Origin of the sequence: Amycolatopsis sp. CA-126428, from assembly GCF_002904335.1 — a bacterium.
Taxonomy (GTDB): domain Bacteria; phylum Actinomycetota; class Actinomycetes; order Mycobacteriales; family Pseudonocardiaceae; genus Amycolatopsis.
On the sequence record NZ_PPHF01000155.1, the window covers coordinates 110,869 to 166,168 of the forward strand.

The 55,300-nt window shown below is 72.4% G+C and carries 57 protein-coding genes (2 of these 57 running past the window's edge); 30 read left to right on the forward strand and 27 right to left on the reverse strand.

The annotated features are described in order from the left end of the window. The 4 genes from C2L58_RS39045 to C2L58_RS39060 form a co-directional block, all read right to left on the reverse strand. Window positions 1-275, reverse strand: the start of a protein-coding gene (locus C2L58_RS39045; protein ID WP_103342640.1) for a sensor histidine kinase. The gene continues 1,120 nt to the left of window position 1, outside the view; the window shows 275 of its 1,395 coding nt (coding positions 1-275); the start codon lies at window positions 273-275; the stop codon falls past the left edge of the window. A gap of 3 nt (window positions 276-278) precedes the next feature. Then, a complete protein-coding gene (locus C2L58_RS39050; protein ID WP_103342641.1) occupies window positions 279-947 on the reverse strand; it encodes a response regulator transcription factor in 669 nt (222 codons plus the stop codon). 7 nt (window positions 948-954) lie between these two features. Then, the gene (locus C2L58_RS39055; RefSeq protein ID WP_103342642.1) at window positions 955-2,277 is read right to left on the reverse strand and encodes an MFS transporter; all 1,323 of its coding nucleotides are present in this window, start codon (window positions 2,275-2,277) and stop codon (window positions 955-957) included. A 119-nt stretch (window positions 2,278-2,396) separates the two neighbouring features. Then, on the reverse strand, window positions 2,397-3,158 hold the full coding sequence (locus tag C2L58_RS39060) for a GntR family transcriptional regulator (RefSeq protein ID WP_103342643.1): 762 nt from the start codon (window positions 3,156-3,158) through the stop codon (window positions 2,397-2,399). 612 nt (window positions 3,159-3,770) lie between these two features. Here C2L58_RS39060 and fabG point away from each other — a divergent pair. Continuing rightward, on the forward strand, window positions 3,771-4,475 hold the full coding sequence (gene fabG / locus C2L58_RS39070) for a beta-ketoacyl-ACP reductase (protein ID WP_103342644.1): 705 nt from the start codon (window positions 3,771-3,773) through the stop codon (window positions 4,473-4,475). Between the two features lie 34 nt (window positions 4,476-4,509). Next, complete coding sequence (fabI, locus tag C2L58_RS39075) at window positions 4,510-5,277, forward strand: enoyl-ACP reductase FabI (RefSeq protein WP_103342645.1); 768 nt, start codon at window positions 4,510-4,512, stop codon at window positions 5,275-5,277. A 3-nt stretch (window positions 5,278-5,280) separates the two neighbouring features. Here fabI and C2L58_RS39080 read toward each other — a convergent pair whose 3' ends face one another. Beyond that, window positions 5,281-6,441 (reverse strand): Cmx/CmrA family chloramphenicol efflux MFS transporter, encoded by a 1,161-nt coding sequence (locus C2L58_RS39080; protein WP_103342646.1) that lies wholly within the window; start codon window positions 6,439-6,441, stop codon window positions 5,281-5,283. A 73-nt stretch (window positions 6,442-6,514) separates the two neighbouring features. Further along, the gene (locus tag C2L58_RS39085; RefSeq protein WP_103342647.1) at window positions 6,515-7,099 is read right to left on the reverse strand and encodes a TetR/AcrR family transcriptional regulator; all 585 of its coding nucleotides are present in this window, start codon (window positions 7,097-7,099) and stop codon (window positions 6,515-6,517) included. Between the two features lie 86 nt (window positions 7,100-7,185). Here C2L58_RS39085 and C2L58_RS39090 point away from each other — a divergent pair, with 86 nt between their 5' ends. Beyond that, window positions 7,186-8,229 (forward strand): ferrochelatase, encoded by a 1,044-nt coding sequence (locus C2L58_RS39090; protein ID WP_103342648.1) that lies wholly within the window; start codon window positions 7,186-7,188, stop codon window positions 8,227-8,229. Here the strand turns inward: C2L58_RS39090 and C2L58_RS39095 are convergent. Continuing rightward, a complete protein-coding gene (locus tag C2L58_RS39095) occupies window positions 8,226-8,984 on the reverse strand; it encodes a class I SAM-dependent methyltransferase (RefSeq protein WP_103342649.1) in 759 nt (252 codons plus the stop codon). The two genes, C2L58_RS39090 and C2L58_RS39095, sit on opposite strands and share 4 nt — an antisense overlap. A gap of 3 nt (window positions 8,985-8,987) precedes the next feature. Further along, entirely contained in the window at window positions 8,988-9,785 is a 798-nt protein-coding gene (locus C2L58_RS39100) for a hypothetical protein (protein WP_103342650.1), read from the reverse strand. 100 nt (window positions 9,786-9,885) lie between these two features. On the opposite strand from C2L58_RS39100, the gene C2L58_RS39105 reads away from it, so the two are divergent. Further along, window positions 9,886-11,283 carry an ATP-binding protein gene (locus tag C2L58_RS39105; protein ID WP_103342651.1) on the forward strand — a complete coding sequence of 466 codons (1,398 nt, stop codon included), beginning with the start codon at window positions 9,886-9,888 and terminating at the stop codon, window positions 11,281-11,283. Beyond that, a complete protein-coding gene (locus tag C2L58_RS39110; RefSeq protein ID WP_103342652.1) occupies window positions 11,280-13,241 on the forward strand; it encodes a vWA domain-containing protein in 1,962 nt (653 codons plus the stop codon). The genes C2L58_RS39105 and C2L58_RS39110 overlap by 4 nt, the downstream gene beginning before the upstream one ends. 31 nt (window positions 13,242-13,272) lie before the next feature. On the opposite strand, the gene C2L58_RS39115 is transcribed toward C2L58_RS39110, so the two are convergent. Both C2L58_RS39115 and C2L58_RS39120 read right to left on the reverse strand, forming a co-directional pair. Next, window positions 13,273-13,620 carry a hypothetical protein gene (locus C2L58_RS39115; RefSeq protein ID WP_103342653.1) on the reverse strand — a complete coding sequence of 116 codons (348 nt, stop codon included), beginning with the start codon at window positions 13,618-13,620 and terminating at the stop codon, window positions 13,273-13,275. Next, window positions 13,617-14,885, reverse strand: a complete 1,269-nt coding sequence (locus tag C2L58_RS39120; protein WP_233226187.1) for an amidohydrolase family protein — start codon at window positions 14,883-14,885, stop codon at window positions 13,617-13,619. The genes C2L58_RS39115 and C2L58_RS39120 overlap by 4 nt, the downstream gene beginning before the upstream one ends. 55 nt (window positions 14,886-14,940) lie before the next feature. Here C2L58_RS39120 and C2L58_RS39125 point away from each other — a divergent pair, with 55 nt between their 5' ends. Together C2L58_RS39125 and mshC are read left to right on the forward strand one after the other, a co-directional pair. Then, window positions 14,941-15,717: a MerR family transcriptional regulator gene (locus C2L58_RS39125; protein ID WP_103342655.1), complete on the forward strand. Its 777-nt coding sequence runs from the start codon at window positions 14,941-14,943 to the stop codon at window positions 15,715-15,717. A gap of 24 nt (window positions 15,718-15,741) precedes the next feature. After that, window positions 15,742-16,980 (forward strand): cysteine--1-D-myo-inosityl 2-amino-2-deoxy-alpha-D-glucopyranoside ligase, encoded by a 1,239-nt coding sequence (gene mshC, locus C2L58_RS39130; protein WP_103342656.1) that lies wholly within the window; start codon window positions 15,742-15,744, stop codon window positions 16,978-16,980. Window positions 16,981-17,031: 51 nt separating this feature from the next. Here mshC and C2L58_RS39135 read toward each other — a convergent pair whose 3' ends face one another. Together C2L58_RS39135 and C2L58_RS39140 are read right to left on the reverse strand one after the other, a co-directional pair. Then, window positions 17,032-18,663, reverse strand: a complete 1,632-nt coding sequence (locus C2L58_RS39135; RefSeq protein ID WP_103342657.1) for an ABC-F family ATP-binding cassette domain-containing protein — start codon at window positions 18,661-18,663, stop codon at window positions 17,032-17,034. Window positions 18,664-18,818: 155 nt separating this feature from the next. Further along, the gene (locus tag C2L58_RS39140; protein WP_103342658.1) at window positions 18,819-19,295 is read right to left on the reverse strand and encodes a MarR family transcriptional regulator; all 477 of its coding nucleotides are present in this window, start codon (window positions 19,293-19,295) and stop codon (window positions 18,819-18,821) included. 146 nt (window positions 19,296-19,441) lie between these two features. Here C2L58_RS39140 and C2L58_RS39145 point away from each other — a divergent pair, with 146 nt between their 5' ends. Then, window positions 19,442-20,029: an ArsR/SmtB family transcription factor gene (locus tag C2L58_RS39145; RefSeq protein WP_103342659.1), complete on the forward strand. Its 588-nt coding sequence runs from the start codon at window positions 19,442-19,444 to the stop codon at window positions 20,027-20,029. Continuing rightward, a complete protein-coding gene (locus tag C2L58_RS39150) occupies window positions 20,026-21,264 on the forward strand; it encodes an MFS transporter (protein ID WP_103342660.1) in 1,239 nt (412 codons plus the stop codon). Before C2L58_RS39145 ends, C2L58_RS39150 begins: the two co-directional genes overlap by 4 nt. Here the strand turns inward: C2L58_RS39150 and C2L58_RS39155 are convergent. Together C2L58_RS39155 and C2L58_RS39160 are read right to left on the reverse strand one after the other, a co-directional pair. Further along, a complete protein-coding gene (locus tag C2L58_RS39155) occupies window positions 21,168-22,556 on the reverse strand; it encodes a serine hydrolase (RefSeq protein ID WP_103342661.1) in 1,389 nt (462 codons plus the stop codon). The genes C2L58_RS39150 and C2L58_RS39155 overlap by 97 nt on opposite strands. After that, window positions 22,553-22,825, reverse strand: a complete 273-nt coding sequence (locus C2L58_RS39160; protein WP_103342662.1) for a hypothetical protein — start codon at window positions 22,823-22,825, stop codon at window positions 22,553-22,555. The genes C2L58_RS39155 and C2L58_RS39160 overlap by 4 nt, the downstream gene beginning before the upstream one ends. A 137-nt stretch (window positions 22,826-22,962) precedes the next feature. Between C2L58_RS39160 and C2L58_RS39165 the strand changes: the two genes are divergently transcribed. Then, complete coding sequence (locus C2L58_RS39165; protein WP_103342663.1) at window positions 22,963-23,943, forward strand: GbsR/MarR family transcriptional regulator; 981 nt, start codon at window positions 22,963-22,965, stop codon at window positions 23,941-23,943. Next, on the forward strand, window positions 23,907-24,740 hold the full coding sequence (locus C2L58_RS39170) for a metallophosphoesterase family protein (RefSeq protein ID WP_103342664.1): 834 nt from the start codon (window positions 23,907-23,909) through the stop codon (window positions 24,738-24,740). The genes C2L58_RS39165 and C2L58_RS39170 overlap by 37 nt, the downstream gene beginning before the upstream one ends. 154 nt (window positions 24,741-24,894) lie before the next feature. On the opposite strand, the gene C2L58_RS39175 is transcribed toward C2L58_RS39170, so the two are convergent. Next, window positions 24,895-25,440 carry a CGNR zinc finger domain-containing protein gene (locus C2L58_RS39175; protein ID WP_103342665.1) on the reverse strand — a complete coding sequence of 182 codons (546 nt, stop codon included), beginning with the start codon at window positions 25,438-25,440 and terminating at the stop codon, window positions 24,895-24,897. A gap of 38 nt (window positions 25,441-25,478) precedes the next feature. Here C2L58_RS39175 and C2L58_RS39180 point away from each other — a divergent pair, with 38 nt between their 5' ends. Then, on the forward strand, window positions 25,479-26,411 hold the full coding sequence (locus tag C2L58_RS39180) for a phosphotriesterase family protein (RefSeq protein ID WP_233226188.1): 933 nt from the start codon (window positions 25,479-25,481) through the stop codon (window positions 26,409-26,411). 17 nt (window positions 26,412-26,428) lie between these two features. Here the strand turns inward: C2L58_RS39180 and C2L58_RS39185 are convergent, their stop codons facing one another. Then, window positions 26,429-27,334, reverse strand: a complete 906-nt coding sequence (locus C2L58_RS39185; protein ID WP_103342666.1) for a PAC2 family protein — start codon at window positions 27,332-27,334, stop codon at window positions 26,429-26,431. Window positions 27,335-27,372: 38 nt separating this feature from the next. On the opposite strand from C2L58_RS39185, the gene metH reads away from it, so the two are divergent. The 6 genes from metH (at window position 27,373) to hisG (ending at window position 34,953) form a co-directional block, all read left to right on the forward strand. After that, window positions 27,373-30,927 carry a methionine synthase gene (gene metH, locus C2L58_RS39190; RefSeq protein ID WP_103342667.1) on the forward strand — a complete coding sequence of 1,185 codons (3,555 nt, stop codon included), beginning with the start codon at window positions 27,373-27,375 and terminating at the stop codon, window positions 30,925-30,927. Between the two features lie 51 nt (window positions 30,928-30,978). Beyond that, a complete protein-coding gene (locus tag C2L58_RS39195; RefSeq protein ID WP_199191657.1) occupies window positions 30,979-31,641 on the forward strand; it encodes an HAD family hydrolase in 663 nt (220 codons plus the stop codon). Between the two features lie 59 nt (window positions 31,642-31,700). Next, window positions 31,701-33,173 carry an AlkA N-terminal domain-containing protein gene (locus C2L58_RS39200; RefSeq protein WP_103342774.1) on the forward strand — a complete coding sequence of 491 codons (1,473 nt, stop codon included), beginning with the start codon at window positions 31,701-31,703 and terminating at the stop codon, window positions 33,171-33,173. A gap of 17 nt (window positions 33,174-33,190) precedes the next feature. Next, window positions 33,191-33,676 (forward strand): methylated-DNA--[protein]-cysteine S-methyltransferase, encoded by a 486-nt coding sequence (locus C2L58_RS39205; RefSeq protein WP_103342669.1) that lies wholly within the window; start codon window positions 33,191-33,193, stop codon window positions 33,674-33,676. Between the two features lie 120 nt (window positions 33,677-33,796). Beyond that, entirely contained in the window at window positions 33,797-34,060 is a 264-nt protein-coding gene (locus C2L58_RS39210; protein ID WP_086681128.1) for a phosphoribosyl-ATP diphosphatase, read from the forward strand. 47 nt (window positions 34,061-34,107) lie between these two features. Beyond that, a complete protein-coding gene (gene hisG, locus C2L58_RS39215; RefSeq protein WP_103342670.1) occupies window positions 34,108-34,953 on the forward strand; it encodes an ATP phosphoribosyltransferase in 846 nt (281 codons plus the stop codon). Window positions 34,954-35,010: 57 nt separating this feature from the next. Here the strand turns inward: hisG and C2L58_RS39220 are convergent, their stop codons facing one another. The 3 genes from C2L58_RS39220 to C2L58_RS39230 form a co-directional block, all read right to left on the reverse strand. Then, a complete protein-coding gene (locus C2L58_RS39220) occupies window positions 35,011-35,946 on the reverse strand; it encodes a ParA family protein (RefSeq protein ID WP_103342671.1) in 936 nt (311 codons plus the stop codon). A gap of 64 nt (window positions 35,947-36,010) precedes the next feature. Beyond that, window positions 36,011-36,802 carry a thioesterase family protein gene (locus tag C2L58_RS39225; protein ID WP_103342672.1) on the reverse strand — a complete coding sequence of 264 codons (792 nt, stop codon included), beginning with the start codon at window positions 36,800-36,802 and terminating at the stop codon, window positions 36,011-36,013. Continuing rightward, window positions 36,802-37,701 (reverse strand): RecB family exonuclease, encoded by a 900-nt coding sequence (locus tag C2L58_RS39230; protein ID WP_103342673.1) that lies wholly within the window; start codon window positions 37,699-37,701, stop codon window positions 36,802-36,804. The genes C2L58_RS39225 and C2L58_RS39230 overlap by 1 nt, the downstream gene beginning before the upstream one ends. A gap of 348 nt (window positions 37,702-38,049) precedes the next feature. Here C2L58_RS39230 and C2L58_RS39235 point away from each other — a divergent pair, with 348 nt between their 5' ends. The 3 genes from C2L58_RS39235 to C2L58_RS39245 all read left to right on the forward strand — a co-directional run bounded on the left by C2L58_RS39235 (window position 38,050) and on the right by C2L58_RS39245 (window position 40,615). Then, window positions 38,050-39,201 carry a site-2 protease family protein gene (locus tag C2L58_RS39235; RefSeq protein ID WP_103342674.1) on the forward strand — a complete coding sequence of 384 codons (1,152 nt, stop codon included), beginning with the start codon at window positions 38,050-38,052 and terminating at the stop codon, window positions 39,199-39,201. Window positions 39,202-39,266: 65 nt separating this feature from the next. Further along, on the forward strand, window positions 39,267-40,097 hold the full coding sequence (locus C2L58_RS39240) for a tRNA (adenine-N1)-methyltransferase (RefSeq protein ID WP_103342775.1): 831 nt from the start codon (window positions 39,267-39,269) through the stop codon (window positions 40,095-40,097). 5 nt (window positions 40,098-40,102) lie between these two features. Then, a complete protein-coding gene (locus tag C2L58_RS39245) occupies window positions 40,103-40,615 on the forward strand; it encodes a pentapeptide repeat-containing protein (RefSeq protein WP_233226189.1) in 513 nt (170 codons plus the stop codon). Between the two features lie 27 nt (window positions 40,616-40,642). Here the strand turns inward: C2L58_RS39245 and C2L58_RS39250 are convergent, their stop codons facing one another. After that, window positions 40,643-41,095 carry a hypothetical protein gene (locus C2L58_RS39250; protein ID WP_103342675.1) on the reverse strand — a complete coding sequence of 151 codons (453 nt, stop codon included), beginning with the start codon at window positions 41,093-41,095 and terminating at the stop codon, window positions 40,643-40,645. Window positions 41,096-41,108: 13 nt separating this feature from the next. Further along, complete coding sequence (locus C2L58_RS39255) at window positions 41,109-42,041, reverse strand: hypothetical protein (protein ID WP_103342676.1); 933 nt, start codon at window positions 42,039-42,041, stop codon at window positions 41,109-41,111. A 366-nt stretch (window positions 42,042-42,407) separates the two neighbouring features. Here C2L58_RS39255 and arc point away from each other — a divergent pair, with 366 nt between their 5' ends. Then, window positions 42,408-44,210, forward strand: a complete 1,803-nt coding sequence (gene arc, locus C2L58_RS39260) for a proteasome ATPase (RefSeq protein WP_103342677.1) — start codon at window positions 42,408-42,410, stop codon at window positions 44,208-44,210. A gap of 162 nt (window positions 44,211-44,372) precedes the next feature. On the opposite strand, the gene C2L58_RS39265 is transcribed toward arc, so the two are convergent. Next, complete coding sequence (locus C2L58_RS39265; protein ID WP_103342678.1) at window positions 44,373-45,302, reverse strand: DMT family transporter; 930 nt, start codon at window positions 45,300-45,302, stop codon at window positions 44,373-44,375. 76 nt (window positions 45,303-45,378) lie between these two features. On the opposite strand from C2L58_RS39265, the gene C2L58_RS39270 reads away from it, so the two are divergent. Continuing rightward, window positions 45,379-46,203 carry a DUF3626 domain-containing protein gene (locus tag C2L58_RS39270; protein WP_103342679.1) on the forward strand — a complete coding sequence of 275 codons (825 nt, stop codon included), beginning with the start codon at window positions 45,379-45,381 and terminating at the stop codon, window positions 46,201-46,203. Here C2L58_RS39270 and C2L58_RS39275 read toward each other — a convergent pair. Beyond that, window positions 46,192-47,073, reverse strand: a complete 882-nt coding sequence (locus C2L58_RS39275; protein ID WP_103342680.1) for a TIGR03620 family F420-dependent LLM class oxidoreductase — start codon at window positions 47,071-47,073, stop codon at window positions 46,192-46,194. The two genes, C2L58_RS39270 and C2L58_RS39275, sit on opposite strands and share 12 nt — an antisense overlap. 67 nt (window positions 47,074-47,140) lie before the next feature. After that, the gene (locus C2L58_RS39280) at window positions 47,141-47,479 is read right to left on the reverse strand and encodes an ArsR/SmtB family transcription factor (protein ID WP_103342681.1); all 339 of its coding nucleotides are present in this window, start codon (window positions 47,477-47,479) and stop codon (window positions 47,141-47,143) included. A gap of 47 nt (window positions 47,480-47,526) precedes the next feature. On the opposite strand from C2L58_RS39280, the gene C2L58_RS39285 reads away from it, so the two are divergent. From C2L58_RS39285 to C2L58_RS39295, 3 genes are read left to right on the forward strand one after another with little or no spacing between them, the layout of a single operon-like run. Continuing rightward, window positions 47,527-47,862, forward strand: coding sequence for a hypothetical protein (locus C2L58_RS39285; protein WP_103342682.1), 336 nt, complete (start codon window positions 47,527-47,529; stop codon window positions 47,860-47,862). Further along, complete coding sequence (locus C2L58_RS39290; RefSeq protein ID WP_233226190.1) at window positions 47,859-48,800, forward strand: aldo/keto reductase; 942 nt, start codon at window positions 47,859-47,861, stop codon at window positions 48,798-48,800. The genes C2L58_RS39285 and C2L58_RS39290 overlap by 4 nt, the downstream gene beginning before the upstream one ends. A gap of 53 nt (window positions 48,801-48,853) precedes the next feature. Then, window positions 48,854-49,468 (forward strand): hypothetical protein, encoded by a 615-nt coding sequence (locus tag C2L58_RS39295; RefSeq protein WP_199191658.1) that lies wholly within the window; start codon window positions 48,854-48,856, stop codon window positions 49,466-49,468. Here the strand turns inward: C2L58_RS39295 and C2L58_RS39300 are convergent. Beyond that, entirely contained in the window at window positions 49,459-49,977 is a 519-nt protein-coding gene (locus C2L58_RS39300) for an NUDIX domain-containing protein (RefSeq protein ID WP_103342684.1), read from the reverse strand. The two genes, C2L58_RS39295 and C2L58_RS39300, sit on opposite strands and share 10 nt — an antisense overlap. A 41-nt stretch (window positions 49,978-50,018) precedes the next feature. Between C2L58_RS39300 and dop the strand changes: the two genes are divergently transcribed. The 4 genes from dop to prcA all read left to right on the forward strand — a co-directional run bounded on the left by dop (window position 50,019) and on the right by prcA (window position 53,716). Further along, window positions 50,019-51,521, forward strand: a complete 1,503-nt coding sequence (dop, locus tag C2L58_RS39305; RefSeq protein ID WP_103342685.1) for a depupylase/deamidase Dop — start codon at window positions 50,019-50,021, stop codon at window positions 51,519-51,521. Window positions 51,522-51,708: 187 nt separating this feature from the next. Then, the gene (locus C2L58_RS39310) at window positions 51,709-51,903 is read left to right on the forward strand and encodes a ubiquitin-like protein Pup (RefSeq protein ID WP_013226725.1); all 195 of its coding nucleotides are present in this window, start codon (window positions 51,709-51,711) and stop codon (window positions 51,901-51,903) included. 112 nt (window positions 51,904-52,015) lie between these two features. After that, complete coding sequence (gene prcB, locus C2L58_RS39315; RefSeq protein WP_103342686.1) at window positions 52,016-52,870, forward strand: proteasome subunit beta; 855 nt, start codon at window positions 52,016-52,018, stop codon at window positions 52,868-52,870. A 54-nt stretch (window positions 52,871-52,924) separates the two neighbouring features. Beyond that, entirely contained in the window at window positions 52,925-53,716 is a 792-nt protein-coding gene (gene prcA / locus C2L58_RS39320; protein ID WP_103342687.1) for a proteasome subunit alpha, read from the forward strand. Window positions 53,717-53,884: 168 nt separating this feature from the next. On the opposite strand, the gene C2L58_RS39325 is transcribed toward prcA, so the two are convergent. Both C2L58_RS39325 and C2L58_RS39330 read right to left on the reverse strand, forming a co-directional pair. Then, window positions 53,885-55,120: an alpha/beta hydrolase gene (locus C2L58_RS39325; RefSeq protein WP_103342688.1), complete on the reverse strand. Its 1,236-nt coding sequence runs from the start codon at window positions 55,118-55,120 to the stop codon at window positions 53,885-53,887. A gap of 103 nt (window positions 55,121-55,223) precedes the next feature. Next, window positions 55,224-55,300, reverse strand: the 3' portion of a protein-coding gene (locus C2L58_RS39330; RefSeq protein WP_103342777.1) for a bifunctional phosphatase PAP2/diacylglycerol kinase family protein. The gene runs 1,405 nt beyond the window's last position; 77 of the gene's 1,482 nt are visible here — the last part of the coding sequence; the start codon falls outside the window, past its right edge; the stop codon is at window positions 55,224-55,226.

Below are 55,300 nucleotides of genomic sequence, written 5' to 3' on the forward strand. Positions count from 1 at the left end.
CCCGCCTGCACCAGCGGCAGGCGCCGGCCGTCGACGATGACGACGCCTTCGCCGTACAGCCCGGCGTAGCCCTCCGCTTCGGCCGCGAGGGCCGCCGGGTCGTGGGTGTCGACGGCCTGCTGGGCGAGCACGACGAACCGGTCGACGTCGGCGGTGCGGGAGATGACCAGCTGCTGCGTGCGCTGGTCGGCGGTGGCCGTCAGCAGCGGCCCGGCGAACGCGGCGACCACCGCGAGGGCGAGGGCGACCAGGACCACCAGCAGCCGGGTGCGCACGGGTCAGCCCCGGCCGAGCCGGTAGCCGAAGCCGCGGATGGTGGTGAGCAGGCCCGGCCGGTCCAGCTTGGCGCGCAGCCCGGTCAGGTGGACGTCGAGCGAGCGCGACACCGCGAGGTAGGCGTCGCCCCAGACCTCGTCCATGAGCTGCTGGCGGCTGACCGCGGTGCCGGGGCGGACGGCGAGCACGGCCAGGATCTCGAATTCCTTGGTGGTGAGCCCGACGTCGTGCCCGGCGACCAGGACCCGGCGGGCGCCGAGGTCGATCTCGACGTCTTCGACGCGCACGACGTCACCAGCCGGGGCCGCGCGGGCCACCGCCCGCCGCACGACGGCGTCCATCCGCGCCAGCAGCTCGGCCAGCCGCACCGGCTTGGTGAGGTAGTCGTCGGCGCCGAGCCGCAGCCCGCGCACGACCGAGCGCTCGTCGCCGCGGGCGGTCAGCACGATCACCGGGACCGGCGAAACGGCCCGGATCTTGCGGAGGACGTCGAGGCCGTCGAGGTCGGGCAGGCCCAGGTCGAGCAGGACGAGGTCGGCGGTGCGGTGGTGGTGCAGCGCGTCGGCCCCGCGGGCGACGCTGGTGACGGGATGACCGCGCGCGTGCAGCGACTCGGCGAGCGCGCCGGCGACACCCGCGTCGTCTTCGACGAGGAGCACGCGCACGGCCATCCCCCTGTCAGTGGTCGTCTTCCCGGCGCTCTTCCAGCTCGGAGGTCTTCGACGTTTCCCGCATTGTGCCGTAGACGATGAGGGACACCAGGACACAGCCCGCGACGTACCAGAAGAACACCGGTTCGTGCCCGGCGCTCTTCAGCGCCTGCGCGATCAGCTCGGCGGTGCCGCCGAAGATCGCCACGGTCAGCGCGTAGGGCAGCCCGACACCGAGGGCGCGGATCTTCGTCGGGAACAGCTCGGCCTTCACGATGGCGTTGATCGAGGTGTACCCGGCGACGACCACCAGCCCGGCCAGCACGAGGAAGAACGCGCCGACGGGGTTGCGGGTCGAGCCCATGATCGTCATCAGCGGGACGGTGAGCAGCGTGCCGCCGATGCCGAAGAACAGCAGCAGCGGCCGGCGCCCGATCCGGTCGGACAGGCGCCCGAACACCGGCTGCAGGACCGCGGCGACCAGGATCGCGCAGAACAGCACGATGGTGACCTGCCGCCGGGGGAGGTGCGCGGTGTTCTCCAGGAACTTCTGGCTGTAGGTGGCGAAGGTGTAGAAGCCGACCGTGCCGCCGAGGGTCAGGCCGACGACGAGCGCGATCTCCTTGGGGTACTTGGCCAGCGCGCGCAGCGTGCCGCGTTCGCCTTGGCTTTCGCCCGCCTCGCGCTGGTAGCTCTCGGACTCGTCCATGCCGCGCCGCAGCCACATCACGGTGAGCGCGGCGACCGTGCCGACGCCGAACGCGATCCGCCAGCCCCAGGACGTCAGCTGCTGCTCGGTGAGCAGCGCCTGCAGGATCAGCTGGAGACCCAGCGCGAGCAGCTGGCCGCCGTAGAGGGTCACGTACTGGAAGCTCGAGTAGAAGCCGCGCTTGCCGGGAGTGGCCACTTCGGACAGGTAGGTCGCCGAGGTGGAGTACTCGCCGCCGACCGACAGGCCCTGGATCAGCCGGGCGGTGAGCAGCAGGATCGGCGCGGCGATCCCGATGCTGTGGTAGCTCGGCGTGACGGCGATGAGCAGCGAGCCGCCCGCCATCAGCGTCACCGAGAGCACCAGCGCGCGGCGGCGGCCGAACCGGTCGGCGAACCGCCCGAGCATCCACCCGCCCAGCGGCCGCATGAGGAACCCGACGGCGAACACGGCCGCGGTCCCCAAGAACGCGGCCGTGGTGTCGGACGTCGGGAAGAAGGATTTGGCGAAGTAAGTGGTGAACGCCGCGTAGGCGTACCAGTCGTACCACTCGATCAAGTTGCCGATCGAGCCGCGCAGCACGTTGCCGATCACGCGCTTTTCGCTGACGGCCGGGGCGGCGCCATTGAGCCGGGTTGTCATCGTCGACCTCCTGTGTTGCGACTCACGGTGACCACCTGGCCGGGTGCCCGGCAAGGCCGGGAGGCAGTTCCTAACACCGGCTTAGGACGGTGCCGTTCTTCGCGGACACAGCTGCTCGGCTAGTCGGCGGGCCACTCGTACGACAGCTCGTAGCGGTCGGCCGCGAGCACCATGTCGTTCATCTCCAGCGGAGTGCCGTCGACGCCATAGGCGACGCGGGTGACGGTGATGACCGGGACACCGCCGGCGAGCTGGAGTTGCGTCGCCTCGGCGGGCGTCGGCATCCGCGCGCCGACGTGCTCGGTGAACGAGCCGATCGTTCGGCCTGCCTCTTCCAGCCGCGCGTAGGTGCCGCCTTGTCCGGTGTCGACGTCCTCGATGGCGGTGCCGCGCGTCAAGTCGCGCGGGAGGCGCGACACCGCAAGCTGGACCACGAGCCCATCGGCGCGCATCACGCGGTCGCGGACGGTGACCTCGGTCCCTTCGTCGACGACGAGATGGGTGGCTACCCGGGCGTCCGCCGGCTCGAAGCGGATCTTGACAGAGGCCGACGGGGCGAAGCCGCCGGCGACGGCATCGGCGAGGAATGCGCCGTGGTTGCGCTCGCGTGCATCGCGGGACAGTCGCGACCGGGCGACCCGCTGAATGCTGGCAGGCGGGCGCACGAAGACGCCGCGTCCGTGCTCTGAAGTGACCAGACCTTCGCCGCGCAGCACGTCGACGGCTTCGCGGACCGTGGGACGCGAGACGCCGTACCTCTCGACAAGGTCGTGCTCGCTGGGCAACTTCGCGCCGGGTGCGAACTGGCCGGAGACGATCTTCTCGCGGAGATCGGCTGCGACCTGGCGAAAGGCTGGAACCCCACTTGTTCGATCGACCATGCCCTCAGTCTCCCACTTGCTAACTTGTCTTGACAAGTGAGCGGACCGGTGCGACTGTCAGTTGTCAAGACGCCATGACGAGTAGCGGTAGGGCAAATGATGGCAGCGGTGATCCACATCGACCCGGAGGCAATCCGTCCGGTTGTCGAGGGGGAGTGGCATCGGACTCGGCTGACGGGGATTCCCGCACCGGGACAAGGCATCACCATGCTGTGCGGTCTCACTGCGGTTGCCGAGTTCCGCCCGCTGTCCGACCGTCGGGCGCACGGTGTGCCACATCAATGCCCGCGCTGCGAGGCGCTCTACCGCCGAGAGCATGGCATCGCGCCGAAACCGGTCAGACGGCGATCGTGATGGGCGGGTGGATCCGCGACGACAGCGCGGAGGTCGTCAAGAACGAAGACGGGAAGGCGACCAGCCGGAGGGCGGCCCCGACCCGCTGTGTCGCGACTCACGGTGACCAACCAGCGGGTAACCAGCAAGGTCGGGAGGCAGGTCCGGACAGCCGTCCAGGACGGCCGCGGCGAGCCCGGGCGCGGGTGCGCGACCCGGAGGCGCTGCCGATAGCCTCGTGCGCGGCAGCAGCGCACAGCGAAGAAGAGGGAGAACACAGTGGGACGGTCGGTTCTGGTCACCGGGGGCAACCGGGGCATCGGTCTGGCGATCGCCCGGGACCTCGCCGAGCAGGGGCACCGGGTCGCCGTCACGCACCGTGGTTCGGGGGCGCCCGAAGGGCTCTTCGGGGTCCAGGCGGACGTCACCGACACCGAGCAGGTCGACGCCGCCTTCAAGCTCGTCGAGGAGCACCAGGGGCCGGTCGAGGTGCTGGTGTCCAACGCCGGGCTGACCGACGACACGCTGCTGATGCGGATGAGCGAGGAGCAGTTCGAGCGCGTCGTCAACGCCAACCTGACCGGCGCCTACCGCGTCGCCAAGCGGGCGTCGCGCGGCATGCTGCGCGGCAAGTGGGGCCGGTTCGTCTTCATCTCCTCGGTCGTCGGCCTCTCCGGCTCGGCCGGCCAGGCCAACTACGCCGCGTCGAAGGCCGGGCTGGTCGGCTTCGCGCGGTCGCTGGCCCGTGAGCTCGGCTCGCGCAACATCACTTCGAACGTCGTCGCGCCCGGGTTCGTCCACACGGACATGACCGACGAACTGCCCGAGGACCGCAAGAAGGAGATCCTCGCGCAGGTGCCCTCCGGCCGGTACGCCGAGCCGTCGGAGATCGCCGCCGCCGTGCGCTACCTGGCCTCCGACGAGGCCGGCTACGTCAACGGCGCGGTGCTGCCCGTCGACGGCGGCCTCGGCCTCGGCCACTGACCCCCCACCACCCCGAACAAGACCTGGAGGACCCGTGCCCGGACTGCTCGAAGGCAAGCGCCTGCTGATCACCGGCATCATCACCGACGCCTCGCTCGCCTTCCACGCGGCCAAGATCGCGCAGCAGGAGGGGGCGAAGGTCGTGTTGACCGGCTTCGGCCGCATGTCGCTGGTCGAGCGCATCGCGAAGCGGCTGCCCGAGGAGGCGCCGGTGATCGAACTCGACGTCACCAACCAGGAGCACCTCGACGGCCTGGCCGGCAAGGTCCGCGAGCACGTCGACGGCCTCGACGGCGTGCTGCACTCGATCGGCTTCGCCCCGCAGACCTGCCTCGGCGCGCCGTTCCTCGACGCGCCCGCCGAAGACGTCAAGACCGCGATCGAGATCTCGACGTACTCGTACATGTCGCTGGCGAAGGCGTGCCTGCCGCTGATGGGGCGCGGCGCGTCGTACGTCGGCATGGACTTCGACGCGCGCGTCGCGTGGCCGGTCTACAACTGGATGGGCGTCGCGAAGGCCGGGCTCGAGTCGGTCAACCGGTACCTGGCCAAGGAGCTGGGGCCGCAGGGCATCCGCGTCAACCTGGTCAGCGCGGGCCCGATGAAGACGATGGCGGCGAAGTCCATCCCGGGCTTCGTCGACCTGGAGGACGGCTGGGGCGAGCGCGCGCCGCTCGGCTGGGACAGCACGGACCCGGACCCGGTGGCGAAGAGCGTCTGCGCGGTGCTTTCGGACTGGCTCCCCGCCACCACCGGCTCGATGATCATGGTCGACGGCGGGGTCCACTTCCTCGGGATCTGAGCCTCACACGAGGGCCGGCTCACGGTCGTCGCCGCGCTGGACGGCGGCGGCGACCGTGAGCGCGGCCAGGGTCGCCACGCCGAGGGCGATCCCGGTCCAGGCGACGCTCGGGAAGCCGAGCCCGGCGTCGATCGCGACACCGCCCAGCCACGGTCCGGCGGTGTTGCCGACGTTGAACGCCGCGGTCGTGCTGGCGCCCACGAGGGTGGGCGCGTCGCCGGCGACGTGGTACGCCCGCACGTTCAGCGCCGGGTTGGCGCCGAACCCGGCGACGCCGAAGACGAGCACGGCCCCGACGGCGACGAGCGCGTCGGTGGTGAGGGCGAGCACGAGCAGCGCGGCCAGCGCGAGCGCGAGGAAGCCGTAGAGCGTCGCGAACGGCCGGCGGTCGGCGAACCGGCCACCCACGCTGATCCCGATCAGCGCGCCGACGCCGAACAGCGCCAGGACACCGGGCACCCAGCCCTCGGGGAGGCCGTCGGTCCCGGTCAGCAGGGGCGCGAGGTAGCTGAACGCGGCGAAGATCATGGCCTGCGCCAGCGCAATCACGCCGAGGGCGAGCCAGACCCGGCCGCGCCGGTACAGCCGCAGTTCGCCGCGGACGCTCACCGCGTCACCGGTCGTCTCCGGCACCAGCAGCGCCACGCCCGCCGCCGCGACCACGGTCACCACCGCCACGGCCCAGAACGCCGTGCGCCAGCCGGCGTGCTGGCCGAGGAACGTCCCCGCGGGCACCCCGGCGATGTTCGCCACGGTCAGGCCGCCGACCAGGACCGCCATCGCGCGGCCGCGCCGGTCGGCGGGCACGAGCGCGATGGTCGTCGCCAGGGCGACGGCCCAGAACCCGGCGCACGCGAACGCCGCGACCACCCGCGTGGCGAAGAGGACCGCGTAGCTCTCGGCGAGGGCCCCGACGACGTGCGCCCCGAAGAAGACGACGAGCAGCGCCAGCAGCGTCCGGCGGCGGGGGAGCCGGAGGGTGCCGATCGCCAGCAGCGGCGCGCCGACGACCATGCCGATGGCGAACGCCGAGATCAGCAACCCGGCGTCCGGGATGCTCACGTGCAGGTCGGCGGCCATGCCGGGGAGCAGGCCGGTGATCATGAACTCGGACGTGCCCAGCGCGAACACGCTGAGCCCGAGGACGAAGACGGCCAGGGGCATGAGTTCTCCTCCGGATTGTGTATCGATCAGTTCAAAACTGTGGCAGCGTGAACGCCCGCTTCGGACGTGCTCGTCAGCGGGCGACGATCGCCGAAAGCGCGATGTCGGCGACGGCGTGCATGCTCGCGGGGCTCGTGCCGCGGCGGGCCATCACGCGCAGCCCCGAGGTGGTGCCGAGCATGAACTCCGCCACCTCGGCGGGGTCCAGGCCGTCCCGGAGGCTGCCGTCGAGCACGCCTTCCCGGACGCACTCGGCGAACATGGTCAGGTTCCGGTCGGTGTCGTGGCGGAGCGCGGCGCCCACCTCGTCTTCGGGCAGGCCGAGTTCGGCCAGGGTGTTGACCACGAAGCAGCCGCGGCGGCGGTCCTCGAGGTCGGCCTCGATGGCGCTGTCGAGCACCGCGGCGAGCCGCTCGGCCGCGGTGCCCGGGCCGTCGAGGATCGCTTGACGCTTGTCCAGCTGGGTGCTGGTGTAGTGCGCCAGTGAACGCCTGAAGAGGGCGCGCTTGCTGGTGAACGTGTTGTAGACGCTGCTGCGGCCGAGCCCGGTCGCTTCGCACAGATCCTGCGTCGTCGTCGCTTCGTAGCCGTGTTCCCAGAACGCGTGCATCGCCTTCTCGACGGCGGCGGCTTCGTCGAACTCCCGTGGCCTGGCCATGAAGGCACCCTACCAGGGTTTTGTACTGCTCGATTCATAACCGGCCCGGCTCAGCGGGCGGGCCGCCACATCGGCAAGATGACGGGGTGGGATACGACGCGTTGCTGTGGCTTTCGTTCGGCGGCCCGGAAGGGCCCGACGAGGTCATGCCGTTCCTCGAGAACGTCACCCGGGGCCGGGGGGTGCCGCGCGAGCGGCTCCTGGAGGTCGCCGAGCACTACCAGCACTTCGGCGGCGTCTCGCCGATCAACAAGCTGAACCGCGACGCGATGGCCGCGGTCGAGAAGCAGCTCGCGGCGGCCGGCATGGAGCTGCCGGTGCACTTCGGCAACCGCAACTGGCACCCGATGGTCGAGGAAACCTTGGCCACGCTGACGTCGGACGGCGCGAAGCGGGTCCTGGTGTTCCCCACGAGCGCGTACGGCGGCTACTCGGCGTGCCGCCAGTACGACGAGGACATCGAGCGCGCCCGCGCGGCGGTCGGCGAGGGCGCTCCCGAACTGGTGAAGATCCGCCAGTTCTTCGACCACCCGCTGTTCGTCTCGGCGGTCGCCGACGGCGTGCGCGCCGCCCACGCGTCGCTGGGGAACGAGCCCGGGATCCGCACGGTGTTCACGGCCCACTCGGTGCCGGAGAGCGCGGATCGCGCCTCGGGCCCGCCGTCGGAGGGCGGCCGCCGCTACTCGCGCCAGATCGCGGAGGCGGCGCGCCTGGTGGCGGCCGAGGCGGGCATCGCCGAGTACGACGTCGTGTGGCAGTCGCGGTCCGGGCCGCCGCAGGTGCCGTGGCTGGAGCCGGACATCGTCGACCACCTCGACGCGCTGCACGCGGACGGGGTGCGTGGCGTGGTCGTGTCGCCGACCGGGTTCGTGTCGGATCACCTCGAGGTGATCTGGGACCTGGACAACGAGGCCGCGGAACGCGCCGCGGAGCACGGGATGGCCTTCGCCCGCGCGGCGACCGCGGGCGGCGACCCGAGGTTCGCGGAGCTGGTCGTGGAGCTGATCCGCGAGCACACGCACGGCGTGGAGCCGAGGAAGCTCTCGTCGTTCCCGGTGGCCGGCTGCACGGTCAACGGTGCTCCCTGCGCGATCGGCTGCTGCGAACCCGCGAAGCGCCCGGGCCGTTAGGTCCGGCGCCCCACGAGGTGGAAGGCGCGGCTGAGCCGGCGGTACGGATCCCGTCGGCCGGCCTCGAACTCGACGGCCGCGACGCGCTCGGCTTCGGCCGGGTCCGGGGGAGCGCCGCTGAGGTCGAGCCAGTCGACGAACAGCCAGACTCCGTACCACGCAAGAGGTTCCACGCCGCGGCTGCGGAGGGCTTCGCTCAGTTCCGCCACGGTGTCCGCGCGCGTCGGCAGGCCGAGCACGCCGATCTCGGCCCGGGCGTCGAAGGCCGCCAAGGCGTCTTCCCAGCGCCCTTCCATCGCGGGGCGCACCGCCGAGGCGTCGGCGTTGCCGGTCATGATCGAGATCAGACCGCCGGGGGCGGCGCACCGGCACAGCTGGTCGAGCACGGGGCCAGGGTCGTTCAGGTAGCCGAGCACGCCGTGGCACAGGACGGCGTCGAAGCGACGGCCGCCGACCGCCTCCGAAGCGTTCGCGCCGTCGGCTTGTACCAGCGTCACCCGGTCCGGCATCCGCTCTCGGGCCTTGGCCAGCATCGCCACGGAGGAGTCGAGCAAGGTGACGTCGTAGCCGGCGCGGGCCAGGGGGAACGACTGGTGACCCGCACCGCCGCCGACGTCCAGTACCGAGGCCGGCGCGGCGGGCAGGTGCTCCAGCAGCTGCCGGTGCATGACGTAGGTACGGACGCGCCCCTTGGCGGAAGCGTAGGCACCGTCGGCGAAATCGTCGGCCACCGCGGCCCAGGTGTCGTCCGGCACCGCTCAGCCTTCGCGGGCCGTCTGCTCCGCGAACGCGCGCACCGCCTCGTCGACCGCCGCGCAGCGGGCCGTCCGGACCGCGTCCGACAGCGGCCGCAACGCCTGGGCCCGCAACGTCGAAGCCGAGGCCGACAACGCCCCGCCCGGCTCGTCCGAAGACGCGATCGCCAGGATCGCCGCGATCTCCTCGGCCCGCTGCAGCACCCGCAACGCGCGCCCGGGTGTCCCGGCCGGCCAGTCGACGTCCGGGCGCGACCGCAGGTGAGCCGACAGCTCCGCGCGCACGCCCGGCCGGTCGGAGGCCACGTCCAGGGTCTGCAACGCGCCCGCGCTGGCCCGGATGGCGTCCGTCAGCCCGTGCTCGGCTTCGCCGAGCGGCACGTACTCCGGGGTTGTCGGCGAAGGCAGCGAATAGACGGTCCAGCGCACCAGGCCCTCGGCGATCGGCTCCGGCACCAGGCCGAACCCGAGGTCGGGGAGCACCAGCGCGTCGCCCGCGCGCAACGCCGCTTCGGTGAACGGCCCGCCGCCGCCGAGGCCGCGCACGTCGCCGGGGACGGGCAGCACCAGGTGCAGTGATTTCGCTCCTTGCGAACGCAGCGCCATCAGCAGCTGCACCGGCGTGGCCGCCCGGTTGAACGCCAGCGGGAGCGCGAAGGCGTCGGCCGCGGCCGCGTCGGCGGCCACGACGTCGTGGGCCTCACCCCACGCGAGCAGGGCATCGAGGACATCGTCGGACGCGGCGGCCCCGTTGAGCCACGCGCTCGACCAGACGGCGAAAGTCGCACTGGGACGGCACACGACGCCCTATTTTACCGGGTCGGCGGACAACACAGCAGCGCGCCCACGCTGGAGCCGCTCCACATCGACGGGCCGCCGATCCGGCAGTAGCGTCGAACGGGTGAACGCTGTTCCAGACGCTCTTCCCCGCACCGCCGGGGCCCTGCGCGCGGCGGGGTACGAGCCGCGCCCCATCGCGCAAGAGATCCACGACAACCTGCTGAGCGCCCTCAAGAACGGCGAGGACGCCTGGCCCGGCATCGTCGGGTTCTCCCGCACCGTGCTGCCGCAGCTCGAACGCGCGCTGCTGGCCGGCCACGACGTCGTCCTGCTCGGCGAACGCGGCCAGGGCAAGACCCGCCTGCTGCGCACCCTCGCCGGCCTGCTCGACGAGTGGACGCCCGTCATCGAGGGCTCCGAGCTGGGCGAACACCCGCTGCAGCCGATCACGCCCGCGTCGATCCGGCGTGCCGCCGAGCTCGGCGGCGACCTGCCGGTGGCCTGGCGCCACCGCTCCGAGCGCTACACCGAAAAGCTCGCCACGCCGGACACCTCCGTCGGCGACCTGATCGGCGACGTCGACCCGGTGAAGGTCGCCGAAGGCCGCAGCCTCGGCGACCCCGAGACGATCCACTTCGGGCTCGTCCCGCGCGCCCACCGCGGCATCGTCGCCATCAACGAGCTGCCCGACCTGGCCGAACGCATCCAGGTCGCGCTGCTCAACGTGATGGAGGAGCGCGACATCCAGGTCCGCGGCTACACGCTGCGGCTGCCCTTGGACGTCCTGCTCGTCGCCACCGCGAACCCCGAGGACTACACCAACCGCGGCCGGATCATCACCCCGCTGAAGGACCGCTTCGGCGCCGAGATCCGCACCCACTACCCGCTGGACGTCGAGTCCGAGGTCGCCGTCGTCCGGCAGGAGGCGAACCTCGTCGCCGAAGTCGGCGAGCCGCTGCTGGAGGTGCTCGCCCGGTTCGTCCGGAACCTCCGCGAGTCGACGGTGATCGACCAGCGCTCCGGCGTGTCGGCGCGGTTCGCCGTCGCCGCGGCGGAGACCGTCGCGGCCGCGGCCCTGCGGCGCTCGGCGCTGACGGGGGAGGAGCCCGCGGTGGCCCGCCCGGTCGACCTCGACGCCGTGCCGTCGGTGCTGCGCGGCAAGATCGAGTTCGAGCCCGGCGAAGAGGGCCGCGAGATCGAGCACCTCGTGCACCTGCTGCGCCTGGCGATCGCCGAGACCGCGCGCGACCGGTTCGCCGGCCTCGACCTGCGGCCGCTGGCCGACGCGGTCGCCGACGGCCACCTGGTGTCCACCGGCGAGCGGGTGCCGGGCAAGGACGTCCTCGAAGCCCTGCCGGAGCTGCCGGTGCTGCACGAGGTCGCCCGGCGCGCCGGGGTCTCCGCCGACGAGCCCGCCGGCCGGATCGCGGCCGCCGTCGAACTGGCCCTCGAATCGCTGTTCCTGTCGCGAAGGCTCGCCAAGGACTCCGACGACACGACGACCGTCTACGGCCGATGACCGCGGTCCCGCTTCCCGACGGCTACTCCTACGGCCCGTGGCACGACGGGCCGGACCCCCTCGCGCCGCCGGCCGACCTGCGCGACGCGCTCGACGAGATCGGCCGCGACGTCATGGCCGGGGCCTCGCCGCGGGCCGCGCTGGAGGAGATGCTCCGGCGCGGCACCGAGCGCACCGCGGGCCTCGACGAGCTGACCCGGCGGCTCTGGCAGCGCCGCTCGCAGATCCAGCGCCGCAACAACCTGAGCGGCACCCTCCAGGAGGTCCAGCGCCTGCTGCAGGAGGCCCTCGACGCCGAGCGCCGCGAGCTGTTCCCGGACCCGGACGACGACGCCCGGTTCCGGGAGGCCCAGCTCGACGCGCTGCCGCCGGGCACGGCCGCGGCCGTCAACGAGCTGGCTGACTACGACTGGCGCTCCGAACAGGGCCGGGAAAACTACCAGCAGATCCGGGACCTGCTCGGCCAGGAGCTGATGGAATCCCGGTTCCAGGGCATGAAGCAGGCGCTGCAGAACGCCGGGCCCGAGGACGTCGAGCGGATCAACGAGATGCTCTCCGACCTCAACGACCTGCTCGGCGCGCACGCCCGCGGCGCCGAGGACATCCAGCAGCGCTTCGAAGACTTCATGGGCAAGCACGGCGAGTTCTTCCCCGAGAACCCGCGCAACGTCGAAGAGCTGATCGACGCGCTGGCCGAGCGGTCGGCGGCCGCGCAGCGGATGCTCAACTCGATGTCGGCCGAGCAGCGCGCGGAACTCGCCGAGCTGACCCAGCAGGCCTTCGGCGACCCGCGGCTGGCGCAGCAGCTGTCCCAATTGGACAGTCAGCTCCGGGCGGCCCGCCCGGGCGAGGACTGGACCGGCTCGGCGCGCTTCCGCGGCAACAACCCGCTGGGCATGGGCGAAGGCGCCCAGGCCATGCAGGATCTCGCCGAGCTGGACGCGCTGGCCGAGCAACTCGGCCAGTCCTACCCCGGCGCGCGGCTGGAGGACATCGACCTGGAGGCCCTGGAAGCCCAGCTCGGCAAGGACGCGGGCGTCGACGCCCGGCGGCTGGCCGAGCTGGAGCGCGAACTGCGCCGCCAAGGCCTGTTCGAACGCGCCGCCGACGGCTCGCTCCGGTTGTCGCCCAAGGCGTTGCGGCGCCTCGGCGAGACGGCGCTGTCCGACATCGTGAACGCGCTGCGCGGCAAGACCGGCGAGCGCGAGACCGAGTCGGCGGGCGCGGCCGGCGAGCCCACCGGCGCGTCGCGGCCGTGGCGGTTCGGGGACATGCAGCCCTGGGACGTGCCGCGGACCATCCGCAACGCCGTGCTGCGCTCGGTTTCGGTGGGGGAGCGGCAGGTGCGGCTCGACGTCGAGGACGTCGAAGTGGTCGAGACCGAGCACCGGTCCCGCGCGGCGGTGGCGCTGCTGGTCGACACGTCGTGGTCGATGGTGCAGGAAGACCGCTGGCTGCCGATGAAGCGCACCGCGTTGGCCCTGCACCAGCTGATCAGCACCCGCTTCCGCAACGACGCCCTGCAGCTGATCACCTTCGGCCGCTACGCGCAGTCGGTGGAGCTGCCGGAGCTGGTCGGCCTGGAGGGGGCGTGGGAGCAGGGCACCAACGCCCACCACGGGCTGCTGCTCGCCGGGCAGCACCTGCGGCGGCACCCGGACGCCCAGCCGGTGGTCCTGATGGTCACCGACGGCGAGCCGACGGCCCACCTGGAGCCCGACGGCGAGGCGGTCTTCGACTACCCGCCCCAGCCCCGGACCCTCCTCAAGACACTGTCCGAAGTGGACCGCCTGGCGAAGCTGGGTGCGTCGATTTCGGTGTTCCGCCTCGGCGACGACCCGCGGCTGACGTCGTTCGTGGACCTGATCGCCCGCCGCTCGGGCGGCCGGGTGATCGCCCCGGACCTCGACGGTCTCGGCGCCGCGGTGGTGGGCGACTACCTGCGCACGCGGCGGTGACGTGAGCGGGTGCTCCCGAGCGAGCGCCCGCTCACGCGCGTCCGGGGTGGTACCGCCGGAGGCGCACCTCCCGCGGGTCGATCCACCGGCCGTGCGCGGGCTGCTCGGCCAGCGGGTCGGCCCACCGCACCCGCAGCCGGTCCGGGTGCGCTTCCTGGATGCGCACCTCCGTCCACCGGCCCGGCGCCTCCTCGGCCCACCACGGTTCGGCCAGGCTCGGCAGGCCGTCGCGGCGGACCACCTCCTCGGCTTCGTCACGCCCGGACGGCTCGGCCAGCACTCCGTGGAACACCGTGCCCGGCTCCCAGCCCGCCGCCACCCGCCGGAGGTGGCCGAGGAGCTCGCCGTCCTCCTCACGCCGGACTTCGATCGGGCTCACAGCTCCACGCCCAGCCGGTCGCGGACGGCGGCGATGACCTGTTCGGTCTGGGTCCGCAAGGCGGCCAGACCGGCCTGCTCGTCGGCCGAGCCGACGTAGCCGCTCGAGTCCGCCCGGGCTCCCCGCTTCCAGACGGCCGTGACCTGCTGCGTCGCGGTGATGTCCTCGTCCGGGCGCCCGTCGACCAGGACGAGGTCCGCCCGCAGCCCCGTCCGGATCCGGCCGCGGTCGGCCAGCCGGAACACGTCGGCGGGCCGCGCGGTCCCGGCGGTGAGCGCCGCCGGCGGCGAGAACCCCGCCGTCACCAGGTGCCCCAGCTCCCGGTGCAGGCTCGCGCCGTGGACGGTGCCCGGGTTGGGCGCGTCCGTTCCGGCCAGCACCGGTACGCCGGCCTCGAGCAGCAGCCGGGCGTTGGCCCGCGCGGCCGCGAAGTCCGGCAGCCGCGGCGGCAGCCAGCGCTGCGCTTGCCGTTCGAGGACCGCGCACCACGCCGGACCCAGGCGGGGCACGAGGGACGGTTCGCCGAGCAGGCCGCCGTCTCCGGGGAAGCCGTCGGCCACCGACAGCGTCGAGATCACCGCGACACCCGCCGAGGCGATCGCGTCGGCCTGGCGGCCGGTGAGCGCGTCGAACGGGACGTGCGCGAGCACGTCGACCCCGGTGGGCAGCAAGTCCATCGCTCCGCGGGCCGTCGACACGTGCGCGGCGACGACCAGGCCGGCCGCGTGCGCGGCTTCGGTCAGGGCGGCGATCGTCGGCACGTCCAGCGACGGCATCGGCATCGGGCCGCCGCCGGTGCCGTCGTCGTAGAGCACCTTCAGGTGCGCCGCGCCTTCGGCGACGCGGCCGGCGACGAACCGTCCGGCGTCCCGCGGTCCGGTCACGGTCGGGAACGGCGCGTACATCATGCTCGGGTGCCCGCCGGGTGCCGTGGCCCCGACGCTCGAGGAGCGCACGTCGGCGCAGTCCGGCCCGGCGGCGCGGGCCAGGGCTTCCCGGACCGTGTCCGGCTTGCTGAACATGTCGAGCACGGTCGTGACGCCGAAGGTGAGGGCCTGCCGGGGCGCGCCGGGCAGCAGGTGCACGTGGGCGTCGATCAGCCCCGGCAGCAGGGTGCCGCCGCGGGCGTCGACGTGCTCGTCGCCGGGGCCGAGCAGGGTGTCGTCGCCGATCGCGGCGATGCGGCCGCCGGTGAGCCGGACGGCGGTGTGGTCGGTGCGGCGCTCGCCGTCGAAGACGCGGGCGCCGGTGATGGTCGTGGTCACGAGCGTCACGGTAGAAGTTGACACCGTGTGAAGGTCAACTTCTAAGCTGAGGGGCATGCGGTTCTCGATCAGCCAGGTCGCGAAGGCGTCCGGCGTCTCGGCGCGGATGCTCCGCCACTACGACGCGATCGGCCTGCTCACGCCGTCGTCGGTGGCGGCGAACGGCTACCGCTGGTACGGGCGGCCCGAACTGCTGCGCCTGCAGCGCATCCTGCTGCTGCGGCGGCTCGGGCTCGGCCTGGCCGAGATCGGGGCCGTGCTGGGCGACCAGGCCGGCGAGACGGCCGCGCTGCGCGGGCACCTGGCCCAGCTCGAGCAGGAGCGGCGCCGCCTCGACCGCGTCATCGCCACCGTCGAGGAGACGATCGCCGACCTCGCCCACGCCCGGATCGACGACCCGGACCGGTTCTTCGCCGGCCTGCGCAAGGACGGCGCCGCCATGCGGCAGAGCTACCGCGAGACGTTCGGCGACGGCGCCGCGGTGGCCTTCGACACCGCCCAGGCCGCCCAGGCCGGGCTCACCGCCGCGGACTACGAGCACGCCGCCGCCCGCAGCGCCGCGCTGTTCCGGCGGCTGGCCGCCGTCATGCGCTCCGGCGCCGCGCCGGAAGACCCGGCCGCGCTCGACGCCGTCGCCGAGCACCACGAGTCCGTGAGCCACTTCTGGCAGCCGACCGCCCCCGCCTACGCCGCGATGGGCGGGCTGTACCTCAACGATCCCCGGCAACGGGAGCTGGCCGAGCGGGCCGATCCGGAGCTGCCGGCCTGGCTCGCGCGCGCCATCGAAGCCTACGCGCGAGTACGGCTCGTCCCACCGCTCGGGAAGGCCTGACGGCCCGGCAATTACAGTCGGGGTATGCAGACTTGGTCATCGGTCGACGTGCCCCGCATCCCCGGCACCCCCCGCCCGCTGCGGCTCCACGACACGGCCACCGGGCAGATCCGCCCGACCGCGCCCGGCGCCACCGCCCGGATGTACGTCTGCGGCATCACGCCCTACGACGCGACGCATCTGGGGCACGCCGCGACGTACCTCGCCTTCGACCTGGTGAACCGCGTCTGGCGGGACAACGGGCACGACGTCCACTACGTGCAGAACGTCACGGACATCGACGAGCCGCTGCTGGAGCGCGCGCAGCGCGACCAGGACGACTGGGTCGTGCTGGGCATGCGCGAGACGGCGCTGTTCCGCGAGGACATGACCGCGCTGCGGGTCGTCCCCCCGCGGCAGTTCGTCGGCGCCGTCGAGAGCATCCCGGAGATCGTCGAGGTCATCGCCAAGCTGCTGGCCAACGGCAGCGCCTACCGCGCGGACGACCCGGAGTTCCCCGACGTCTACTTCGACCACACGGCGACCGGGAAGTTCGGCTACGAGTCGAACTACGACGCCGAAACGATGGCGAAGTTCTTCGCCGAGCGCGGCGGCGACCCGGACCGGGCCGGCAAGCGCCACCCGCTGGACGCGCTGCTGTGGCGCGTGGCCCGCGAGGGTGAGCCGTCGTGGGAGTCCGAGCTGGGTGCGGGCCGCCCGGGCTGGCACATCGAGTGCAGCGCGATCGCGGTCAACCGGCTGGGCCTCGGGTTCGACGTCCAGGGCGGCGGCTCGGACCTGATCTTCCCGCACCACGAGTACAGCGCCGCGCACGCCGAAGCCGTCGCGAAGGACGGTCAGTTCGCCCGGCACTACGTGCACGCCGGGATGATCGGCCTCGACGGCGAGAAGATGTCGAAGTCGCGCGGGAACCTCGTGTTCGTCTCCCGGCTGCGCGCCGACAAGGTCGACCCGGGCGCGATCCGGCTGGCGCTGTTCGCCGGCCACTACCGCGACGACCGCCCCTGGTCCGACCGCCTGCTGGCCGACGCCGAAGCCCGGCTCGCGCGCTGGCGGGAGGCCGTCTCGCCGGCCACGGGCCCGGCCGCGGAGGACACCGTCACGCGGCTGCGCGACCACTTGTCCGACGACCTCGACACGCCGAAGGCCCTGGCGGCGATCGACGCGTGGGCGAACGAGGCCCTGCGCCGCGACGGCACCGACCCGGCGGCCCCCGGCCTGATCTGCGACGCCGTCGACGCCCTCCTCGGCATCGCGCTCTGAGCACGGCGAAGGGCCCGGCAGTGCGCCGGGCCCTTCGCCGCGTATAACGACTTATCCGGCTACGGGACGGCCGGCGGCCAGCTCCAGCCGGGCACCCGCCCAATCCCGGCGCAGCCACCGGTCGTGGGACGCGATGACGACGGCGCCCGTGGCGGTCTCCAGTGCCGCGAACAGTTCTTCCGCCAGGGTCAGCGAAATGTGGTTCGTCGGCTCGTCCAGCAGGAGCACGTCCGGCGGTTCGGCGAGCAGGATCGCCAGCGCGAGCCGCCGCCGCTGACCGACCGACAGCGCCCCCACCGGCTGCCGCAGATCCCGCGACGCCAGCAGGCCCAGCCGGCTCAGCGGGGGAGCGTCCTCGCCGAGCGCGTCCCGGTACACCCGGGCCGCGTTCCGCTCCGGCCCGGCGAACACGACGTCCTGCTCCAGCAACCCGACCCGCACGCCCTGTCCGAAGTGGACCGTCCCGGCCGCCGGTGCGAGCCGGCCGGCCAACACCGACAGCAGCGTCGACTTCCCGGCGCCGTTCCCGCCCGTGACGAGCAGCCGGGCCGAACCGCCGATGTCCAGCCGTGGCAACGACAACCGGCCCGGCACTTCGAGTGAGCGCACCGAGATCGCCGGGCCGTCGCCGGTCGCGCGCCCGGTGAGTTCGGCCTTGAACCGCAACGGCGCCGGGGGCTTGCGCACCTGGTCGCGTTCCAGGTGCTCCAGGCGCTGCTCGGCGTCGCGCACCCGCCGCGAGATCGTCTTCTGGACGCGGGCGCCCTTGAAGGCGTGGATGAACTTGTCGTTGTCGCGCGGGGCGCGGCCGTAGGCGACGTTCCGCGCGGTGACCGCGACGGTTTCCCGCAGCTCCTTCAGTTCCTCCTGTTCCTCGGCGTAGCGCTGCTCCCACCGCGCCCGCTCGGCCTTCTTGTGGCCGAGGTAGTCGCGGTAGCTGCCGCCGTAGCGGACCGCGCCGCCGGCCTGCCGGTCGGCCGCGGCCGGGTCGAGGTCGACGATGTCGGTGCAGACGGCGTCGAGGAACACCCGGTCGTGCGAGGACAGCACCACGATCCCGGTGAGCTCGGTGAGGTGCCGTTCCAGGAACGCCATCGCGGAGTCGTCGAGGTGGTTGGTCGGCTCGTCGAGCAGGAGCGTCTCCGGCTGCCGGATCAGCAGCGCGGCCAGGCCGAGCCGCGAGCGCTGCCCGCCCGACAGCGTGCCGAGCCACCGGTCCGGGGCGACGCCGCCGAGGCCGAGCCCGTCGCAGACGAGCTTGGCGCGGCGGTCGGCGTCCCAGAGGTCGTGGGCCTGGGCCCACTCCAGCACCCGGCCGTACTCGTCGAGCACCTCCCGATCGTCGGGCCGGTCGGTCATGGCCGCGGTCAGCTCGTCGAGGCGGGCCGCGGCGGCCCGGATCTCGGCAAGCGCGCCGTCGAGCACGTCGGCGAAGGTCGCGTCCATCGGGTACGGCAGTTCCTGCAGCAGGAACCCGACGTCCGGGCCGCGCAGCACCTCGCCGGAGCGCGGTTCTTCGAGCCCGGCGAGCAGGCGCAGCAAGGTGGACTTGCCGGTGCCGTTCTCGCCGACCAGGCCGAGCCGCTGCCCGGCCGACGCGGTGAGGGAAACGCCGTCGAGGACGAGGCGGGTGCCGTAGCCGAAGACGACGTCCTTGGCCTGCACCGGAAAAAGGGGGGACATGTGCGGTCACCGAGCCCTGGGGGAAGAAAGCGGAGATCCCGGCCGGGCGTCGTGGCACGCGGGAGCGTCGGCTCGACCGGTGCCGCCTCAGGCGGGATGGGCGCGGTTCAGTTCCTCATAGTGGAACCAGGTTAACGCAACAGCAGTAGAGTTAGTCAACCGGTTATGGCCTGGGTCACATCCGGCAGGTCCGCCGTCGATCGTTCGGCGGCCGCGGTGCCGTCGGTGAGGAATTCCAGCAGCGCGGTCAGCTGGCGGCGGTCGAACCGGGCGAGGCGTTCGCCGACGAACCGGGCCATCGGCGCGTACAGCTCGGCGAGCTCGGCCATCCGGTCGGGCAGTGGCCGCACGACGAGCCGGCGCCGGTCGGCGGGATCGGGGGCGCGCTCGGCGAGCCGGTGCTGTTCCATCCGGTCGAGCAGCCGGGTGAACGCACCCGTGCTCATCCCCAGCAGCCGGGCGAGCTCGGTCGGGGAGTCGCTGACCCGGCCGTGGAGCAGGTGCAGGCAGTGCAGCTCGGTCGGGGTGACGGCCATCCGCTCGGCGACCGCCGCGTGGAAGAGCGCGGTCGAGCCCACGAAGCGGGGGAGGGCGAGGGCGGCGGCGGTGGCGAGTTCGCGCTGGTCGGGCAACGTCCATCCAAGGTCGGGTGACGACACAGTCACTGCTTCGCGCAGTCACTGCCCCGCGAACGATAGCGCAGCCGGTTGACAAACCCGCAGGCGGGACCAACTATGAAAGGACACTTTCGAAATGGTTCTTTCAGATAGGACGACCGATGGCCGAGCTGCCGCCGCGCAAGCGGATCGAAGACGTCGAGCTGCTGCGCGCACTGGCGCACCCGCTCCGCTCGGCGCTCCTGAACCACCTCACCGCCGTCGGGCCGAGGACCGCGAGCGAGTGCGCCGAAGCGGTCGGCTCGACGGCGTCCAACTGCAGCTGGCACCTGCGGCAGCTCGCCCAGTACGGCCTGGTCGAGCGGGCCGACGCCGAGGACGGCCGGGAACGCCCGTGGCGCGCCCGGCAGGTCGGGCTGGACATCGGCCAGTTCGCCGACGACCCGGCCCGCCGGGCCGCCCAGCTGGGCGTCGTGGGCGCGAGCCTCGGCCACGAGCAGGAACTGACCCAGCGCTACCTGGACTCCCTCGACGACCTCGACCCGGCCTGGGTCGCGGCGTCCGGGCTCTCGACGTACACGCTGCGTGTCACGCCGGAAGAGCTGACCCGGCTCGGCGACGCGATCGACGCGCTGGTCCGGCCCTACGTCGGCGCCATCCGGCCGGACGCTCCGGCGAACGCGCGCCCGGTGCACGTCAGCCTGCGGGCGTTCCCGCGCATCGAACACTCGGGGAAGGCGGAGGAATGAAGCAGCTGCTGGGGGTACCGGCGTTCGCGCGGCTGTGGGTGGCCGCGTTCTTCGGGGAGACGGCCGAGTGGATGCTGCAGGTGGCGTTGCCGATCTACGTCTTCCAGCGCACCGGCTCCGCCGCGACGACGGCGCTGAGCATCGTGCTCGGCCTGCTGCCCACGGTGCTGCTGAGCCCGGTGGCCGGCGTCGTCGCCGACCGGTGGAACCGCCGCGCGGTGCTGTTCGGCGTCTGCTGCGGGCTCGCCGTCGTGGCGCTTCCGCTCCTGGCCGAGCCCGGCGTCACCGTGGTGTACGCGGTGATGGCCGCCCAGGCGGCGTGCGCGTCGGTGTTCGAACCCGCGCGCAACGCGCTGGTGCCGGAGCTCGTCGGGGTCGCAGAGGTGACCGCGGCGAACGGGCTGATGAGCGTGAACGGCAGCGTCGCCCGGCTGGCCGGCGGCTGGGCCGGCGGTGCCCTGCTGGGCTTCGGCGGGCTCACCGACGTCATCACCGGCTACTTGGCCGTCCTCGTGATCGCCGCGGCGCTGCTGGCCAAGCCGTTCCGCCGGGTCGCCGCGCCCGCGCCGGCGGCCCCGCGGGAACCGGTGGTGCGGGCCTGGCTGGACGGCCTGCGCGAACTGACGCACAACCGGCGGCTCGCGCGCCCCGGCCTCGCGCTCGTGCTCACCTCCTTGGCCCAGGGCATGTTCCTGGTGCTGTTCGTGGTCTACGTGCTGGACGTCCTGGGCGGCAGCGAAGCCGACGCGGGCCTGCTGCGCGGGGTCCAGGCGATCGGCGGGCTGGCCGCCGGGTTCGCCGTCGCCACCGTGGCCCGGCGGGTCGCGCCGGTCGCCCTGCTCGGCTGGGGTGCGTTCGGGCTGGGCCTGCTGTCCGCGGTGATCTGGAACCTGGCCCCGGTGACGACGGCGCTGGGGGTATACGCCGGGCTGTTCGCCCTGGCGGGTGCCCCGGGCGTGGCCGTCGGCGCCGGGACGCTCTCGGAGATCCAGCGCGCGGTCGCCCCCGAGCGGGCCGGGCGCGTGCTGAGCACGACGTTCGCCGCGATGGCGACTTTCACGACGGTCGGTGCGCTGCTCGCCGGGGCGCTGGTGGCGACGACCGGGGCGGCGGTGCTGCTGGACGTCCAGGCCGGCGTCTACGTCGTCGCCGGGCTGCTGATGCTGCTCCCGCGCCGGGGGTGGACCCGGCAGTTCGTGTGGAGGAACCGGGCCGCTCCCTCGGTGAAGTCGTAGATCGCCACGGTCTGGGTGTCCTCCAGGGGATCGGCCGAGGGCATGAGGAAGTGCGTCCGGCTCACCGGAAGCAGCTCGTACGTCAGGCGGGCGGGCTTGCCCAGGAACTCCGCCTGCATCGGGTCGAGGTCCAGCGTCACGTGCAGGGCGCCGCCCTCGGCGGACACCTCGTACCGGGCGCCGGGCCGCTCGTACACGCCCTCGTACCTCGGCAGATCGAGCCGCAGGGCCGGGTCCGGCTCCGGCAGTTCCGGCGGGACGACCGTGCCGAGGTCGCCCAGGATCTCGGTGAACACCCTGCGCGCGAAGCTTTCGCGCGGGCCACCGTTGGTCAGCACGGCGACGGCGGTGGCCGAGTCCGGCAGGATCCGCAGCCGGGCGTTCTGGCCGATCGTGCTGCCGTCGGTGGCGTAGACGGTTTCGCCGTGCCAGTCGCAGACGATGAGGCCGAGGGCCCACTCCGGCCCGAACAGGTACGGATCCGGGACCGGCACCCGCGACCGCAGCATCTCCCGGACGCTCGCGGCCGACACGATCCGCGTGCCGTCCGGCGCGGTGCCCGCGTTCAGCAGGACGTGGGCCATCGTCAGCACGTCGCGGACCGTCGAGGTGATGCCGCCGCCGGGCCCGAACTCCCGGGGCAAGTAGGCCATCGGCGTGACGATGGGCCCCTCGGCCCGGGAACGGAGCAGGTGCCCGGTCGCCGCCCGCGTCTCGTCCACCTGCTCGCGGCGGCTGTTCGTGCCGGTCAGGCCCAAGGGCGTGAAGAGCCGGTCCCGCAGGACGTCGTCCCAGCGCTTGCCGTCGAGGACCTCCATGATCCGGGCGAGGACCGCGTAACCGAGCGCCGCGCTGTAGCCGTGGGTGTGGCCGAGCGGGAAGACCTGCGGTGCGTCGGCGATGTTCGCGACCATGCGCTCGTGGATGTCGTCGTCTTCGCCGGGGTTGCCGAAGGCTTCTTCGATGCCGTTGGTGTGGTTGAGCAGGTGCCGCGCGGTGACCTTCGCGGTCGTTTCCGGATCGGCCACCGCGAACCCGGGCAGGGAGGTCCGCACGGGCTCGTCCAGATCGGCCTTGCCCTCGTCGACCAGCTGCAGGAAGGCCAGGGCGGTCCACGTCTTCGTCATCGAACCGCACTGGTAGACCGTGTCCGGCGTCGCCGGTTCGCCGGTTTCGACGTCCTTGACGCCGACGGCGAACTCGGTGATGCGGCCGTCGCGGAGCACGCCGACCGCGGCGCTCGGGATGCCGTACTCGGCCAGCAGCGCCGACACCCGGTCCCGGATCGTCATCGGCGGAGCCCCACCGCGTTCGCCGCGTCCGCTTCGAAGTACTCCGTCGTGGCGTGGGCACCGGCGTGGGTCTCGAAGAACTCGCGGACGGCGTCGGCGGAGTCGTGGGCGATGACGTTCACCGCGCGGGTGCCGTCCGTGCTCGCGACCGCCAGCTGCCACACCGCGCCCGGCGGAAGCCGGCCGTGGGCCTTCTTCAAGCCGTTCCAGAACTTGCTTTCGTCCGAGACGGCCGAGATGGCCAGCACGTGCGTCTTGTCTTTCGTCATGCGGAAAAGCTACGTTGCGTTTCATCACGATTCAAAGGAAATGCCGGTTCGACCAGCGAATAATTGCAACCGGACTGTGGATGAACGCAACCTTCGTTGCACTGTACTGTCCGTGAACGCACCGCGAGGAGGAGTTCATGCCCGGAGGCAGGCTGACGCTCGACGACCGCCGCCGCATCGCGGGCTGGCTCGCCGACGGGCTCGGGTACGCCGAAATCGGACGGCGGCTCGGCCGCCCGACCTCCACCGTCAGCCGGGAGGTGGCCCGCAACAGCACGTCGGGCGGGTACCGGCCCGCCCGCGCGCAGGAAGCCGCCGGCCATCGCGCCCGGCGACGCCGGCGCCGGCCGGGCGGCGAGCCGGCCGAGGGCGTGCGCGGCTTCGTGGACGAGTTCGCGGCCCTGCTGGCCGCCACCGGCCTGCCGCGGATGACCGCCCGGGTGTTCACCTGCCTGCTCACCGCCGAGGCCGGCGGCCTGACCTCGGCCGAGCTGGTGCGGCAGTTGCAGGTCAGCCCGGCGTCGGTGTCCAAATCCATCGGTGCCCTCGAAGCGATGGAGCTGGTCGCGCGCCGGCCGGACCCCGGCGGCCGGCGCGAGCGCTACCGCGTCGACGACGACGTCTGGCTCCGGGCGTGGCAGGCCGACACCGGCGCCCACGGCCGGCTGGCCGCCGCCGCGCACCAGGGCAGCGAGCTCTTCGGCCCGGACACGACCGCCGGCGCCCGGCTCGCCCGGATGGGGCGGTTCTTCGGGCAGCTCAGCGAGCAGATGGGCGGCAGCACCGTCGGGGAGGCCGCCGGCTACGACGCCTTGACCGTGGTCGCCGCACTGGTGCACGCCCGCCGCCCGCTGACCGTGGCCGAGCTCGCCACCGCGTTGGGCTGGCCCGAGGACCGCGCGGCGGTCGGCCTGGACGCGATCCGGCGGCGCCCGGCCCTCGCCGATCCCCTCGCCCTGCACGACGCCGGCTCCGGGACGGTCACCGTCACGGCGAGGCCGGATCGCCTGAGCCCGGCCCAGCGCGAAGGGATCCGCCGGTTCCGCGCGGATTTCCCGGCCGCGGTGGCTACGGTGGAGGGGTGCCGCACCTCTTCGCCACCAGCGACCTCCACGTGACCCACGAGGGCAATGGCCCGATCCTCGACTCGGTCGTGCCGGAAACCCCCGAAGACTGGCTGCTCGTCGCCGGCGACGTCGCCGAGCTGGCCGAAGCCACCATCGGGACGCTGAAGACCCTGCGCAGCCGGTTCGCGAAGGTCGTGTGGGTGCCGGGCAACCACGAGCTGTGGACGACGAAGAACGACGAGTGCCAGCTGCGGGGCCAGGCCCGGTACGAGCACCTGGTCGAACGGTGCCGCGAGATCGGCGTGCTGACGCCGGAGGACGAGTTCCCGGTCTGGCGGCACGGCCCGCGGCCGCTGACGATCGCGCCGCTGTTCCTGCTCTACGACTACAGCTGGCGGACCCCGGACGCGGAGGGCAAGCCCCTGGACGAGGCCCTGCGCCAGGCGCGCGAGGCCGGGGTGGTCTGCACGGACGAGTACTTCCTGCACCCGGACCCGTACCCCAGCCGCCAGGCGTGGTGCGAGGACCGGTTGAAGATCAGCACCGAGCGCCTCGACATGATCCCCGGCGACCACGGCACGATCCTGATGTCGCACTGGCCGCTGCACCGCCACCCGACGGCGCCGCTGTACTGGCCGGAGTTCGCGATGTGGTGCGGCACGACGCAGACCGAGGACTGGCACGTCCGCTACCGCGCGGAGATCGCGGTCTACGGCCACCTGCACATCCCGCGCACCACCGAGGCCGACGGCGTCCGGTTCGAAGAGGTCTCGCTGGGCTACCCGCGCGAGTGGCGGAAGCGGGCGCGGGGTGCGGTGCCGATGCGCCGGATCCTCTGGCCGTCCTGATCGGCGGCGTGCCGCCGGGGGTGGCCCGGGGGGCGATCCGGGTGGCCGCGGACAGCCGAACACACCCAGCTCGCCCGAGCCGCTGCTGAGGGCTCGGGCGCTCTGGCCATCCCGATCGGGCGAGCTGCGGCCGGTCGGCGTGATCGGCCGGCCGTCATGATTCCGCGCGCCGCCGTTCCCGGAGCGCGCGGACCCGGCCCCGGCTGGCGCAGGCCGGTGACGGGCACCAGCGCCGCCGGCCGCCCGGGTCGGCGAACACGCCGCGGCAGTCCTGCTCGGGGCAGGCGCGCAGGTCGTGCCGCAAGGGGCCGGTGAGCCAGTCCGCGGCCTGGTGCGCCAGCCGGGCGAAGGCGGCGTCCGCGGTCGGCGGGGCGCTGCGGTGCAGCCGGTCGAGTGCGGCCAGGTGCACCGGCTCGGTCTTGAGGAACGCCGTCAGCGGGCTCACCTGGCCGGCTTTCGGCGGAATTCCGTCGACCGCGCCCAAGGCGAGTTCGCGCAGGACCTCGCGCAGCCGGTGGGCCTCGCGCAGGTCGGCGTGCGTGACCGGCGCGAGCGGGGTCAGCTCGGAGCGGGCCAGCCAGTCGCGCAGCCGGTCCACGGTCGGCAGGCGCTCGACCGGCTGGGAGCCGAAGTGGCGGCCGCGGGTGGCGAGCAGGTTCAGCCAAGGTGCGCCCATGTCGAGGCGGAAGTCTTCGGACACCTCGCCATCGTAACGGTTGAGGCGTTACACTCGCCGTCGTGACTGGGGAACTCAAGGTCCGCACGGTGCTGGGCGACATCGATCCGGCCGAACTCGGCGTGACCGACGCGCACGACCACCTCTTCTTCGCCTCGAAGCTGCTGCCGGGCCAGGAACTGGACGACCCGACCGCCGCCGCCCACGCGCTCCTCGAGTTCAAGGTGCGGGGCGGCGCGGCGCTCGTCCAGTGGACGCCGTACGGCCTGACCCGGCGCACCCGCGACCTCGCCTGGATGTCGGAGGAGGTCGGCGTGCACGTGGTCGCGGCCACCGGCCTGCACCGCGTGGAGCACTACGCCCCGGTGATCCTCGGCCGCGTCATCGACGGGCTGGTCAAGGAGTTCGTCGCCGACCTCACCGAGGGGACCCAGCCCGCCGACCTGCCCGACGAGCCGCGGACCGGGCCGCGGGCCGGGCTGGTCAAGGTGGCCGGCGCGTTCCACACGATCGACTCCCACGCCCGGCTGACGATGACCGCCGCCGCGGTCGCCCACCAGGAGACCGGCGCGCCGATCGCCGTGCACCTCGAACTCGGCACGGCGGGCCTGGAGACGATCGAACTGCTCTGCGGCAAGCTCGACGTTCCGCCGGACAAGGTGATCCTCGGGCACCTCAACCGGAACCCGGACCCGCGGCTGCAGCGGGAGATCGCCGGGACCGGCGTGTTCCTCGGGTTCGACGGCCCGTCGCGGGCCAACCACGCCACCGACTGGCGGCTCTTCGACGGCCTCGAAGCGCTCGTCGAGGCCGGGCACGGCGGGCAGGTCCTGCTCGGCGGCGACACGACCACCGCCGCCGCCCGCGACCAGCCGGGCGCGTCCTACCTGCTCACGACCCTGGCCCCGCGGCTGACCGAGCGGCTCGGCGGCGACGTCGTCACGGCCATGCTGGTGGCGAACCCCGCGCGGGCGTTCGCCACCGGCTGGCGGTGACGTTCAAGCGTGGTGACTCAGCGCAGGCCGAAGCCTTCCTGCCCGCCGCCACGGCCGCGGCGGCGCAGGTAGCGCTCGAACTCGGCGGCGATCTTGTCGCCGCTGACGTCCTGCTCGGCGACCTCGCTCTGCGCGTCGCCCCGCTCCTCGAGGCTGCGGACGTACTCGCTGATCTCTTCGTCCTCGTCGGCCATCTCGCTGACCGTGCGCTGCCACTCCTCGGACTGCTCCGGCAGGGCGCCCAGCGGGATCTCGACGTCGAGGATGTCCTCCAGCTTGTGCAGCAGCGCCAGCGTCGCCTTCGGGGACGGCGGGTGCGACACGTAGTGCGGCACCGCGGCCCAGATCGAGACGGCCGGGATGCCCGCCTGCACGCAGTAGTCCTGCAGGATGCCGACGATGCCGCTCGGGCCCTGGTAGTTGTTCAGGTCGAGGCCGTACAGGGACGCGGTGTCCTTGTCGTAGGCCGTCCCGGTCACCGGGACCGGCCGGGTGTGCGCGGTGTCGGCCAGCAGCGCCCCCAGCGTCACCACCGTCGCGACGTCCAGCTGCTTGATGTGGTCGAGCAGCTCGGCGCAGAAGGCGCGCCAGCGCATGTTCGGCTCGGGACCCTGCACGAGGACGACGTCGCGGTCGAACCCGTCGGGGCGGCACACCGAAAGCGTTGTCGTCGGCCAGTCCACCCGTCGAGTGACGCCGTCCACCATCCGGACGGTCGGGCGGCTGACCTGGAAGTCGTAGTAGTCGTCGGGCTCCAGCTCGGCCAGCGGCGTGGCGTCCCAGTTCAGCTGCAGGTGCTCGACCGCCCGGCTGGCCGCGTCACCTGCGTCGTTCCAGCCTTCGAAGGCGACCACCATCAAAGGCCGGGTGGGTTCGGTGCGGTCGCCGGGCGGCCGCGGGGTCTCGTCGACGGGCTCACTCACCGGACCAGCCTACGACCACCGGCCTTACCCTGTTCAGCATGTCCGACCGCCTGTCGTCGCCCTTCCTCGACGCCCTTTGCTCGCGCGTCCTGGTGGCGGACGGCGCGATGGGCACCGCCCTGCAGGCCCACGACCTCAGCCTGGCCGACTTCGACGGCCTCGAAGGCTGCAACGAGATCCTCAACGTCACCCGGCCGGACGTGGTCCGCTCGGTGCACCGGGGCTACCTGGAGGCGGGCGCGGACGCCGTCGAAACGAACACTTTCGGGGCCAATTTCGCCAACTTCGCCGAGTACGGCATCACCGGGCGGATCTTCGAACTCGCCGAGGCCGGCGCCCGCCTGGCCCGCGAGACCGCCGACGAATTCGCGACGCCGGACCGCCCGCGGTTCGTGCTCGGCTCGATCGGGCCGGGCACGAAACTCCCGACACTCGGCCACGCGCCGTTCACCACGCTGCGTGACGCCTACCGCGAGGAAGTCCGGGGCCTGCTGGCCGGTGGCGCCGACGCGGTGATCGTCGAGACCACCCAGGACATCCTCCAGACGAAGGCGTCGGTCATCGGCGCGAAGCGGGCGATGGCCGCCGAGGGCCGATCCGTGCCGATCCTCGTTTCGATCACCGTCGAAACGACCGGCACGATGCTGCTCGGCACCGAGGTCGGCGCCGCGCTGGCCGCGCTGGAGCCGCTCGGCATCGACGCCATCGGGCTCAACTGCGCCACCGGGCCCGCCGAGATGAGCGAGCACCTGCGGCAGCTGGCCAAGCACGCCCGGGTGCCGCTGTCGGTGATGCCCAACGCCGGCCTTCCGGAACTCGGCCCGGACGGCGCGATCTACCCGCTCGGCCCGGAAGCGCTGGTGGCGGCCCTGACCGGGTTCGTGCGCGAGTTCGGCGCCGGCCTGGTCGGCGGCTGCTGCGGCACGACCGGCGAGCACATCCGGCAGCTCGCCGCGGCGGTCGCCGGCACCGCGCCGGTCCCGCGGCGGCCGCGGCCCGAGCCGGGCGTGTCGTCGCTGTACCAGGCGGTGCCGTTCAAGCAGGACGCCAGCGTGCTGATGATCGGCGAGCGGACCAACGCCAACGGCTCGAAGGCCTTCCGCACCGCGATGCTGGAGGGCCGCTGGGACGACTGCGTCGAGATCGCCCGCGAGCAGACCCGCGACGGCGCCCACCTGCTCGACCTGTGCGTCGACTACGTCGGCCGCGACGGCACCGCGGACATGGCCGAGCTCGCCGGGCGCCTGGCCACCGCCTCGACGTTGCCGATCATGCTCGACTCCACCGAGGTGCCGGTGCTTCGCGCGGGCCTGCAGCGGCTCGGCGGCCGGTGCGCGGTCAACTCCGTCAACTACGAGGACGGCGACGGCCCGGAATCCCGCTTCACCCAGGTCATGGACCTGGTCGGGGAATACGGCGCCGCCGTCGTCGCCCTGACCATCGACGAAGAAGGCCAGGCGCGCACCGCCGCGAAGAAGGCCGACATCGCGTCGCGGCTGATCACGGACATCACCGGCAAGTGGGGCCTGCGGACGTCCGACGTCATCATCGACGCGCTCACCTTCACCATCGCCACCGGTCAGGAGGAGTCGCGCCGCGACGGCATCGAAACGATCGAAGCCATCCGCGAGATCAAGCGCCGCCACCCCGAGGTGCAGACCACCCTCGGCCTGTCCAACATCTCCTTCGGCCTCAACCCCGCCGCGCGGCAGGTGCTGAACTCGGTGTTCCTGCACGAGTGCGTCCAAGCCGGGCTCGACACCGCCATCGTGCACGCGTCGAAGATCCTCCCGATGGCGCGGATCCCGGACGACCAGCGCGCGGTCGCCTTGGACCTCGTCCACGACCGCCGCCGCGAAGGCTACGACCCGCTCCAGGAGCTGATGGCCCTGTTCGAGGGCGTCAGCGCGGCGTCGTCGAAGGCGTCGCGCGCCGAAGAGCTGGCCGCCCTGCCCCTGTTCGAACGCCTGGAACGCCGGATCGTCGACGGCGAGCGCACCGGCCTCACCGACGACCTCGACGCGGCCCTGGAGCAGCGGCCCGCCCTGCAGATCATCAACGACACGCTGCTGTCCGGCATGAAGACCGTCGGTGAGCTGTTCGGCTCCGGGCAGATGCAGCTGCCGTTCGTGCTGCAGTCCGCCGAGGTGATGAAGGCCGCCGTCGCCCACCTCGAGCCGCACATGGAGACCGGCGACGACTCCGGCAAGGGCCGGATCGTGCTCGCCACCGTGCGCGGCGACGTGCACGACATCGGCAAGAACCTCGTCGACATCATCCTCTCCAACAACGGCTACGAGGTCGTCAACCTCGGCATCAAGCAGCCGATCACGACCATCCTCGACGCGGCCGGCGAGCACGGCGCCGACGCCATCGGGATGTCCGGGCTGCTGGTGAAGTCCACGGTGATCATGAAGGAGAACCTCCAGGAGATGAACTCCCGGGGCGTCGGGGCGCGCTGGCCGGTGCTGCTCGGCGGCGCGGCGCTGACCCGGTCCTACGTGGAGAACGACCTGAGCGAGCTTTACCTCGGCGACGTCCGCTACGCGCGGGACGCCTTCGAAGGCCTGCGGCTGATGGACGCGATCATGGCCGCCAAGCGCGGGGAATCGCCGCTGGTGGACGCCGACGCGGAGAAGAAGCGTCAGGAGCGCAAGGAACGCCGCGAACGCTCGCTGCGGATCGCCGAGGCGCGCAAAGCCCGCAAGGCCGACGAGGAAGCCCTCGAAGGGCCGCCGCCCGCGCGCTCGGACGTCGCCACCGACGTCCCGCTGCCGGTCCCGCCGTTCTGGGGTTCGCGGGTGGTCAAGGGCGTCGCGCTCGCCGACTACGCCGCCATGCTCGACGAGCGCGCGACCTTCATGGGGCAGTGGGGGCTCAAGGGCGCCCGCGGCGGCGCCGGGCCGACGTACGAGGAACTCGTCGAGTCCGAAGGCCGGCCGCGGCTGCGGTACTGGCTGGACCGGCTGACCGCCGACGGCGTCTTGGCCCACGCGGCCGTCGTCTACGGCTTCTTCCCGTGCGTCGCCGAGGGCGACGACCTCGTCGTGCTCACCGAGCCGTCCCTCGACGCGCCGGAGCGGCTGCGGTTCACTTTCCCGCGCCAGCGCCGCGACCGGCGGCTCTGCCTGGCCGACTACTACCGGCCACGCGAAGCCGGTGAAGTGGACGTCGTGCCGTTCACCGTCGTCACCATGGGCCAGCCGATCGCCGACTACGCGAACGAGTTGTTCGCGGCCGACGCCTACCGCGACTACCTCGAGGTCCACGGCCTCGGTGTCCAGCTCACCGAGGCGCTGGCCGAGTACTGGCACTGCCGCATCCGCCAGGAGTTGACCTTCCCCGGCGGTGTGGCGGTCGCCTCAGAGGACCCCGACGACGTCGAAGACTTCTTCAAGCTCGGCTACCGTGGGGCGAGGTTCTCCCTGGGCTATGGCGCCTGTCCCGACCTCGAAGACCGGGCGAAGATCGTCGCCCTCCTCGAACCGGGCCGGATCGGCGTGAAGCTGTCCGAGGAGTACCAGCTGCACCCCGAGCAGTCGACCGACGCGATCGTCTGCCACCACCCGGAAGCGAAGTACTTCAACACCTGAGGGAGATCCACTGTGCCGAGTTCCGTCTCCGCGGCAAAGAGTGCGTCGACGGTGGACGGACTCGTCGCCGTGCTGTGGGACATGGACGGCACGCTCGTCGATTCCGAGAAGCTGTGGGACATCGCCCTCTACGAGACGGCGGAGTGGCTCGGCGGCAAGCTTTCCGAAGAGCAGCGGATGACGCTCGTCGGGTCCAATATGGACGACACCTCGGCGTACCTCCTCGAAGTGGCCGGCCTTCCGGTGACGCCCGAGGCGATCGCGTCGACGGGCGCGGAGATCCGCCGTCGCACGGCCGGGTTGTTCGACGACGAGCTGCCGTGGCGCCCGGGCGCGCGCGAAGCGCTGACGGCGGTGCGCGAGGCGGGCTTGCGGTCGGCACTGGTCACTTCCACCGAGCGGGACCTGACCGAACTCGCCCTGAACACGATCGGGCGGGACTTCTTCGACGTGACCGTCTGCGGCGACGAGGTCGAAGGCCTGAACAAGCCGCACCCGCGCCCGTACCTCAAGGCGGCCGAGCTGCTCGGTGCCGACCCCGCGCGCTGCATCGCGGTGGAGGACTCCCCGCCGGGCACGGCGTCCGCGGTCGCGGCGGGCTGCACGGTGCTGGTGATCCCGAACGACGTCCCGGTCGAGGCGGGGGAGCGGCGCGTGTTCCGCGACTCCCTGGTGGGCATCGACGTGCCGGCGCTGGCGGCCCTGCTCGGCTGACCACGACCATGTCGCTTTTCCGCTAGCCCGGGGTGGCCCGGGTCCGCGATGCTGACGTGGTGCATGAGGACTTCGAGCGGTGCGTGCGCATCGTGCAGGCGAAGGACGCCCGGTTCGACGGGTGGTTCTACTGCGCGGTGCTGACGACCCGGATCTACTGCCGGCCCAGCTGCCCGGTCGTGCCGCCCAAGCGGCAGAACATGAGCTTCCACCCGAGCGCGGCGGCCGCCCAGCAGGCCGGGTTCCGGGCGTGCAAGCGCTGCCGTCCGGACGCCAGTCCCGGCTCGCCGCTGTGGAACGAGCGCGCCGACCTGGTGGCGCGCGCGATGCGGCTGATCGCGGACGGCGTCGTCGACACCGAAGGTGTCAGCGGTCTCGCCGCCCGGCTCGGCTACAGCGTCCGGCAGGTCGAACGGCAGGTGTTCGCCGAACTCGGCGCCGGACCGCTGGCGCTGGCCCGGGCCCAGCGCGCGCAGACCGCGCGCACCCTGATCGAGACGACCGCGCTGCCGATGACGGAGCTGGCCCTGGCCGCCGGGTTCGGCAGCATCCGGACGTTCAACGACACCGTCCGCGAGGTGTTCGCCCTCTCGCCGACCGAACTGCGGCAGCGCGCGAAGGGCCGGCCTTCGGCGGCCGGGGCGCTGGTCCTGCGGCTGCCCTACCGGAAGCCGCTGTGCCCGGACAACCTCTTCGGGCACCTCGTGGCGACCGGCGTGCCGGGCGTGGAGGAGTGGCGGGACGGCGCCTACCGGCGGACGCTGCGGCTGCCGCACGGCCACGGCGTCGTCGCGCTGCGCCCCGGAGACCCCGCTGCCGGCTACATAGCCTGCCGGCTCACCCTGGCCGACCTGCGGGACCTGCCGGCCGCCACCAGCCGCTGCCGCCGCCTGCTCGACCTCGACGCCGACCCGGTCGCCGTCGACGACCAGCTCGCCACCGACCCGCTCCTCGCCCCGCTGGTCGCCGCCGCCCCCGGCCGCCGGGTCCCGCGCACCCCCGACGGCGCCGAGTTCGCCGTGCGGGCCGTGCTGGGCCAGCAGGTCTCGACGGCGGCGGCGCGGACCCACGCGGCGCGGCTCGTGGTCGCGCACGGCGAACCGGTCGACGACCCCGAAGGCGGCCTGACCCACCTGTTCCCGTCGCCCGAGGCGCTCGCCTCGCTGGATCCCGAGACGCTGGCCATGCCGCGCAGCCGCCGTCGCACGCTGCTCGGGCTGGTCTCGGCGCTGACCGACGGCCTGGACCTCGGCGCGGGCAGCGACTGGGAAGCGGCCCGGGCCGCGCTGGGCGCGTTGCCCGGCTTCGGCCCGTGGACGGTCGAAAGCATCGCCATGCGGGCGCTGGGCGACCCGGACGCGTTCCTCCCCACCGACCTCGGCATCAAGTACGCGGCGACGGAAGTTCTGGGCCTCGGCGGCCAGGCCGCCGTCGTCGCCCGCTCCGCGGCGTGGCGCCCCTGGCGCGCCTACGCCACCCAGCACCTGTGGGCCACCGGAGACCACGCGATCAACCGGATGCCCGCGGCATGAAACCGACAGGAGAACCCATGCGCACCCACGCCGTCGTCGACAGCCCGTGCGGCCCGTTGACGCTGGTCGCCGAGGGCGCCGCGCTCTGCGGCCTCTACATGGTCGACCAGCGCCACCGCCCGGACGAGCTGACCTTCGGCTCGCACGACCCCGGCGCGGAAGTCTTCGACCGCGCCGAAACCGAGCTGAAGGAGTACTTCGCCGGGCAGCGCCACGAGTTCGAGGTGCCGCTGGCCTTCGTGGGCACGCCGTTCCAGCAGTCGGTGTGGGCCGAGCTGCGCAAGATCCCGTACGGCACGACGATTTCCTACGGGCAGCTGGCGGACCGGCTGGGCAACCCCGCGGCGTCGCGTGCCGTGGGCCTGGCCAACGGCAAGAACCCGATCGGCATCATCGTCCCGTGCCACCGGGTGGTCGGCTCGACCGGCTCGCTCACCGGCTACGGCGGCGGTCTCGAGCGCAAGCGGTACCTGCTGGACTTCGAGCAGGGCGTGCTGTTCTGAGTTCGGCGCGGCGGCGGGTCCCAGCCCGTGGGAGCCGGCGTCCACGGGAGTGTGAGATGGGCAGCACCCGCGGCGGGGCGGGGCGGCGCCGCGGGGTCCGGGATGGAAGGATTCCGGACCGTGAAGACCTTCGATGAGCTGTTCGCGGAGCTTGCCGAGCGCGCGCGTACCCGTCCCGACGGGTCCGGCACCGTCGTCGCCCTGGACGCCGGGGTGCACGCCCAGGGCAAGAAAGTGCTCGAGGAAGCCGGCGAGGTGTGGATCGCCGCCGAGCACGAGTCCGACGACCGCCTCGCCGAGGAGATCTCCCAGCTGCTGTACCGGGTGCAGGTGCTGATGCTCGGCCGCGGGCTGTCGACCGAGGACGTCTACCGCTACCTGTGACGGGACGCCCGGTGCTGGACCGGGCGAGGAACGAGGAGAGAAGCGAAATGCTGCGTGTTGCCGTGCCGAACAAGGGAGCCCTCGCCGCCGCGGCGACGGAGATGCTCGGCGAAGCGGGCTACCGCAAGCGGCATGAGCAGCGCGACCTGACGGTGCTCGACCCGGTGAACGAGGTCGAGTTCTTCTTCCTGCGGCCCAAGGACATCGCCATCTACGTCGGCTCCGGCGAGCTCGACCTCGGCATCACCGGCCGCGACCTCGCGCTCGACTCCGGCGCCCCGGTCGAAGAGGTCCAGGCGCTCGGCTTCGGCGGCTCGACGTTCCGCTACGCCGCCCCGGCCGGCCGGGACTGGAAGCCGGCGGACCTGCACGGCAAGCGGCTGGCGACGTCGTATCCGCGGCTGGTCCGCGACGACCTCGCCCGCCACGGCGTCGAGGCCGAAGTGATCCGCCTCGACGGCGCGGTGGAAATCTCGATCCAGCTCGGCGTGGCGGACGCGATCGCGGACGTCGTCGAGTCGGGCCGGTCGCTGCGGCAGAACAATCTGGTGGCGTTCGGCGACCCGATCTGCGTGTCGGAAGCCGTGCTGCTGCAGCGGCGGGGCACCGAGGAGAGCAAGGCGAAGTCGCAGCTGGCCGCGCGCCTGCGCGGGGTCGTGTTCGCGCAGCAGTACATGATGCTCGACTACGACTGCCCGCGGACGCTGGTGGAGCGCGCGATCGCGATCACGCCGGGCCTGGAGTCGCCGACGGTGGCACCGCTGGCCGACGAAGACTGGGTGGCCGTGCGCGCGATGGTTTCGCGCAAGAAGGTCAACCTCGTCATGGACGAGCTCGCCGAGGTGGGCGCCAAGGCGATCCTGGCCTCGGACATCCGCTCCTGCCGCCTCTGACCACGCCGGTCGTGAGTGGTAAAGCGGGTTAGAACCCGCCTTACCACTCACGACGGGTCAGCGCGGGCGGTTGGGTTTCTTCGGCAGCAGGTCGTAGAGACCCTTGCGGGCGCCGTTGTCGTTGACGTTGCGGGCCACCGCGACCTCCGAGATGAAGTCCTCGAAGACGAACTCCTCGTCGGCCGGGACCACCGCCGGCGCGGCGTTGTGCTCCAGGTGGCTGTCCAGCGTTTCCGCGATCTCGCGGAAGGACAGCGCCTGCAGCGTCTCCGGCGCGTACGTCGTCACCGGGACGCCGTGCGCCGCCGCCTCGTTCATCACCACGCCCAGCGGCAGGTGCGACAGCATCGGGATGCCGAAGTCGTACATCTCCTGCAGCGCCGCGGCCGCGTAGTGCGAGATCGGCCGCCGGTACAGGCTCGGCACCAGGCCGAACCACGACAGCGGCTGCCGCCCGACGGTCTGCTCGACGTACCGGACCTGATCGGCCAGCAGCCGCAGGGCCCGGATGCTGGTCTTGTCCGGCTGGACCGGGACGAGGATGCCGTGCGACGCCGCCAGCGCGTTGTTCGTCAGCACGTCCAGCGCGGGCGGGCAGTCGATGACGCAGTGGTCGTAGTTGGCGAACTGGATGACCCGCGCCAGCTGCCAGCCGGGCACGCGGAACGAGTCGAGCCGCCGGATCAGGTCGAACATCCCCGGTGACGTCGGCACGACGTCGAGCGCGCCACCCTTGCCGAGGTTGCTGCGCGGGTGCGGCACGACGAGGTCCTCGATCGGCCCCTTCCACGTCTTGGCCAGCGCCTTCGCCAGGCTCGGCCGGTCCGCGGGGACTTCGGACAGCCCGAGCATCTCGGTCGTCGCGTGGCCCTGCGGGTCGAGGTCGACCAGGAGCACCCGGCGGCCCTTCTCAGCCAGTGCGGCTGCGGTGCCGACGCTCAGTGAGGTCTTGCCGACCCCGCCTTTCTGGTTGACCACCGAGGTGATCTGCATGCCGGAGCGCTCCTCAAGTCGGTCGTTCCGCGAAGGTTATTGGATGCGGGCCCGTTGTGGGTGGCTATCCGCCCCCGGCCTGTCGCGGCCGGACCATCAGCGCCTGCGCGCCGGTGGCGACCGGGCCGTCGGCGTCGTGCAGGATGCTGGTCGCCGTGCCGATGCCGTGCTTGCCGACCAGCGTGACCGCGTCGAGGCCGATCCACTCGCCGGCCGGCGTCCGCCGCAGGTGCACGGTGAGCTCCGAGTTGATGAACCACCACTGCCGCGGGTCGAGGTAGTTGGACACGCCGTTGCCGGAGTCCGCGACGGCGAACAGCCGCTGCAGGCCGCTCGGTTCCTCGCCGTCGACCAGCGGGACGCGCTGGCGGGCCCACACGGCCGCCGGGCCGGGCACGTCCATGCCGCCGCGCACCGCGCGCCACTCGACCGCGTCGAGGTAGCCGGCCTGCCAGCCCTCCGGCCACGGTGACTCTTCGACACTGCCAGCTCCGGGCAGCAGCGGGCCGGCGTCGGTGCCGATCTCCGCCGTGTCGGACGTCGCGATGCGCCACGCCGACGCCCGCGCGACGACCCGCCCGGCGCTCGCCAGCTCGGCCTGCAGCAGTTCGACCGACCGGCCGGGCCGCTCGACCCGGGCCCGCACGGTGAGCTCGGCGACCGGGGCCGGGCCGAGGATCTCGACGGTCACCCGGGCGAGCTCGGCCGGATGGGCGGGTTCGACGGTTTCGAGAGCCCGGACGAGCAACGCCGACGGCGGGCCGAAGTGCTGGGCGTCCGGCGTCCACGGCCCGGCCGTGTGCCCGGTCGCGGCGAACCGGCCGTCGCCGAGCGGGACGTAGAAGGCGTCGGCCATCAGTCGGCCCGGTCCAGCGGTGTCTCGTCGCCCGCGTCGGGCTCCGGCCAGCCGGGGTATTCGGGCGGGGTGCCGCCGTACTCGGGGCAGTGTGCCTGGTGGTCGCACCAGTTGCACAGCTTGCTCTTGTTCGCCCGGAAGTCGCCGGTCTTGCCCGCCCTGAGGATGGCCTGCCAGATGGCTTCCAGCGTGCGTTCGAAGCGCAGCAGCTCGGCTTCGTCCGGGGTGTAGGCGAGCGATTGGCCGTCGGTGAGGTACATCAGCTTGAGCTGGCGGGGCACGATCCCGCGCAGCCGCCACAGCACCACGGCGTAGAACTTCATCTGGAACATCGCCTTGGCCTCGCCGATCTCGCGCGGCGCGGCACCGGTCTTGTAGTCGACGACCCGGATCTCGCCGGTCGGCGCGACGTCGAGCCGGTCGATGTAACCGCGCAGCAGGACACCGGAGCCGAGCTCGATCTCGACGTGCAGCTCGCAGGCCTCGGGTTCCAGCCGCCGCGGGTCTTCCAGCTCGAAGTAGGCGTCCAGCAGCTTTTCCGCCGACCGGAGCCAGTCCGCGTGGTCGTCGGGCTTTCCGCCGTCGAACAGTTCGGTCCACTCCGGACGGTCCGCGGACAGCTCGCTCCACGCCGGGCCGAGCAGCTCGCGGGCCCGCGGCGGGACGCGTTCGGCGGCCGGCAGGGCGAAGAGCCGTTCCAGGACGGAGTGGACGAGCGTGCCGCGCAGCTGGGCCTTGGTCGGGACCTCCGGCAGCCGGTCGACCGCGCGGAACCGGTAGAGCAGCGGGCACTGCTTGAAGTCGCTGGCCCGTGACGGCGACAACGCGGGCCGCCGCCGCACCTCGGTGGCGACGGCGGCGGCTGGGGTGTCGGTGGTCACGGTGTCGGCGTCGGGCATGGGCAGAGCGTAACGCCGGGGTCCGACAGTTCCGGCGACCGCAACGCCCGCCACCGCCTGCCGGCCCCGACGACCCGCGTACCCCGAGGGTCGGCTCGCGTACCCCGAGGGTCGGCTTGCGTACCCGGAGGGTCGGCTCGTGTACCCGGAGGGTCGGCTTGCGTACCCCGAGGGTCGGCTCGCTCCGGCGACGAACCGACCGCCCAGGTACGCCAACCGACCGTCCAGGTACGCGAGCCGACCGATCAGGTACGCGGGTCGTCCGTCCGGGTACGTGGGTCGTCCGGTTGCGACACCGGTGGGGGCCGGATCACCCGTTACCCACACCCGGGGCTCTAGGCTCTCCGCATGGCCGCGACCAGTGAGCAGGGCACCGGGGGGACCCGGCAGGCCGTCCGCCCGGACGGTGGCCTCGTGCTGTTCCGGGTCGCCGGGGTGCCGGTGCTGCTCGCGCCGTCCTGGTGGGTCGGCTCGCTGGTCGTCGTCGTGCTCTACGCGCCGCTGGTCGGGCGGCTGCTCCCGGACGCTTCGGCGACGACGTCGTGGCTGCTGGCCGGCGCGTTCGCGCTGCTGCTGGGCCTGTCCGTGCTCGCGCACGAGCTCGGGCACTGCCTGGTCGCGCTGCGGCTGGGGATTCCCGTGCGGCGGCTGCGGCTGTTCCTGCTCGGCGGTCTGTCCGAAGTGGCCCGCACCCCGAAACGCCCGGGCGACGAAGGCCTGGTCGCCGCCGCCGGTCCCGCCGTGTCGCTGCTGCTCGGCGGCTTCTGCGGGCTGCTGATGTTCGCCGTGCCGCCGGACGGCGCGGTGTGGATGCTCGTGGCCGAGTGCGCGGTGGCGAACCTCGCCGTCGGCGTGTTCAACCTGCTGCCCGGCCTGCCCCTCGACGGCGGCCGGCTGGTCCGCGCGGGCGTCTGGGCGGCCACCGGCATCCGCGCCAAGGGCACGCGCGCGGCGGTCGCCGGCGGCGCGGTCGTCGCCGCCGGGCTGCTGGTCTGGGCCCTGTGGGGCCTGGCGACCGCGAGCCCGGACCGCTGGCTGCGGCTGGGCGTCTGCGTCGTGACGGCGTGGTTCGTGATCCTCGGCGCGCGCTCGGAGCTGGCCGCCGAAGCCCGCCGCACGTGGCCGGAAGGCCTGGTCCTGGACGAGCTGGTCCGGCCGGTGCTCCAGCTGCCCGCCGAAAGCCCGGTGTCGGACGCGCTGGCCGCGTCGGCCGGCCGGGGCGTGGTCCTGGTCCGCGCCGACGGCGTGGCGGCCGGGCTCCTCGACGTGGGCGCGGCGGAGCGGCTCGCGAGCTCCTCGCCGCACGCCCCGGCCGAGTTCGCGGCCGAACCGATCCGCGCCGAGACCGTGCTGCTGGCGTCGGAGCCGGGGGAGGACGTCGTCGAGCGGGTCCGCGAAACCGCGGCGTGGCAGTTCCTCGTGGTCGACGACGAGGGCCGCCCGGCGGGCGTGCTGCGCCGGGACGACCTGCGGGCCGCGCTGAACCGCCGTACCCGCTGACCCCGGCGCCCGCGCGGCCTGCGAAGATCTGGCGTCGGCCAAACGGGTTACAGCAGGAGGAAGTGTTGTCGGTCAGCGGACCGTTTAGCGCGGGTGATCGGGTGCAGTTGACCGACTCGAAGGGGCGGCACTACACCCTGACGCTGGCCGCCGGTGGTGAGTACCACACCCACCGCGGTGCCCTGGCCCACGACGACCTGATCGGCCGGCCCGAAGGGTCGGTGGTGACGTCCGCGGGCGGGTCGACCTACCTCGCGCTGCGCCCCCTGCTGCCGGACTACGTCCTCTCGATGCCCCGCGGCGCGCAGGTGATCTACCCGAAGGACGCGGCGCAGATCGTGATGTGGGGCGACATCTTCCCCGGCGCGCGCGTGCTCGAGGCGGGCGCCGGTTCCGGCGCCCTGACGTGCTCGCTGCTGCGCGCGGTCGGCCCGGCCGGGCAGGTGCACTCCTACGAGATCCGCGACGACCACGCCGAGCACGCCGAGCGCAACGTGGTGAAGTTCTTCGGCGAGAAGCCGGCCAACTGGTCGCTCACGGTGGCCGACCTGGCCACCCACGAGGGCGAGGTCGACCGGGTCGTGCTGGACATGCTGGCGCCGTGGGACCAGCTGCCGAACGTGGCCGCCCACCTCGTGCCGGGCGGCGTGCTGACGGTCTACGTCGCGACGGTGACACAGCTTTCGCGCGTCACGGAGTCGTTGCGCGAGCAGCAGTGCTGGACCGAGCCGGAGTCGTGGGAGACGCTGATGCGCCCGTGGCACGTGGTGGGCCTGGCGGTCCGCCCGGACCACCGGATGGTGGCGCACACGGCGTTCCTGCTCACCGCGCGCCGGCTGGCGGACGGCACGGTGTCCCCGCGGGTCTCGCGCCGGCCCAGCAAGGGCAAGGGCTGAGGGAAGTGCCCCCGCGCCGGAAGGCCGGGTTCGCGGTGGCCGCGGTCGTGGTCGCCGTGCTGCTGGTGCTGTGCGTGGGCTTCGCGCCGTCCTGGCTCGTCGGAGCTCGACTCCCGGTACCGCGGGCACGTCCACGCGCTGCTCACGTCGTTCGTCTGCGCCCGGGCGCGCCATGGGTGCCGGGGACGCCGCGTCGCGAAGGCGGTCCGGCCGGCGACGTTGCCGCCGCGATCGGCGCGCTGCGCCGCGGCGGGATGATCGAACCGGGCGTGTGGTCCGAGCTGGAGCGGGTCGACCTGCGGGACGGGGCGAACCTGGAGGGCGCGGTGTTGCGGAACGCGACCCTCACCGGCGCGACCCTGACCGGCGCGCTCCTGCGGGACGCGGATCTGCGCGGGGCCGACCTCGGCGCGGCCGACCTGGCGGACGCGGACCTGACCGGAGTCCTCGCGGACGCGACCACCCGCCGGCCCGACGGGTTCACGCCGCCCGGCACGCACCAGCGGCCGCGACCCTGACCGCGGCCGGGTGTCCGTGCCGTCGGTCTAGCCCGGCACGCACCAGCGGCCGTTCTCCTTGTGCAGCGGGAAGGGCGTGTCCTTGGTGCCGCCCGCCGCTTCGACGTGCACCTTCGCCGTCGCGGACTCGCCGCGCAGGTCGGGCGGTGCGGCCAGCTTCGCCGTGACCGGGCCCGCCGCGTCCCAGGTTCGCTGGAGGCCGGCGAGCGCCTCGGCGGTCTGCGGGCGGCAGGTGAGCTTCCCGAACGCCGCCGAGTCGTGGCGGGCGATCGCGTCGACGATCGCACGGGCCAGTACCGCCACCGCCGCGGTGTCGGCCTCGTCGGGGGCCGGGGGCGGAGCCGACGGACGGGGCGACGGGGTCCGCGTGTCCGACGCCGCGGGTGGGGAGCCGGCCGAGGCGACCAGCAGCAGCCCGAGCACGACGCCCGCCCCGGCCACGCCGAGCAGCACCAGCCCGGCGGTCAACGCGCGGTTCACCGCCGCGGGGTGCTCACGAGCCGTCCGCGTGGACGTTGGACAAGCACCAGAGCCCGGATTCCTTCTGCGCCGACATCGTGCCGACCTTGGTCTTGCTGCCGTCGGTGGCCGAGTAGCGGACCGTGGCCTTGTCGCCGGTCTCCTCCGGAGTTCCGGTCAGCTTCACCGTGACCTTCGGGATCTCGCCGGTGGTGCCCTCGAAGACGCTGCGGCAGATGGTGTCGCCGAGCGCCTTCTCGTCGCCCGCGTTGTAGGCCGCGAGGGTGGTGTCGAACAGCTCCTGGGAACTCGGCTTGCCGCTCGGCGCCGGGCCGCCCGCCGGCTTGCTGCTCTTCGACGTCGGGCTGGTCGGCGCGGTGCTCTTGGGCTTCGGGGTGGACGCCTTCGGCGCCGTCGAGGGCGGGATCGGCGCGGACGAACTGCTGCTCGCGGGCGGTGCGGCGGTCTGCTGGTCGTTGCCGTTCATGAGCACGAACGCGGTCACGCCGCCGCCGACGAGCACCACCGCGGCCGCCGCGATGCCGACGATCAGGCCGGTCTTCTTCTTGGGCGGGGGCGCTTCGCCGAAGCCGCCGCCGTACGGGTCGTGGCCGCCGAAGGACTGGGGCGGCTGGCCCCACTGGTCCTGCTGGCCGTACTGCGGGTAGCCCTGCTGGGGCTGAGGGCCCGTCTGCGGCTGGTAACCGCCCTGGCCGGGCTGGTCGTACGGCCCGGGCTGCCCGTACTGCTGCGTGCCGCCGTCGTACCCGCCGGGCTGCCCGTACTGCTGCGTGCCGTCGTACGGGCCGGGCTGGCCGAACTGCTGGGTGCCGCCGTAGCCGGGCTGGGCCTGGGGGCCGCTCTGGGGGTAGCCGCCCTGCTGCGGCTGGCCGTACGGCCCGGGCTGCTGCCCGTAGCCGTCGGGCTGCTGGCCGTAGCCGCCCGGTTGCTGCGGCGGGTAGGTCATGACAGGTGCCCCCTAGCGTTCCTTCGATAGCGCCCGGCCATCGGGGCCGGCACGGCGTCGCCCGATGCTAGCCACCGGGCCGTCCCGCCGCGCGGTTAGGGCGGAACTGGCCGGAATTGCCCGGATCCCGGGCGCGGTTGGGGGTGCGGCGGGCGGGGTACTCCCGACGTGCTTGCTTCATCCCGGCCCGGACGGACTCGTCACACACCGGCGTCACGGCACCGAAATGGCCGCTTGCGCTGCGGGAATGTCCGTGCTGGGGGTGGCCGGCAAACCGCGACGCGCCGATCTTGTGATGCGGAAAGGCCTTTTCTTGTCGGTGATCGCCGGTACCGTGGAATGAAAAGCACTCCGAGGAGGTGCCCGATGCATCATGACCTTCCCGGAGGTCGGCGCGAGGAGGCCGACCCTTCAGCAACATCCGGAGCTGGGACGACGGCGGACGAGCAGGCTCGGCAGATCCGTTTTCTCGAGGAAGAAGTGGCGCTGCTGCGCCGCAAACTGACGGACTCGCCACGGCAGAACCGCGTTCTCGAACAGCGGCTCGCCGAGGCCTCGGAAAGGGTGAGCCAGCTCACCGAGCGCAACACCAAACTGGTCGAAACCCTGCGCGAAGCGCGAGGACAGCTCCTCGCCCTCCGCGAAGAGGTCGACAGGCTGGCCCAGCCACCGTCCGGGTACGGCGTCTTCGTCGAGGCGTACGAGGACAACACGGTGGACGTCTTCACGGCCGGCCGGAAGATGCGGGTGTCGGTGTCGCCCGCGGTCGAGCTCTCTTCGTTGCGGCGCGGCCAGGCGCTGCGGCTCAACGAAGCGCTCACCGTGGTCGAGGCCGGCGGCTTCGAGCGCACCGGCGAAGTCTGCGCGTTGCGTGAGGTGCTCGCCGCCGACGTCGAGGGCGGCAGCCTTCGCGCGCTGGTGGTCGGGCACGCGGACGAAGAGCGGGTGGTCCTGCTCTCCGACCTGCTGGCCGAGCAGCCGCTCAAGCCGGGCGACTCGCTGCTGGTCGACTCCAAGGCCGGCTACGCGTACGAGCGCGTGCCGAAGGCGGAGGTCGAGGACCTGGTGCTGGAGGAGGTGCCCGACGTCCGCTACGAGGACATCGGTGGCCTCACCCGGCAGATCGAGCAGATCAGGGACGCGGTCGAGCTGCCGTTCCTGCACGCCGACCTCTACCAGGAGTACCAGCTGCGGCCGCCCAAGGGTGTCCTGCTCTACGGCCCGCCGGGCTGCGGCAAGACGCTCATCGCCAAGGCGGTGGCGAACTCGCTGGCCAAGAAGGTGGCGGCGGCGCGGGGCGACAACGAGGACGGGAAGTCCTACTTCCTGAACATCAAGGGTCCCGAGCTGCTCAACAAGTTCGTCGGGGAGACCGAGCGGCACATCCGCCTGATCTTCCAGCGGGCGCGGGAGAAGGCCTCCGAGGGCACCCCGGTGATCGTGTTCTTCGACGAGATGGACTCGATCTTCCGGACCCGTGGGTCGGGCGTTTCGTCCGACGTGGAGACCACGATCGTGCCGCAGCTGCTGTCGGAGATCGACGGTGTCGAAGGCCTGGAAAACGTCATCGTCATCGGCGCCTCCAACCGCGAAGACATGATCGACCCGGCGATCCTGCGGCCGGGCCGGCTCGACGTCAAGATCAAGATCGAGCGTCCGGACGCCGAAGGCGCGAAGGACATCTTCTCCAAGTACCTGGCCGAAGGCCTGCCCATCCACGCCGACGACCTCGCCGAGTTCGGCGGGGACCCGAAGGCGACGTTCGACGCGATGATCCAGCACACCGTCGAGCGGATGTACGAGGAGAGCGACGAGAACCGGTTCCTCGAGGTGACCTACGCCAACGGGGACAAGGAAGTCCTGTACTTCCGCGACTTCAACTCGGGCGCGATGATCCAGAACATCGTGGACCGGGCGAAGAAGTCGGCGATCAAGTCGGTGCTGGAGACCAAGCAGCCCGGTCTCCGCGTGCAGCACCTGCTCGACGCGATCGTCGACGAGTTCGCGGAGAACGAGGACCTGCCCAACACCACCAACCCGGACGACTGGGCCCGGATCTCCGGCAAGAAGGGCGAGCGGATCGTCTACATCCGCACGCTCGTCACCGGCAAGAACCAGGACTCGGGGCGGGCGATCGACACCGCCACGAACACCGGTCAGTACCTGTAGTTCGGACGCGCGATGGGGCGGCCGCTTCGGCGACCGCCCCGGCGGCTGAGGCGGGTGAGGTCTGCTTGCGGGAAGCGCAAGCAGACCTCACCCGCCTCGTGTCGTTGGGGGATGCAGCCCCCGAACCCCGCCCGGGGGCGAGCCCCCGGACCCCCGGTGTGGTCATTTGACGTCGGCCAGCTCGGTTTCCGTCGGGGTTGAGCGTCGCACGCGCAACTTTCCATGGGCGGCGAGAATTCCCAGCACCACCAGCAGCGCCCCGGCCGGCTGGTTCCAGCTCACCGGCTCGCCCAGCACCAGCACGCCGAGCAGCACGCCCACCACCGGCGTCAGGTACGTCACCGCCGAGGCGTTGGCCGCGCCCCAGGCGGCGATGATCCGGGTGTTCCAGACGTACGCGAGGCCCGTGCCGAAGACGCCGAGGGCCACCATGCTCGCCACCACCGGCAGGCTCAGGTGCACCGGCGTCGCCGCGACCACCGGGGTCAGCAGGCCCAGGATCACCGTCGCCGACGCCGTCTGCCCGAACGCAACGACCACCGGGTCCGTCCCACGAGGTGAGAGGAACCGGCGCAGATAGACGAAACACGCGCCGTAACACGCCGTCGCGCCGAGGCAGGCGAGCTGGGCCGTCAGCTCGTGCGACACGTCGATCCCGTGCCATACCCCGACGATGGTGAGCACCCCGGCGAACCCGAGCAGGAGGCCGAGCACCCGCGGCGGGGTGAACCGCTCGTCCGGCAGCGCCGCGGCCGCCAGCAGCATCGTGACCAGCGGCGTCGTCGCGTTGAAGATGCTGGCCAAGCCGGAGGAAATGTACTGCTCCGCCCACGAGAAGAGCAGGAACGGCACCACGCACAGCAGCACCGACACGGCCACCAGGTGACCCCACAGCACGGGATCGCGGGGGAGCGGCCGCCGGCGCACCACCAGGACGGCCGCCAGCGCCAAGGCGCCCAGCGCGACCCGGGCCAGCGCGACCTGGCCGGGGGAGAGCCCGGCGAGACCCACCTTGATGAACAGGAAACTCGCACCCCACACGATGGCCAGCAGCGCGAACCGCACCGTGACCCCGAACTCCACCCGTCGCATGGCCGCAGTCAAACCGGCGGACCGGTCCCGAAGCCAGTGGTTTTCCGACGCCGTGTTGTGTATAACGACCTATACCATGGGGCAGGAATGGCAGGCAGCGGTCGAGTACGTCGCGGCTCGGGCGGAGGGACCGCCGCTGCCGGAGGACCTGGACGTCACGATCCACTTCCACCCGGACCGGCTGGTGGGGGCGGTGCCGCTGCTGCGGCACTGGCTGACCGACGGGGTCTACCGCTCGCAGTTCGAGACCGGCACGGGCAACGGCGGCCTGACCGCGCACCCCGGCGGCGCCCGGTGGCACTGGGAGCACCGGATGTTCGGCGGCGTCTACGACGAGCTGCCGCCGTCGCAGCGGCCGAAGTACGGCTCGCTCGACCACCGCCGCCGCCGGGCCGGTGGCTCGGTTCGGTTCGGGTCGGCGCACTTCCGGCTCAAGCGGGACGTGCTGACGCGCACGACGTTCTGCTACCCGGACAGCTTCCACGAACCGGCGCACTTCGGCACGCGCACGCACATGCCGCTGATCCCGCTCGTCGAGGCGGCCGCCCCCGACGAGCTCGACGACTACATCGAAGCCCACGTCCACGGCCCGCTGCGACTGCCGGACGACGTCGCGGCCCTGGTGCTGGACCCGTCCTTCCGGGGCACCGACGTCGAGGCGGCGGCCGCCGGCTTCCGGTTCCCGACGTACTGGCACCACGGGTTCCGGCTCTCGGTGGCGGAGCTCGCCCGGCACGCGGACTACCGCGGCGAGGAGGCCGTGCGGGCCGGCGAAGACATCGCCGAGGACGGGTGGCTGGACGCCCGCGTCATCGGCGACGCCGTCCGCGCCGGCCGGCACGACCCCCAGGTGCTCAAGCGCGTGTGGCACTGCACCGCGCGGTTCGGCCTACGCGGGTAGCAGTGCCTCGGCCAGCCGCCGCCAGTGCGGCATGGCCGAGGTCCCCGGCTCGACCCCGATGACCTGGACGCCGACGTGGTCGGCGCCCGCGTCGAGGTGCCCGCCCAGCTTCGCGGTGATCGCCTCGAGGTCGCCCCAGAGCACGAGGTCGTCGACGAGGCGATCGCTGCCGCGGCCGCCGTCGATGTCCTCTTCGGTGTAGCCGAGCCGCCGGAACTTGGCGACGTTGTACTCCGAGGTGAGGTACAGGTGCAGGTGGGCGCGGGCGATCTCCCGCGCCCGGGCCGGGTCGGTTTCGAAGAGCACGGCGTGCTCGACGCCGAGGAACGGGCCGGCGCCGAGGATCTCCCGTGCCTGGGCCGTGTGTTCCGGCGTCACGTGGTAGGTGTGCGCGCCCGCCGACCGGTCGCGGGCCAGCTCCAGCATCTTCGGGCCGTACGCCGCGAGGATCCGGCGCATCGGGCCGTGCGGGGCGGGGTTGACGTCCTTGCCGGCGTCCAGCGCGTCGAGGTAGTCGTTCATCGCCCGGAGCGGCTTCACGCCGGGCTTTCCGGCGCCGAAGCCGAGGCCCAGCAGGTGGCGGTCCGGGTAGGCGTCCGCCAGCAGCAGGGCCGCGCCGCGGGTCCACTGCGGCTCGCGGGCCCAGATCTGCGCGATGCCGTTGACGACGGTGAGGCGTTCGGTGGCCGACAGCAGGAAGCCGGCGTGCGTCAGCGCTTCCCGGCCCTCGCTCTCCGGGATCCAGACCGCCGGCCAGCCGAGCTCTTCCAGTTCCCGCACCGAATCCCGGATCAGGCCGGCCGGCTGGTCCTCGAAGTCGAACGTCCAGATCCCGTAGCGGCCGAGCCGCATGTTCTCGATCGTACCCATAAATCGAAGTATCGCAGATTTACGATATAAGCGGCCGACGGGGTGGTGAACCCGGGGGAGGGTGAGGTCAGAGAGAGCGGCCGAGGACGGCGACGAGCTCGGCGATCCGCGCTTCGTCCCGCTTGTAGTGCGTCCACTTGCCGACCCGCGTCGCCCGCACCAGCCCGGCGCGCTGCAACGAAGCCATGTACGCCGACACCGTCGACTGCGCGAGCCCCAGCTTCTCCTGGATGTGGCTCACGCACACCCCGACCTCGACCGGATCGGCGATCGCCCGGTCCACCGGGAAGTGCCGCTCAGGGTCCCGCAGCCACCGCAGCACCCGCAGCCGCACCGGGTTCGCGAGCGCCTTGAAGACGTCGAGCAACTGCTCGACCTCGGCCTCGGATCCAGTGCGCGTCGTCATGGTGTCGCTGCGAGTATATCGGCGTATAACGACCTATACTCACCGGCGTGACCGAAGAACCCCGGCCCCACGCGCCCATCACCGAAGCCGCCGTCCTGGCCTGGCTCGAGACGACGGCCGCCGCCGTCGAGGCGGGAGAGGTGAGCGCCCAGGAACTCATCGACATGCTCGGCGAGCTGCGCCGCGCGTCCGCGGCCTGCGCCGACGCCTCGGACTGGCTGCTGCTCGCGGCCCGTGAAGGCGGCGCCAGCCTGCGGCAGATCGCCCCCGTCTTCGGCAAGGGCTACGTCCGGGCCCCGGCCGCGCGCCTGGAGAAGCTCCACCGCCAAGCCCAGACCTCGGGGCAGTGGCTGGCCATCCTGCGGCACAAGCAGACCGCGTGAGCGCGCGCGTGGACCGCGTCGCCCTCGGCCTGGCGGCGCTCGGCCGTCCCGCGTACATCAACCTGGGGCGGGACGCGGCGCTGCCGCCGGTGCGGGACGTCGCTTCGATGCGCGCGGCGACCTTCGCGGTGCTCGACGACGCCTACGCCGCGGGCGTCCGGCACGTCGACGTCGCCCGCTCCTACGGGCGCTCCGAGGAGTTCCTCGCCGGCTGGCTCGCCGAGCGCGGGCCCACCGGCGTCGAGATCTCCAGCAAGTGGGGCTACGCCTACGTCGGGGAGTGGCGGCTCGACGCCGGCGTGCACGAGGTGAAGGAGCACTCGGCGGCGCGGTTCGCCGCGCAGTGGGCGGAAACCCTGGCGCTGCTGGGGGATCGGGTCGGGCTGTACCAGGTGCATTCGCTCACTGTGGACAGTCCGCTCTTCACCGACGAGCCGTTGCTCGAAGCACTCGCGGAGCTGTCCGCGAACGGTGTCGCGGTCGGGTTTTCCACCTCCGGGCCGGCTCAGGCGGACGCGATCGAGCGGGCGTTCGCGCTGGAAGTGGCCGGGCGTCCGGTGTTCTCGGCGGTGCAGTCGACGTGGAACGTCCTGGAACCGTCCGCGGGGCCGGCGCTGGCCGCGGCGCACACGGCCGGGAACCGGGTGCTGATCAAGGAAACCCTGGCCAACGGCCGGCTGGCGGTCGAAGCCCCGGCCGTGGTCCGGGAGATCGCCGCCGCGCACGGGACCGGGCCGGACGCGGTCGCGGTGGCCGCGGTGCTGGCGAACGAGTGGGCGGGCCAAGCGGTCATCGGCCCGGCGAGCCCGGCTCAGCTCGCGGCGAACCTGCGGGCCACGGCGCTGGACCTGACCGCGGCGGAACGGGAATCACTGACCGCGCTCGCCGAGGAGCCCGGGGCGTACTGGCGACACCGGTCCTCCTTGGAGTGGGACTGACGGGCTGCATTACCCTTCGCAGGCACGCCACGGACAACAGGAGGCCGGAGCAGGTGCGTCATCGGCAGGCGATCGCGTTGGCCGCGGTCGCGTTCGTGGGTCTCACGGGCTGCGACGGGCCCGATCCGAACAACCTCGAGACGTACTACGACGATCCGGTCCCCACGTCCTCGGCGGTCCCGGCGGCACCGAAGACGTCGGAAGTCCCGGTGAGCCCGGCGAAGGCGGCCCCGGCGCAGCCTGATCTCGGTGGCCTCGCGCAGCGGGCGCTGCTGTCCGACGCCGACGTCGCCGAGGAAGGCGTGCAGCCGGGCTCGGGTGAGGCTTCGGGCTGCCTGGCGGACGGGCCGTCGGCGGCCGGCCGGACGGCGACCTGGCGCTACCCCAGCGGGTCGGTGCTGAGCCACCGTGTCGTGGTGTTCCCGGACCGATCGGCCGCCCGGGCCGTCGCCGAGAACGAGTGCGCGGGCAAGCCGGTGACCGTTCCCGTCCAGGCCGGGGTCGAGCGGCAGCAGGCCTGGTGCGACGGCAAGACCTGCACGGTGCTGCTGGCCAAGGGACTGCTCGTGTCCGAGCTGACGGTCTCGGCGAGCACGGAGACCCGGGCGGTGGACGCGGCGAAGCGCCTGCTGCCCGCGATGACGGCGAAGCTCGCCGCTCAGCCGTAGCGGCGGAACCATTCCTGGACGCCTTCGCGGCCGTCGGGGATGAAGGGCAGCTCCGGAGCCGGGTCGTCGACCCAGGCCCGCAGCTCCGCCAGGGTGATCCAGCGGCCTTCGACGATCTCTTCGGCCTGGTGGCGGATCGGGCCGTCCCAGCGGACTTCGAAGGCGAAGTTGTGGCAGCGGTTGCGCCCGTCGTCGTAAACCTTGGTGAACAGGGGCACGGGTTCCACTCCCTGGACACCGAGTTCCTCGGCGAGTTCGCGGCGCGCGCACTCGGCCGGGGTTTCGCCGGCGGCCACCACGCCGCCGGCCCAGCAGTCCCAGGTGGAGGGGAAGACGTCCTTCCCGGGGGTGCGGAGGTGCACGTAGACCGCGCTTCCGTCACCCGAACGGACCAGGACGACGCCGGCGGCGTGCCACAGGCCCTCGCGGCGGAGGCGGGTGCGGACGGTGCTGCCGACCACCCTGCCGCCCTGGTCATAGAGGGCAACGAGTTCGTCACTGCCTGGCATGGGTGCATCGTTCCACTAGGACGACCCCGTAGGGTGGTGACATGCGGCGGATCATGGGAACCGAAGTCGAGTACGGCATCTCCGTGCCGGGCGACGCGACGGCGAACCCGGTACTCACCTCCACCCAGGTCGTGCTGGCCTACGCGGCCGCGGCCGACATCCCGCGCGCCCGGCGGGCGCGGTGGGACTACGAGGTGGAGAGCCCGCTGCGGGACGCGCGCGGGTTCGACCTGACCGGCCCGGGCGGCCCGGGGCACGACCCGGACGTCGAGGACCTGGGGGCGGCGAACGTCATCCTCACCAACGGCGCGCGGCTGTACGTCGACCACGCGCACCCGGAGTACTCGGCGCCCGAGGTGACGAACGCGCGCGACGCGGTCATCTGGGACAAGGCCGGCGAGCGGGTGATGGAGGAGGCGGCGATGAAGGCCGCCTCCGTGCCGGGTCAGCCGCAGCTGCAGCTGTACAAGAACAACGTGGACGGCAAGGGCGCCAGCTACGGCACCCACGAGAACTACCTGTGCGCGCGGTCGACGCCGTTCACCGCGATCATCGCCGGGCTGACCCCGTTCTTCGTGTCGCGGCAGGTGGTGACCGGCTCGGGCCGGCTCGGCATCGGCCAGCAGAGTGAAGAGGCCGGGTTCCAGCTCTCCCAGCGCGCCGACTACATCGAGGTCGAGGTCGGCCTGGAGACCACGCTCAAGCGCGGGATCATCAACACCCGCGACGAGCCGCACGCGGATGCGGACAAGTACCGCCGGCTGCACGTCATCATCGGCGACGCGAACATGTCGGAGTACTCGACGTACCTGAAGGTCGGGACGACGGCGCTGGTGCTGGACCTGATCGAGTCGGGCATCCGGTTCGACGACCTGAAGCTCGACGAGCCGGTCAAGGCGGTGCACCAGATCAGCCACGACCCGACGCTGAAGACGCAGGTCGCGCTGGCCAACGGCAGGAAGTACACCGGGCTGGACCTGCAGTTCGCCTACCACGAGATCGCCTCGCAGAACCTGGAGCGCACCGGCGCCGACCAGGCCTCGAAGGAGGTCCTGCGGGTCTGGGGCGAGATCCTGGACGCCCTGGCGCGCGACCCGCAGGAGTGCGCGGACCGGCTGGACTGGCCGGCGAAGCTGCGGCTGCTGGAGGGCTACCGCCAGCGGGACAACCTGGCCTGGGGCGCGCCGCGGCTGCGGCTGGTCGACCTGCAGTATTCGGACGTGCGGCTGGCGAAGGGCCTGTACAACCGGCTCGTCACCCGCGGCTCGATGAAGCGGCTGGTCTCGGAGGAGGAGGTGCTGGCCGCGGTGACCACGCCTCCGTCGGACACGCGGGCCTACTTCCGTGGCCGGGCGCTGGAGAAGTACGCGACGTCGATCGCGGCGGCTTCGTGGGATTCGGTCATCTTCGACGTGGGCAAGGAGTCGCTGGTGCGGATCCCGACCTTGGAGCCGCTGCGGGGGACGAAGGCGCACGTCGGCAAGTTGCTGGACAACGCGGCGACGGCGGAGGAGCTCGTGGAGGCGCTCACCGGTTCGGACTAGCGGGACGCACCAGCGATCGCGGTGTTACTAATCCGGCCAAAAGTAGGCCGGACCCCGAACGGCACGTAACAGTTGCTACGAAGCCATCCGGCCGTGACTGTGGTCGGATTAGTAACGATCGGCACAGTACCCCGAATGTCGGGGCCGCTGGGTAGGCTAGGAAACATCAGCCACACCGGGAGGCGAGATGGCCCAGGAAAAGATCGAAAAGCACGGCGGTGGTGACTCCGACGAGGAGTTCGACGACACCGGCGCGGCGGGTCAGGAGCGGCGCGAGAAGCTCGGCGAGGACGTGGACACCATCCTCGACGAGATCGACGACGTGCTCGAAGAGAACGCCGAGGACTTCGTCCGGGCCTACGTGCAGAAGGGCGGCGAATAGCCGCTCGGGCGCACTGCGCCCTTGCCGACCGTTCAGCCGGCCGGCCGGGGTTCCGCGTGGCGTCCTGCGCGCGCGGGGCTCCGGCCCGCACAGATGGGATTTTTGAGCACGTATGGACAACACCAGGGGCATCTCGGGTCCCGCGCTGCCTGCGGCGTACTTCTCCTCGGCGACGTCGTCGTTTTCGGACTTCCTGCGCGTGCAGGCGCCGGAGCTGCTGCCCGAGCGGCGCGTGGCGCCGGGCGTGGCCGAGCTGGGCATCCCGCACGGGACGACGATCGTCGCGTGCACGTTCGCGGGCGGTGTGCTGATCGCGGGTGACCGGCGGGCGACGTCGGGCAACCTGATCGCGAGCCGCGACATCGAAAAGGTGCACGTCACCGACGAGTATTCGGCGGTCGGCATCGCGGGCACGGCGGGGCTGGCCGTGGAGATGGTGCGGCTGTACGCGGTCGAGCTGGCGCACTACGAGAAGATCGAGGGCGTTTCGCTGTCGCTGGACGGCAAGACGAACAAGCTGGCCGGGATGGTCAAGGCGAACCTCGAGATGGCGATGGCCGGGCTGGCGGCGATCCCGCTGTTCGTGGGGTACGACCTGGAGGCCGAGGACGCCAAGCACGCCGGGCGGATCGTGTCGTACGACGCCGCGGGCGGCCGCTACGAGGAGAACGGCGGGTACGCCGGGATCGGTTCGGGTTCGCTGTTCGCGAAATCCGCGCTGAAGAAGCTGCACGACCCGGACGCCGACGTCGAAGGCGCGATCCGCGTCGCGGTGGAGGCCCTGTACGACGCGGCGGACGACGACACGGCATCGGGCGGCCCGGACCTGGTGCGGCGAATCTTCCCGAGCGTCGTGACGATCACCGCGGAGCGCGGCGCCGTCCAGCTGCCCGAGTCCGAGACCGCGGCGGTCGCGGAGGCCGTGGTGGCGGGGCGGATCGAGCGCCAGCAGCGTCGGCTCGCCTGACTCCGGAGCTGAACCAGTGAACGTTGGAACACCGAAAGACCTGGAGCGCACACCGTGACGATGCCGTTGTATGCCTCTCCCGAGCAGCTGATGCGGGAGCGTTCCGAGCTGGCGCGCAAGGGCATCGCGCGCGGCCGGAGCGTGGTGGTGCTGAAGTACTCGGGTGGCGTGCTGTTCGTGGCGGAGAACCCGTCGGCGACGCTGCACAAGGTCTCCGAGATCTACGACCGGATCGGCTTCGCCGCGGTCGGCCGCTACAGCGAGTTCGAGAACCTGCGCGTGGCGGGCATCCGCCACGCGGACCTGAAGGGCTACCAGTACGACCGCCGTGACGTGAGCGCACGGGCGCTGGCGAACGCGTACGCGGCAACGCTGGGCAGCATCTTCACCGAGCAGCTCAAGCCGTTCGAGGTCGAGGTCTGCGTGGCGGAGGTAGCGGCGACCGCGGCGGAGGACCAGCTGTACCGCCTGACCTACGACGGCTCGATCTTCGACGAGCCGCAGTACATCGTGATGGGCGGCCAGAACGAGAAGATCGCGGCCAAGCTGAAGGAGACGTTCGAGGACGGCCTGGACCTGCAGGCGGCCCTGGGCGTGGCGGTGGCGGCCCTGCGGACACCGACCCAGCCGGCCCCGTCGACGTCATCGGCGGGCTCGTCTTCTTCGGCGAACACCTCGGCCAACGGCAACGGCGAGGCCGACCCGATCAAGCTGGAGGTGGCGGTTCTGGACCGCGACCGCCCGCGGCGCGCATTCCGCCGCCTGACGGGGGCAGCACTGGACACCCTGCTGCCGGTCCCGGACCCGAAGGGCGAGGAGCCGGAGGCCAAGCCCGAAGGCGAGTGAATGCCTGAACGAACAGAAGCGGGGCGTGGCCAGAAGGCCGCGCCCCGCTCCCGTTCCGGTCAGGCACCCCGCCCTCGGCCACACCCTCTGCCGACCGATACGCAGCCGCTGAACAATCCGGCGTTCGGGCCGGCGGGAGAAATCCGGCAGGGCTAACTCCGGCAGGGTTCAGGACGTAGCCGGAGAAGTCCGAAAATTCTGATCAGCAAAAGCAAGCAGATAAGGCAACGTAGCCCGAGCGGTATGCCAGGTGTGGTTGAACCCCCGCTCAGCATGCACCACCGCCTCCTGCCCCCGGGCATGCAGAGCATCAGCGATCCGGCGCGCCGTCGAGACGTCGGTAGGCGCACCGGTGCCGACCGCGAGCATCACCGAAATCGGCGCCGGGAACTGCATCGCCGGCAGGTACCGGCGGGGCGTGTTGGCCGCGATGGCCGCCCGGTTGCCGTCGAGGATGCCGACCGAGTCGTTGAGGTCGTCGTAGGGCAGGGCGATCACCAGGGTGGCGAACTCGTCGACGTGGTGGAGGCCGATGTTGAGCGCGCCGAAGCCGCCGCCGGACATGCCGCCCAGCGCCCGGTGGGTGCGGTCGGCGAGCGTGCGGTAGCGCTGGTCGACGCCCGGGACCACGGTGCCGGCCAGGTAGCTCTCCAGCTGCGGGCCGCCGGGCACGTTCAGGCACTCCCAGTCGGTGCTGGGGTTGCCGGCGGTCAGGTCGACGCTGACCACGATCATCGGTGCGATGACGTTGGCCTGCTGGAGCGCCAGGAGGGAGCCGGGGGCGTCGCCGGAGGTGAGCCAGTCGCGGGGGCCGCCGAAGGGGTAGCCGTGGATCAGGTAGACGACCGGGTAGCGGCGGGTGGGGTCGCTGTCGTACCCCGGCGGGAGGATGACGTAGTTGCTGCCCGACGGGATCCCGTGGGCGGGGTCGGGGAGGTTGACGACGTCGATCCGCTGCCCGGCGGCCGCCGCGCCCGCGCCGGGGTGCGGCGCGGGCGACGACGAATCCGACGAGGAATCCGGAGACGAGCCCGACGACGGCTCGGGGGCCTCCTTGCCGTCGTCGAGCAGGCGGCCGGCGAGGTTGACGACGCCGGGGCCGCGCTGGAGGAGCCGGGCCAGGTCGTCGGAGGTGCGGACGTACCCGACGTAGCTGTTGACGGCGGTGACCGACGCCAGCAGCAGGAGCACGCCGAAGGCGGTGAACCCCCAGCGCCGGACGCGGCGGCGGTACCACAGCGTGACCACGACGGCGAGGACGGCAACGGCGGCCGAGGCGAAGCCGAGCCAGATGAGCGGTGACTCGAGCGGGCCCAGGTCGCGGGCGCGGGCGGTGACGTCACCCGGCAGCACCGGGTCGCTCGCGGCCCGGTGGATGGCGCTCGCCAGGCCCAGCCCGTCCATCGATTCCCCGCCCGTCCCCTGGCCGCGGGCAGGAGGGCCCGCAACTCGATCACGAAGCTAGCGAGGACTCCCTGTGGGTTCGTTGAGAGAAGGTAAAGCAACCTCACAGCCGGTAGAGCGTCAGGGCGCGGGGACGGGACCGGAAGCGGAACCGGTTGCCGAGCGGGCCGACCTCGCCGT

Bases quoted from the DNA above. Each gene is read 5' to 3' on its own strand.
- C2L58_RS39050 (WP_103342641.1), bottom strand. From the start codon at position 947: ATGGCCGTGCGCGTGCTCCTCGTCGAAGACGACGCGGGTGTCGCCGGC.
- C2L58_RS39055 (WP_103342642.1), bottom strand. From the start codon at position 2,277: ATGACAACCCGGCTCAATGGCGCCGCCCCGGCCGTCAGCGAAAAGCGC.
- C2L58_RS39060 (WP_103342643.1), bottom strand. From the start codon at position 3,158: ATGGTCGATCGAACAAGTGGGGTTCCAGCCTTTCGCCAGGTCGCAGCC.
- C2L58_RS39080 (WP_103342646.1), bottom strand. From the start codon at position 6,441: ATGCCCCTGGCCGTCTTCGTCCTCGGGCTCAGCGTGTTCGCGCTGGGC.
- C2L58_RS39085 (WP_103342647.1), bottom strand. From the start codon at position 7,099: ATGGCCAGGCCACGGGAGTTCGACGAAGCCGCCGCCGTCGAGAAGGCG.
- C2L58_RS39110 (WP_103342652.1), top strand. From the start codon at position 11,280: ATGACCGCGGTCCCGCTTCCCGACGGCTACTCCTACGGCCCGTGGCAC.
- C2L58_RS39125 (WP_103342655.1), top strand. From the start codon at position 14,941: ATGCGGTTCTCGATCAGCCAGGTCGCGAAGGCGTCCGGCGTCTCGGCG.
- mshC (WP_103342656.1), top strand. From the start codon at position 15,742: ATGCAGACTTGGTCATCGGTCGACGTGCCCCGCATCCCCGGCACCCCC.
- C2L58_RS39135 (WP_103342657.1), bottom strand. From the start codon at position 18,663: ATGTCCCCCCTTTTTCCGGTGCAGGCCAAGGACGTCGTCTTCGGCTAC.
- C2L58_RS39145 (WP_103342659.1), top strand. From the start codon at position 19,442: ATGGCCGAGCTGCCGCCGCGCAAGCGGATCGAAGACGTCGAGCTGCTG.
- C2L58_RS39150 (WP_103342660.1), top strand. From the start codon at position 20,026: ATGAAGCAGCTGCTGGGGGTACCGGCGTTCGCGCGGCTGTGGGTGGCC.
- C2L58_RS39155 (WP_103342661.1), bottom strand. From the start codon at position 22,556: ATGACGATCCGGGACCGGGTGTCGGCGCTGCTGGCCGAGTACGGCATC.
- C2L58_RS39160 (WP_103342662.1), bottom strand. From the start codon at position 22,825: ATGACGAAAGACAAGACGCACGTGCTGGCCATCTCGGCCGTCTCGGAC.
- C2L58_RS39165 (WP_103342663.1), top strand. From the start codon at position 22,963: ATGCCCGGAGGCAGGCTGACGCTCGACGACCGCCGCCGCATCGCGGGC.
- metH (WP_103342667.1), top strand. From the start codon at position 27,373: ATGTCCGACCGCCTGTCGTCGCCCTTCCTCGACGCCCTTTGCTCGCGC.
- C2L58_RS39205 (WP_103342669.1), top strand. From the start codon at position 33,191: ATGCGCACCCACGCCGTCGTCGACAGCCCGTGCGGCCCGTTGACGCTG.
- hisG (WP_103342670.1), top strand. From the start codon at position 34,108: ATGCTGCGTGTTGCCGTGCCGAACAAGGGAGCCCTCGCCGCCGCGGCG.
- C2L58_RS39220 (WP_103342671.1), bottom strand. From the start codon at position 35,946: ATGCAGATCACCTCGGTGGTCAACCAGAAAGGCGGGGTCGGCAAGACC.
- C2L58_RS39225 (WP_103342672.1), bottom strand. From the start codon at position 36,802: ATGGCCGACGCCTTCTACGTCCCGCTCGGCGACGGCCGGTTCGCCGCG.
- C2L58_RS39230 (WP_103342673.1), bottom strand. From the start codon at position 37,701: ATGCCCGACGCCGACACCGTGACCACCGACACCCCAGCCGCCGCCGTC.
- C2L58_RS39235 (WP_103342674.1), top strand. From the start codon at position 38,050: ATGGCCGCGACCAGTGAGCAGGGCACCGGGGGGACCCGGCAGGCCGTC.
- C2L58_RS39255 (WP_103342676.1), bottom strand. From the start codon at position 42,041: ATGACCTACCCGCCGCAGCAACCGGGCGGCTACGGCCAGCAGCCCGAC.
- arc (WP_103342677.1), top strand. From the start codon at position 42,408: ATGCATCATGACCTTCCCGGAGGTCGGCGCGAGGAGGCCGACCCTTCA.
- C2L58_RS39265 (WP_103342678.1), bottom strand. From the start codon at position 45,302: ATGCGACGGGTGGAGTTCGGGGTCACGGTGCGGTTCGCGCTGCTGGCC.
- C2L58_RS39270 (WP_103342679.1), top strand. From the start codon at position 45,379: ATGGGGCAGGAATGGCAGGCAGCGGTCGAGTACGTCGCGGCTCGGGCG.
- C2L58_RS39275 (WP_103342680.1), bottom strand. From the start codon at position 47,073: ATGGGTACGATCGAGAACATGCGGCTCGGCCGCTACGGGATCTGGACG.
- C2L58_RS39280 (WP_103342681.1), bottom strand. From the start codon at position 47,479: ATGACGACGCGCACTGGATCCGAGGCCGAGGTCGAGCAGTTGCTCGAC.
- C2L58_RS39300 (WP_103342684.1), bottom strand. From the start codon at position 49,977: ATGCCAGGCAGTGACGAACTCGTTGCCCTCTATGACCAGGGCGGCAGG.
- dop (WP_103342685.1), top strand. From the start codon at position 50,019: ATGCGGCGGATCATGGGAACCGAAGTCGAGTACGGCATCTCCGTGCCG.
- C2L58_RS39310 (WP_013226725.1), top strand. From the start codon at position 51,709: ATGGCCCAGGAAAAGATCGAAAAGCACGGCGGTGGTGACTCCGACGAG.
- prcB (WP_103342686.1), top strand. From the start codon at position 52,016: ATGGACAACACCAGGGGCATCTCGGGTCCCGCGCTGCCTGCGGCGTAC.
- C2L58_RS39325 (WP_103342688.1), bottom strand. From the start codon at position 55,120: ATGGACGGGCTGGGCCTGGCGAGCGCCATCCACCGGGCCGCGAGCGAC.